Source organism: Nocardia yamanashiensis NBRC 100130 (assembly GCF_001613325.1).
GTDB classification, from domain to species: domain Bacteria; phylum Actinomycetota; class Actinomycetes; order Mycobacteriales; family Mycobacteriaceae; genus Nocardia; species Nocardia yamanashiensis.
The window spans coordinates 57,109-113,766 of sequence record NZ_BDCD01000033.1 but is presented as its reverse complement, the minus strand read 5'-3'; the positions used below and the strand labels follow the sequence as shown (position 1 = coordinate 113,766).

At 64.9% G+C, this 56,658-nt stretch carries 54 protein-coding genes (1 of these 54 only partly in view); 28 read left to right on the top strand and 26 right to left on the bottom strand.

The window, feature by feature from the left end; all coding sequences use genetic code 11:
• The first annotated feature begins 206 nt into the window (after positions 1-206).
• Positions 207-1,274, top strand: coding sequence for an AraC family transcriptional regulator (locus NY1_RS33680; protein WP_067721193.1), 1,068 nt, complete (start codon positions 207-209; stop codon positions 1,272-1,274).
• A gap of 423 nt (positions 1,275-1,697) precedes the next feature.
• Here NY1_RS33680 and NY1_RS33675 read toward each other — a convergent pair whose 3' ends face one another.
• The 3 genes from NY1_RS33675 to abaF form a co-directional block, all read right to left on the bottom strand.
• Positions 1,698-3,845, bottom strand: coding sequence for a glycoside hydrolase family 9 protein (locus NY1_RS33675; protein WP_169815438.1), 2,148 nt, complete (start codon positions 3,843-3,845; stop codon positions 1,698-1,700).
• A 401-nt stretch (positions 3,846-4,246) separates the two neighbouring features.
• Entirely contained in the window at positions 4,247-4,909 is a 663-nt protein-coding gene (locus tag NY1_RS33670) for a GntR family transcriptional regulator (protein WP_084535855.1), read from the bottom strand.
• Between the two features lie 94 nt (positions 4,910-5,003).
• Positions 5,004-6,365 (bottom strand): fosfomycin efflux MFS transporter AbaF, encoded by a 1,362-nt coding sequence (abaF, locus tag NY1_RS33665; protein WP_067721191.1) that lies wholly within the window; start codon positions 6,363-6,365, stop codon positions 5,004-5,006.
• A gap of 171 nt (positions 6,366-6,536) precedes the next feature.
• Here abaF and NY1_RS33660 point away from each other — a divergent pair, with 171 nt between their 5' ends.
• From NY1_RS33660 to NY1_RS43280, 9 genes are all read left to right on the top strand, one after another.
• Positions 6,537-7,448 (top strand): dihydrodipicolinate synthase family protein, encoded by a 912-nt coding sequence (locus NY1_RS33660; protein WP_067721190.1) that lies wholly within the window; start codon positions 6,537-6,539, stop codon positions 7,446-7,448.
• Positions 7,449-7,497: 49 nt separating this feature from the next.
• Positions 7,498-8,961: an aldehyde dehydrogenase (NADP(+)) gene (locus NY1_RS33655; RefSeq protein ID WP_067721189.1), complete on the top strand. Its 1,464-nt coding sequence runs from the start codon at positions 7,498-7,500 to the stop codon at positions 8,959-8,961.
• A 41-nt stretch (positions 8,962-9,002) separates the two neighbouring features.
• The gene (locus NY1_RS33650) at positions 9,003-10,178 is read left to right on the top strand and encodes an NAD(P)/FAD-dependent oxidoreductase (RefSeq protein WP_233434603.1); all 1,176 of its coding nucleotides are present in this window, start codon (positions 9,003-9,005) and stop codon (positions 10,176-10,178) included.
• Complete coding sequence (locus tag NY1_RS33645; RefSeq protein ID WP_067721187.1) at positions 10,175-10,489, top strand: (2Fe-2S)-binding protein; 315 nt, start codon at positions 10,175-10,177, stop codon at positions 10,487-10,489. Before NY1_RS33650 ends, NY1_RS33645 begins: the two co-directional genes overlap by 4 nt.
• The gene (locus NY1_RS33640) at positions 10,486-11,994 is read left to right on the top strand and encodes an FAD-dependent oxidoreductase (RefSeq protein ID WP_067721186.1); all 1,509 of its coding nucleotides are present in this window, start codon (positions 10,486-10,488) and stop codon (positions 11,992-11,994) included. Before NY1_RS33645 ends, NY1_RS33640 begins: the two co-directional genes overlap by 4 nt.
• Positions 11,994-12,995: a proline racemase family protein gene (locus tag NY1_RS33635; RefSeq protein ID WP_067721185.1), complete on the top strand. Its 1,002-nt coding sequence runs from the start codon at positions 11,994-11,996 to the stop codon at positions 12,993-12,995. Before NY1_RS33640 ends, NY1_RS33635 begins: the two co-directional genes overlap by 1 nt.
• Before the next feature lie 45 nt (positions 12,996-13,040).
• The gene (locus NY1_RS33630) at positions 13,041-14,471 is read left to right on the top strand and encodes an amino acid permease (protein ID WP_067721184.1); all 1,431 of its coding nucleotides are present in this window, start codon (positions 13,041-13,043) and stop codon (positions 14,469-14,471) included.
• A gap of 366 nt (positions 14,472-14,837) precedes the next feature.
• Positions 14,838-15,617, top strand: a complete 780-nt coding sequence (locus tag NY1_RS33625; RefSeq protein ID WP_067721183.1) for an NAD(P)H-dependent oxidoreductase — start codon at positions 14,838-14,840, stop codon at positions 15,615-15,617.
• Between the two features lie 72 nt (positions 15,618-15,689).
• Positions 15,690-16,454, top strand: a complete 765-nt coding sequence (locus NY1_RS43280; RefSeq protein WP_157762623.1) for a DUF6624 domain-containing protein — start codon at positions 15,690-15,692, stop codon at positions 16,452-16,454.
• A gap of 481 nt (positions 16,455-16,935) precedes the next feature.
• On the opposite strand, the gene NY1_RS43275 is transcribed toward NY1_RS43280, so the two are convergent.
• Positions 16,936-17,235 carry a hypothetical protein gene (locus NY1_RS43275; protein ID WP_157762622.1) on the bottom strand — a complete coding sequence of 100 codons (300 nt, stop codon included), beginning with the start codon at positions 17,233-17,235 and terminating at the stop codon, positions 16,936-16,938.
• A 177-nt stretch (positions 17,236-17,412) separates the two neighbouring features.
• On the opposite strand from NY1_RS43275, the gene NY1_RS33620 reads away from it, so the two are divergent.
• Entirely contained in the window at positions 17,413-17,979 is a 567-nt protein-coding gene (locus NY1_RS33620) for a hypothetical protein (protein ID WP_218028514.1), read from the top strand.
• Positions 17,980-18,276: 297 nt separating this feature from the next.
• On the opposite strand, the gene NY1_RS33615 is transcribed toward NY1_RS33620, so the two are convergent.
• Complete coding sequence (locus tag NY1_RS33615) at positions 18,277-18,681, bottom strand: tautomerase family protein (RefSeq protein WP_067721181.1); 405 nt, start codon at positions 18,679-18,681, stop codon at positions 18,277-18,279.
• A gap of 90 nt (positions 18,682-18,771) precedes the next feature.
• Here NY1_RS33615 and NY1_RS33610 point away from each other — a divergent pair, with 90 nt between their 5' ends.
• Together NY1_RS33610 and NY1_RS33600 are read left to right on the top strand one after the other, a co-directional pair.
• Positions 18,772-19,308 (top strand): CGNR zinc finger domain-containing protein, encoded by a 537-nt coding sequence (locus NY1_RS33610; RefSeq protein ID WP_067721180.1) that lies wholly within the window; start codon positions 18,772-18,774, stop codon positions 19,306-19,308.
• A gap of 245 nt (positions 19,309-19,553) precedes the next feature.
• Positions 19,554-20,483, top strand: coding sequence for a tyrosine-protein phosphatase (locus NY1_RS33600; RefSeq protein ID WP_169815436.1), 930 nt, complete (start codon positions 19,554-19,556; stop codon positions 20,481-20,483).
• Positions 20,484-20,612: 129 nt separating this feature from the next.
• Here NY1_RS33600 and NY1_RS33595 read toward each other — a convergent pair whose 3' ends face one another.
• Positions 20,613-21,575 carry a GlxA family transcriptional regulator gene (locus NY1_RS33595; RefSeq protein WP_233434602.1) on the bottom strand — a complete coding sequence of 321 codons (963 nt, stop codon included), beginning with the start codon at positions 21,573-21,575 and terminating at the stop codon, positions 20,613-20,615.
• Positions 21,576-21,650: 75 nt separating this feature from the next.
• Between NY1_RS33595 and NY1_RS33590 the strand changes: the two genes are divergently transcribed.
• The 3 genes from NY1_RS33590 (at position 21,651) to NY1_RS43265 (ending at position 23,161) form a co-directional block, all read left to right on the top strand.
• A complete protein-coding gene (locus tag NY1_RS33590) occupies positions 21,651-22,043 on the top strand; it encodes a cupin domain-containing protein (RefSeq protein WP_067721176.1) in 393 nt (130 codons plus the stop codon).
• Positions 22,044-22,063: 20 nt separating this feature from the next.
• A complete protein-coding gene (locus NY1_RS43270; protein ID WP_157762621.1) occupies positions 22,064-22,570 on the top strand; it encodes a hypothetical protein in 507 nt (168 codons plus the stop codon).
• Positions 22,571-22,693: 123 nt separating this feature from the next.
• Entirely contained in the window at positions 22,694-23,161 is a 468-nt protein-coding gene (locus tag NY1_RS43265) for a hypothetical protein (protein WP_157762620.1), read from the top strand.
• 1,223 nt (positions 23,162-24,384) lie between these two features.
• Here the strand turns inward: NY1_RS43265 and NY1_RS33580 are convergent.
• The 3 genes from NY1_RS33580 to NY1_RS42335 all read right to left on the bottom strand — a co-directional run bounded on the left by NY1_RS33580 (position 24,385) and on the right by NY1_RS42335 (position 27,205).
• Positions 24,385-25,035 (bottom strand): hypothetical protein, encoded by a 651-nt coding sequence (locus NY1_RS33580; protein WP_157762619.1) that lies wholly within the window; start codon positions 25,033-25,035, stop codon positions 24,385-24,387.
• Positions 25,036-25,784: 749 nt separating this feature from the next.
• Positions 25,785-26,720 (bottom strand): class I SAM-dependent methyltransferase, encoded by a 936-nt coding sequence (locus NY1_RS43260; protein WP_157762618.1) that lies wholly within the window; start codon positions 26,718-26,720, stop codon positions 25,785-25,787.
• Complete coding sequence (locus NY1_RS42335; protein ID WP_233434601.1) at positions 26,717-27,205, bottom strand: ABC transporter permease subunit; 489 nt, start codon at positions 27,203-27,205, stop codon at positions 26,717-26,719. Before NY1_RS42335 ends, NY1_RS43260 begins: the two co-directional genes overlap by 4 nt.
• 634 nt (positions 27,206-27,839) lie before the next feature.
• On the opposite strand from NY1_RS42335, the gene NY1_RS33575 reads away from it, so the two are divergent.
• Positions 27,840-28,367 (top strand): hypothetical protein, encoded by a 528-nt coding sequence (locus NY1_RS33575; RefSeq protein WP_157762617.1) that lies wholly within the window; start codon positions 27,840-27,842, stop codon positions 28,365-28,367.
• 2 nt (positions 28,368-28,369) lie between these two features.
• Positions 28,370-28,720, top strand: coding sequence for an Imm8 family immunity protein (locus tag NY1_RS33570; protein WP_067721172.1), 351 nt, complete (start codon positions 28,370-28,372; stop codon positions 28,718-28,720).
• A gap of 107 nt (positions 28,721-28,827) precedes the next feature.
• Here NY1_RS33570 and NY1_RS33565 read toward each other — a convergent pair whose 3' ends face one another.
• The 8 genes from NY1_RS33565 to NY1_RS33530 form a co-directional block, all read right to left on the bottom strand.
• Positions 28,828-30,051 (bottom strand): hypothetical protein, encoded by a 1,224-nt coding sequence (locus NY1_RS33565; protein WP_169815435.1) that lies wholly within the window; start codon positions 30,049-30,051, stop codon positions 28,828-28,830.
• Between the two features lie 196 nt (positions 30,052-30,247).
• Positions 30,248-31,297 carry a pyridoxal phosphate-dependent aminotransferase gene (locus NY1_RS33560; RefSeq protein WP_067721205.1) on the bottom strand — a complete coding sequence of 350 codons (1,050 nt, stop codon included), beginning with the start codon at positions 31,295-31,297 and terminating at the stop codon, positions 30,248-30,250.
• A 5-nt stretch (positions 31,298-31,302) separates the two neighbouring features.
• Positions 31,303-32,346, bottom strand: a complete 1,044-nt coding sequence (locus tag NY1_RS33555) for a 3-oxoacyl-ACP synthase III family protein (protein ID WP_084535845.1) — start codon at positions 32,344-32,346, stop codon at positions 31,303-31,305.
• Complete coding sequence (locus tag NY1_RS33550) at positions 32,343-32,981, bottom strand: GTP-binding protein (protein ID WP_067721170.1); 639 nt, start codon at positions 32,979-32,981, stop codon at positions 32,343-32,345. The genes NY1_RS33555 and NY1_RS33550 overlap by 4 nt, the downstream gene beginning before the upstream one ends.
• Positions 32,962-33,354 (bottom strand): DUF742 domain-containing protein, encoded by a 393-nt coding sequence (locus tag NY1_RS33545; protein ID WP_067721169.1) that lies wholly within the window; start codon positions 33,352-33,354, stop codon positions 32,962-32,964. The genes NY1_RS33550 and NY1_RS33545 overlap by 20 nt, the downstream gene beginning before the upstream one ends.
• Positions 33,355-33,366: 12 nt before the next feature.
• Positions 33,367-33,771: a roadblock/LC7 domain-containing protein gene (locus NY1_RS33540; RefSeq protein ID WP_067721168.1), complete on the bottom strand. Its 405-nt coding sequence runs from the start codon at positions 33,769-33,771 to the stop codon at positions 33,367-33,369.
• Positions 33,764-36,277, bottom strand: a complete 2,514-nt coding sequence (locus tag NY1_RS33535) for a sensor histidine kinase (RefSeq protein ID WP_067721167.1) — start codon at positions 36,275-36,277, stop codon at positions 33,764-33,766. The genes NY1_RS33540 and NY1_RS33535 overlap by 8 nt, the downstream gene beginning before the upstream one ends.
• A 152-nt stretch (positions 36,278-36,429) precedes the next feature.
• A complete protein-coding gene (locus tag NY1_RS33530; protein ID WP_169815434.1) occupies positions 36,430-37,062 on the bottom strand; it encodes a hemerythrin domain-containing protein in 633 nt (210 codons plus the stop codon).
• Between the two features lie 238 nt (positions 37,063-37,300).
• Between NY1_RS33530 and NY1_RS33525 the strand changes: the two genes are divergently transcribed.
• Together NY1_RS33525 and NY1_RS33520 are read left to right on the top strand one after the other, a co-directional pair.
• A complete protein-coding gene (locus NY1_RS33525; protein WP_067721165.1) occupies positions 37,301-37,945 on the top strand; it encodes a DUF8713 domain-containing protein in 645 nt (214 codons plus the stop codon).
• Positions 37,946-38,023: 78 nt separating this feature from the next.
• Positions 38,024-39,673 (top strand): thiamine pyrophosphate-binding protein, encoded by a 1,650-nt coding sequence (locus NY1_RS33520; RefSeq protein WP_067721164.1) that lies wholly within the window; start codon positions 38,024-38,026, stop codon positions 39,671-39,673.
• Positions 39,674-39,800: 127 nt separating this feature from the next.
• Here NY1_RS33520 and NY1_RS33515 read toward each other — a convergent pair whose 3' ends face one another.
• Positions 39,801-40,703: a glycosyltransferase family 2 protein gene (locus NY1_RS33515; RefSeq protein WP_067721163.1), complete on the bottom strand. Its 903-nt coding sequence runs from the start codon at positions 40,701-40,703 to the stop codon at positions 39,801-39,803.
• A gap of 641 nt (positions 40,704-41,344) precedes the next feature.
• Between NY1_RS33515 and NY1_RS33510 the strand changes: the two genes are divergently transcribed.
• The gene (locus NY1_RS33510) at positions 41,345-42,391 is read left to right on the top strand and encodes an AraC family transcriptional regulator (protein ID WP_157762615.1); all 1,047 of its coding nucleotides are present in this window, start codon (positions 41,345-41,347) and stop codon (positions 42,389-42,391) included.
• A 98-nt stretch (positions 42,392-42,489) separates the two neighbouring features.
• Here NY1_RS33510 and NY1_RS33505 read toward each other — a convergent pair whose 3' ends face one another.
• Positions 42,490-43,668, bottom strand: coding sequence for a M20 family metallopeptidase (locus NY1_RS33505; protein WP_067721161.1), 1,179 nt, complete (start codon positions 43,666-43,668; stop codon positions 42,490-42,492).
• Between the two features lie 156 nt (positions 43,669-43,824).
• Between NY1_RS33505 and NY1_RS33500 the strand changes: the two genes are divergently transcribed.
• On the top strand, positions 43,825-44,247 hold the full coding sequence (locus tag NY1_RS33500; protein WP_067721160.1) for a nuclear transport factor 2 family protein: 423 nt from the start codon (positions 43,825-43,827) through the stop codon (positions 44,245-44,247).
• 175 nt (positions 44,248-44,422) lie between these two features.
• Positions 44,423-45,535: a glycosyl hydrolase gene (locus NY1_RS33495; protein WP_067721159.1), complete on the top strand. Its 1,113-nt coding sequence runs from the start codon at positions 44,423-44,425 to the stop codon at positions 45,533-45,535.
• A gap of 29 nt (positions 45,536-45,564) precedes the next feature.
• Here the strand turns inward: NY1_RS33495 and NY1_RS33490 are convergent, their stop codons facing one another.
• Positions 45,565-46,770 carry an FAD-dependent monooxygenase gene (locus NY1_RS33490; RefSeq protein WP_218028510.1) on the bottom strand — a complete coding sequence of 402 codons (1,206 nt, stop codon included), beginning with the start codon at positions 46,768-46,770 and terminating at the stop codon, positions 45,565-45,567.
• A 161-nt stretch (positions 46,771-46,931) separates the two neighbouring features.
• The gene (locus NY1_RS33485; protein ID WP_233434600.1) at positions 46,932-47,528 is read right to left on the bottom strand and encodes a MarR family transcriptional regulator; all 597 of its coding nucleotides are present in this window, start codon (positions 47,526-47,528) and stop codon (positions 46,932-46,934) included.
• 191 nt (positions 47,529-47,719) lie between these two features.
• On the opposite strand from NY1_RS33485, the gene NY1_RS33480 reads away from it, so the two are divergent.
• Together NY1_RS33480 and NY1_RS33475 are read left to right on the top strand one after the other, a co-directional pair.
• Positions 47,720-48,877, top strand: a complete 1,158-nt coding sequence (locus NY1_RS33480) for an alpha/beta hydrolase (protein ID WP_067721157.1) — start codon at positions 47,720-47,722, stop codon at positions 48,875-48,877.
• 461 nt (positions 48,878-49,338) lie between these two features.
• Positions 49,339-50,163, top strand: a complete 825-nt coding sequence (locus NY1_RS33475) for a nitrilase-related carbon-nitrogen hydrolase (RefSeq protein ID WP_067721156.1) — start codon at positions 49,339-49,341, stop codon at positions 50,161-50,163.
• Positions 50,164-50,172: 9 nt separating this feature from the next.
• Here NY1_RS33475 and NY1_RS33470 read toward each other — a convergent pair whose 3' ends face one another.
• The 3 genes from NY1_RS33470 to NY1_RS33460 form a co-directional block, all read right to left on the bottom strand.
• Positions 50,173-50,988 (bottom strand): MBL fold metallo-hydrolase, encoded by an 816-nt coding sequence (locus NY1_RS33470; protein ID WP_067721155.1) that lies wholly within the window; start codon positions 50,986-50,988, stop codon positions 50,173-50,175.
• A 206-nt stretch (positions 50,989-51,194) separates the two neighbouring features.
• On the bottom strand, positions 51,195-52,019 hold the full coding sequence (locus tag NY1_RS33465; protein WP_067721154.1) for an SDR family NAD(P)-dependent oxidoreductase: 825 nt from the start codon (positions 52,017-52,019) through the stop codon (positions 51,195-51,197).
• 8 nt (positions 52,020-52,027) lie between these two features.
• On the bottom strand, positions 52,028-52,612 hold the full coding sequence (locus NY1_RS33460) for a TetR/AcrR family transcriptional regulator (RefSeq protein WP_067721153.1): 585 nt from the start codon (positions 52,610-52,612) through the stop codon (positions 52,028-52,030).
• Between the two features lie 68 nt (positions 52,613-52,680).
• Between NY1_RS33460 and NY1_RS33455 the strand changes: the two genes are divergently transcribed.
• Positions 52,681-53,400 carry an SDR family oxidoreductase gene (locus tag NY1_RS33455; RefSeq protein WP_067721152.1) on the top strand — a complete coding sequence of 240 codons (720 nt, stop codon included), beginning with the start codon at positions 52,681-52,683 and terminating at the stop codon, positions 53,398-53,400.
• Between the two features lie 229 nt (positions 53,401-53,629).
• Positions 53,630-54,184 carry a hypothetical protein gene (locus NY1_RS43255; protein WP_157762613.1) on the top strand — a complete coding sequence of 185 codons (555 nt, stop codon included), beginning with the start codon at positions 53,630-53,632 and terminating at the stop codon, positions 54,182-54,184.
• Between the two features lie 342 nt (positions 54,185-54,526).
• Here the strand turns inward: NY1_RS43255 and NY1_RS33450 are convergent, their stop codons facing one another.
• Together NY1_RS33450 and NY1_RS42330 are read right to left on the bottom strand one after the other, a co-directional pair.
• Complete coding sequence (locus tag NY1_RS33450) at positions 54,527-54,730, bottom strand: cold-shock protein (RefSeq protein WP_067721151.1); 204 nt, start codon at positions 54,728-54,730, stop codon at positions 54,527-54,529.
• 404 nt (positions 54,731-55,134) lie between these two features.
• Positions 55,135-55,257, bottom strand: a complete 123-nt coding sequence (locus tag NY1_RS42330) for a helix-turn-helix domain-containing protein (RefSeq protein ID WP_267888479.1) — start codon at positions 55,255-55,257, stop codon at positions 55,135-55,137.
• An 869-nt stretch (positions 55,258-56,126) separates the two neighbouring features.
• Here NY1_RS42330 and NY1_RS33445 point away from each other — a divergent pair.
• On the top strand, positions 56,127-56,658 hold the 5' portion of the coding sequence (locus tag NY1_RS33445; protein WP_067721150.1) for an alpha/beta hydrolase. It continues 338 nt past the right edge of the window; 532 of the gene's 870 nt are visible here — the first part of the coding sequence; it begins with the start codon at positions 56,127-56,129; the stop codon falls past the right edge of the window.

Sequence of the window (56,658 nt, the reverse complement as noted above, 5' to 3'; positions counted from 1 at the left end):
CGAACTGGCCAGAAGCCGACGGTGCGTGATGTGTTGAGCCTCGCCCCTTGCAGACAGCGGGGGACAATTCGCGCCCGAATCCTGGACCGAAGCCGTGCCGGAACCAACAGCTAGAGGGCATTCAGTCAGATGAAATGACCGCCAGTAGCGGACATTTCGTGACATATCGACCTGACAGGTGGCTACGGTCCAGTTACGCTGCCCCCGTGATCGGCACCTTTCCCTCCCGTACCGCGGATATCGTTCGCAAGACCGCACTGCGCGTCGGCGTCTCCCCCGTCGACCTGGCCGGAATCCCCGGTCTGTATCCAGCGGCGCTCGGCGACGATCTGCTGCGCGTACCCACCGAATCGGTGTGGCGCATGTGGGAATTGATCGACGCCATCGCCGGCCCGGGGTCGGGCCTGTGCGCCACCGCCCAGGCCGACCGCGGTGGGCTACGGGTCTGGGACTATCTGTTCTCCAGCGGCGGGACCCTCGCCGAGGGTGTGCGCACGGCCGCTGAATTCCGTGCCGTGGTCACGGATCCGGCCGCGGGCTGGGAAGTGATCGAGGACGGCCGACTGCTAACCATACGCGCCACCCGCTTCGAACCCGAGAAGGTCTTGGCGCCCATCGAGGAGTACGCCATGTCGTCGCTGCTGCGACGGATGCGCGAGGCCACCCGCCGGAATCTGGTGCCGGTCCGGGTCGCCTTCGGCAATAACGCCGGCAATCGGCATCGATGCCTGGTCGACGAATTCGGCACCGGCCAAATCGATTTCGGCGCACCGCGCTCCGAACTGACCTTCCTCGACGCCGGCGCCCTCCCCACCGGCACCGACCCCAAGCTCGGCGAGATCCTCAAGAACTACACCAAATTGGTACTGGCGCAGTCGGGCCCGGTACCCAGCTGGCACGAAACCTTTCGCGCCGCGATCGCCCAGGCGCTCTATGAGGACAACCTCACTCTGACCGCGGTCGCGGACCGCCTCGCGATCAACACGCGCACCCTGCAACGCCGTCTCGCCGAGCGGAACTCCAACTGGCGTGCGGAAGTCGAAGCCGTCCGCCACGAGCAGGCCAAGCAGCTGTTGCGCGACACCGACCTTCCGGTGCAATCCGTGGCCGCCCGGCTCGGCTATTCCGACGCCCGAGTCCTGCGCCGCGCGTTCGGACGATGGACCGGGCAGACACCCGATGCTTTCCGGCGCGAATTCGCCAGGCATCCCGCGCGAGACCTGAACGACCTGTCAGCCGCAGAGTCCGGCCCCGAGCCGACTCGGCTCATGTGAACGAGCGAGTCAGCGCCGCCGTCGCGCGCCCGGCTGTCCGTCGCGACTGCGGCCGGTAGCAGCCTGACGGTCTCGCTCAGCCGGTGGCGGCTCGTCCGACCCCGTCAATGTGACGGTGACGAAGCCCGCGAGCAGTATCAGGAAGAGAATGCAGATGAGCAGCATCCCAAGGAAATTCACGGCCATCCTTGATTTCGGGACTAGCGCCACCCGGAATGCGCGGCGCGGATCATAAGAACTCGGTCGTGCCGAACGCAGCGGCGGGTCTCCGTGACCAAGACCGACATGTATTGCCCCAACAGAGTGCGTGGATCGCTTCCTTTTGTCTTCTGGCTGTTCCCACTGCGGAGAACCGCCGCCGCCCCGCGTTTGCCGGAGTCGCGATGTCCGCGTCCGCCGGCCAACTCGCTAGAACCCTTAGCGTCAGCCGGCGGCGAAGGCGCTCATCCAGACCAGGGCGGAGTTCCAGTTGATCGCGACCTCGTTGGTCAGGTACGAGCCGATATGGTCGACATAGCATTTGGCTGGAGCGCATTTGCTCAGAAAGCGTTCGGACTCATGCAGTTTGGCCGGATCGGCAACCGACACGTCCGAGTTGGGTCCGCCGGCCAGCGCACCCGGCGGCGGGTTGGGCAGGGTGGATCGGAGTTGGTGCGCCCAGAACCGGTGATGCTGGTTCATACTCGCCCGCTCCCCGTAGCCGGTCACATACGACTGGTTCAACGCATTGCGGCCGAAGAGGTAGTCGAGAGCTTCCAGCGCGCCATCGCGGAACTTCGAATCGCCGGTCAGCGTGTGCGCAAGACCCATCACCATCGCCTTGTTGGTGGTTCCGCTGGTCGAACCCCAGTAGTACCAAGGAGTCTCGACCCCATTGATATTCTTGGTAGGCCGATCCGGATTCGGATACCCCTGCGCATGCATGTCCTTGAGATGCTGCTCAGCGGCGGCGATGATGTGTGCGCGGGCGCGATCGTAGAGCGGATTCGGCACCCGGATGAGTGCGATATCGCCCAGGCCGCCGGTTTTCTTCCAGGAGAAGTTGCCGGCGTCCAGCGATGCGGTGGCCTCGCTCTTGTACGAATCCAACCCGGTGGCCGCATACAGTTCCGCTGCCGCCCACGAGAACTCGTCGGAAACGTTGTCATCGAAGTAGGCGCCGCCGCCGGGCGTGGACGCGGCCGGCAATAGCTTGGGGTTGGCGCGAGCCGCCTCCCATGCCAGCTTCGCAGCGCTCAGGCACTTGCCCGCGAAAGCGGAGTCGAATTGCTGGTAGACCCGCGCACATCGAGCCCCCACCGCGGCTAGGTTGAGTGTCGCCGCGGTCGTGGGATCGAACAGCTTCCTCGGTTTCGGATCGTCCTGCGGCGGCATCGGCAGGCCGGTGCCTTCGACATCGTGAATCTTATGGTGCACCAAGCCATCCGAGCGCTGCATTCTCAGCAGGAAATCCAGCTCCCATTTGGCTTCGTCCAGAATGTCTGGCAACACTCCCGCGGCTTCCGGGATGCGCAGCACCGGAGAACCGGATTGCTCGTAAGAGTCGATCAGCTGCCAGGCGGCCAGCGCACCGTTGACGACATACTTGCCGTGATCGCCCGCGTCGTACCAACCGCCCCATTGTGCGCCATCGCCGTTCGGTGCGTCGGCGGCGTGCCCGGCAGGCCGGGCATAGGCGGCGGGGACGTAGTCGGAGCTGATCGGGATACCGGAACGGTTGTGGTAGAAGTACGCCGCCGCGTCCGTGCGCAGTTTCCCGTACAGGTCGGCGGTGATCTCGAACGGCACACTCCGCTCCGCGCCGACGGACAGCTCGTAGGTTCCCGGTGCGCGCACCGCGCTGAAGTCGGCGAGATGAACATTGTCCCCGGACAGCGCGTCCGCGCCGGAAACCGTGGTCTGCCCCGAGATTTCGACGGCGCCGCCCGCATGTGACAACGTCCATGTCAACGGCTGAGTCGCCGTAGTGACGATGGTCGCGCGTTTAGGACCATCCAGCAGGTAGCCGACCTGGTTGACCCGCACGGGAGATCCGAGATCCCGGCCGCCGCGAGGTGGTCGCGTACCGCCGGTCAGCGAAATGTCGTCCAAGCACAATCGATACGGTTCGCTGGCCCCACCCACCTGAAAGAGCAGTTGTCCGGTTGCGTGCTCGATGGTGGAGGTGCCGGTGTACTCGAAGGTGGCCGGGCTCGACGTCACCGATGCCCAGCCCGACAGCACGGCGGTGAACGGGGTCGTATCCATCTGTGCGACCGGGCGGATCCGTACATTCTTCGATGCCGAAGCCTTGAAAGTCAGTTTGTAGGACTGCCCATTCTCGAATGGAATATTGCTCTGCCCGATCAGCGCATCCCACGCTTTCCCGGTGCCACCGGGCACATCGGCGCACAGTCTCCCCGCGTCCACAGTGGACGGAGTGTTCGCGCTGCTCCACCAGGGCTGTTTGGCCGCGGAATCGAACGAGCCATTGGCGAGCCGTTCATAAGTGGCGGCGGAGGCAGGAGGCGCGGGCAGCAGCGCGGCCACGACGATCAGGACCAGGCCTGTCAGCCGCCGAGAAGTGTTCATGCGCAGCAGCATTCACAGAACCCGCAGCGCCCGCAAAACAATCATTCCCACTGATGGGAAAGCACTCGAGAAGGACCGGCTGAGCCGACCTTTGTAGCGCCGTGGCTGATCCTGCCAGGATCAGCCACGGGACCTGCTATCGAATGAAATTCAGCAAGGAACTTCCGAGACCAACTGCCGAACCTACGAAGGACAGGAAAGAAGCCAGATCGTGTGGGCCGGCGGATCCGATATCGGGCACTGCAAACCTCTTTCAAGGGATGTTCATCCAGACGAACGACCTCGGGGATCAGCCGGTTGGCTCGATCCCGACAGGTCCTACGTTTCGGAATGGTATGAACTTCTCGCCACTGAGAAGATCGCGCCCTGTACGCGGATCGTCTGGGCGGCCGCCGAGTGAACTACTGCTCAGGCTTGGCCCAGCGGCCGCGGGCCTGCTGGATGTGGGCACGCAGGAATTGCTCGACCGCGTCCTGGTCGCGGGATTCGAGGAGGTGGACGATGGTGAGGTGTTCGCGGGCGACGTCGACGAGTTCGCCCTTCTCGGCGAGGGAGGCCAGGCCGAACAGGCGGGTGTGGTCACGCAGGTCGGAGACCAGCGCATTGAGGCGTGGATTGTCGGCGTACTCGAGCAGGGTCAGGTGGAAGATCTGGTCGGCCGCAGTGTATTCCACTAGGTCGCCGCTCTGGGCGCCGGCGACGATCTGCTCGGCGAGCTCGCGCAGATGAGGGAAGTCCGCGTCGGGGATCAAGGGCGTGACTTCGCGGACGATGGGAGGCTCGAGCAGCAGCCGGATGCGGGTGATGTCGTCGAGATCCTTTTCCGCGACCTCGATGACCCGGAATCCCTTGTTGGGGACGATCGCGATGAGGTTCTCGCGGGCGAGATCCTGCATGGCTTCGCGGACGGGGGTGGCCGAGACTCCGAAGCGGGCGCCGAGCGTCGGCGCGGAATACACCACGCCGGGCTCCATTTCACCGGCGATGATGGCCGCTCGCAGTGCTCGCGACACTTTGTCGCGCAGGCTGACCTTCTCCACCTGGGTGAACTGCTCGATACTCACGTGGTCGGCTCCCCTGCCCGCGATCGATGAACTCCATGACTTCCGACATTCTATGCCATGTCACGTGGCATACCCGGCGGGCTAGGGCGGAGCGTCACGGCGTGGCTTCCGCATCGACGGCCCGCAGTGACTTGCCCGCGGTTTCCTTGGCCAGGCCGACCGCGATCACCGAGATCGTCGCCGCCACAACCAGATACAGCGAGATCGGTACCGAGCTGTGGAAATGGTCGAACAGGCTGACCGCGATCAGCGGGGCCAGCGATCCGGCCAGAATCGGGGCGACCTGATAGCAGAACGACAACGCCGTATAGCGCACCCGAGTCGGGAACATTTCGGTCATGAGCGCGGAATACGGTGCGTAGGTGCAGGATTCGATCGCCAAGCCGAGGGTGATGGCCACGATGATGAGCGCGTAATTCCCGGTGTCCATCATCGGGAAGGCCACGAAACCCCACCCTGCGGTGAGCACGGCCCCGGTGAGATAGACCGGCCGCCGGCCGACCAGATCCGACAGCAGACCCGCCGCGGGAATCATGAAGAAGTGCAGCAGGTGCGCGCCCAGCATGAGCGCCAGGATCGGCGCGGTGTCCACATGCACGGCCAGCTTGAGGTACGTGATCGAGAAGGTCACCACCAGGTAGTAGAGGATGTTCTCGGCGAAGCGCGCGCCGATGCCGATCAGCACCTGCCGCCAGTGGTAGCGCAGCACCTCGACAATGCCGAGCGCATGCCGCCGATCGGTCTCGGCCCGCTCCTGCGCCTCGCGGAAGATCGGCGCGTCATCCACGCTCGAGCGCACCCAGTAGCCGATCAGGACGACGACGGCCGAGAGCCAGAAGCCGATGCGCCAGCCCCACGAAAGGAACTGCGCCTCCGACAGATTCGCTGACAGCACAAGCATCACGACGGTCGCCAGCACATTGCCCAGCGGTACGCCGGCCTGCGGCCAGCTGGCCCAGAACCCGCGCCGGTGATCGGGACTGTGCTCACTGACCAACAGCACCGCCCCACCCCATTCGCCGCCGAACGCGAAGCCTTGGATCAGGCGCAGCGTCACCAGCAGCGCGGGCGCCCAATAGCCGATCACCGCGAACGTCGGCAGGCAGCCCATCAGGAAGGTGGTGATGCCGACCGCCACCAGGCTCAGCTGCAGTAGCGCCTTGCGCCCGATGCGATCACCGAAGTGCCCGAACAGGATTCCGCCGAATGGCCGGGCCAGAAAGCCCACCGCGTAGAGCGCGAAGGCGGCGATGATGCCGTCGATGGCGTTGCCGCTGGAGCGGAAGAAGACCTGCCCGAAGACCAGCGCGGACGCTGTGCCGTAGAGGAAGAATTCGTACCATTCGGCGACCGCGCCCGCCATGGCCGCGGCCACGATCCGGCGTAGTCCGGCCGCCGGGGCACTCGCTTGGGCATCGGTTTGCTGTTTCGTCGCGGGGTCGTCGATCGCGGTCATGCTCCACCTTCATCTGTGATGTGTGACATTGCACTGTAGAGTGGTGACCCGGATCACGCAAGCGGTTGACCGGGCATGAGTCCATCCCTTACCGTCAGTGCAATGTCACACGTCACATGGTGACAGGCGGCCGGGGCGCTCTCCCGGACTCTCGACCTGATGGAGGCTCACATGTCCGAAACCACCACGTCCCCGGCGAACAAGCCCTGGCACGGGGTGATCGTCGCGACCACCCTGCCGTTCACCGACGATCTCTCGGTCGACTACGAGGCCTACGCCGAGCACGTGCGCTGGCTGGCGGACAACGGCTGCCACGGCGTCAGCCCGAACGGCTCGCTCGGCGAATACCAGACCCTCGACGACACCGAGCGCGCCCGCGTGGTGACCACCGCCATCGAGGCCGCGCCGGAGGGCTTCACGGTCATGCCCGGCATCGCCGCCTACGGCGCGCTGCAGGCCCGCAAGTGGGCCGAACAGGCCGCCGAGGCCGGCGCGCAGTGCGTGATGCTGTTGCCGCCCAACATCTATCGCGGCAATCGCGAGGTCGTGCTGGATCACTATCGGACAGTGGCCGCGGTCGGCCTGCCCATCGTCGCCTACAACAATCCGATCGACACCCGCATCGACCTGACCCCGGACCTGCTGGCCGAATTGCACGGCGAAGGGCTGATCGTCGGGGTCAAGGAGTTCACCGGCGACGTGCGGCGCTTCTACGAGATCAAGGAACTCGCACCGGAACTCGATGTGCTGATCGGCTCCGACGACGTGGTGCTCGAACTCGGAATCGCGGGCGCGGTCGGATGGGTCGCGGGCTACCCCAACGCCATTCCGCAGGTGACCGTGGAGCTGTACAACGCCGCGGTGAACCGGGACCTGGACAAGGCTCTGCCGCTGTATCGGGAGCTACATCCGCTGCTGCGCTGGGATTTCAAGACCGAATTCGTGCATGCCATCAAGCTGTCGATGGATCTGGCCGGGCGGCCCGGCGGAGCCTGCCGGCCGCCGCGGATTCCGCTCGCCCCCGAACTGGTCGCCAAGATCACCGCCGATACCCAGGCCGTGCTCGCCAAGGGATACCGGTAACCGAGAAATCCAGCGGTAAGGGCGAATACGGAAGAAGAAGGACCACTCGATGATCGAAACGACAGCCGAGCCGATCGCCGACACCACAGCGGAAGCGGTCGATGCCATGGTCGCCGCCGCGGCGGCCGCCGCACCGGCCTGGGCGGAACTCGGCGCGGCCGGACGCGCCGAGGTGCTCGATGGTATCGCCGATCGGCTCGACGCTCAGGCCACCGAGCTGATCGCCCTGGCACGGCACGAAACCCGGCTGCCAGAGCCGCGGCTCACCGGCGAATTGCGGCGCACCACGTTTCAGCTGCGCCTGTTCGCCGACACGGTGCGTGACGGCGGGTATCTGGATGTACGGATCGACACCGCCGACGACCGCTGGCCGATGGGTGCGCCCCGGCCGGATCTGCGCCGGATGAACATTCCACTCGGCCCGGTCGTCAATTTCGCGGCGAGCAACTTCCCCTTCGCCTTCTCCGTTCCCGGCGGCGACACCGCCGCCGCATTGGCCGCCGGCTGCCCGGTCATCGTCAAGGCCAACCCCGGCCACCCGGGGCTGTCGCGGGCGGTCGGCACGATCATCACCGCGGTGATGGACGAAAACCGGGTTCCGCGTGGCACTTTCGGCCTCGTCTTCGGGGTCGATGCGGGCGTCCGGGTGCTGACCCATCCGGCCGTCGCCGCCGCGGCGTTCACCGGCTCCATCAGAGGCGGGCGGGCGCTGTTCGATATTGCCAACGCACGACCGAATCCCATTCCCTTCTATGGTGAATTGGGCTCGGTCAACCCGGTTTTCGTCACCGCCGCGGCCGCGCACTCACGGCCCGCCGAGATCGCCGCCGGACTGCTGACCACGCTGTCGGCCAGCGCGGGACAACTGTGCACCAAACCGGGCCTGATCGCGGTCCCCGACGGATCTCCGCTGCTCGAGGAACTGGCCGGGACCACCCCCGAACCGACCGGGGACCTGCTCAACGACTCGATAGAAGCCGGATTCATCGGGGCCGTCGAGCAGATCCGGGCGCACCCCGCAGTACGGATCCTCAGTGGCGGCGCTTCCGGGCGCACCCTGCTGCTGACCACCCGCGCCCAGGATGTGCTCGCCGATCCGGAAGCCTTGACCCAGGAGATGTTCGGCCCGGCGGCACTGGTGGTCACATACCGCGACGTCGACGAACTGTTCGCGCTGGCCCGCGCGGTGAGCGGGCAGCTGACGGTCTCGGTCTTCGGCGACGACACCGACGACATCGCCCGCACCCTGCTCACCCGAGGCGTGGACGTGGCAGGCCGGGTGCTGTGGAACAGCTGGCCCACCGGGCTGTCGGTGACCTACGCCCAGCAGCACGGCGGCCCCTACCCGGCGACCACCGCACCCACCGCGACCTCTGTCGGGTCCGCCTCGATCGCTCGCTTTCTGCGGCCGGTGGTGTACCAGTCGGTGCCTGCGGAGCTGCTGCCGCCGGAATTGCGCGACGACAATCCGCTGGCCGTCCCGCGATCGGTGAACGGGGCACGCGCGCGATGAGATTCGACGAGTCCGGCACATCGTCCGTGAGGGGGACCGATGTGCTGATCATCGGCGCCGGCATGATCGGCTGCGCGCTCGCGGACCGGCTCACCCTGGCAGGACTGTCGGTGCGAGTCTGCGAGGCGGGCGCGGTAGCCTCGGGCACCACCGCGCACGGCGAGGGCAATGTGCTGGTCTCGGACAAAGGGCCCGGCCCAGAGCTGGAATTGGCGCGTCTGTCCCGGCGACTATGGCCCGAGACGCTCGCGCGCATCGGTGAACGGCTGCCTCGCGCGGTCACGGCGGTCGAATGGGAACCCAAGGGCGGCATCGTCGTCGCCACCACCGAGACCGGCGCGACCGCCCTGGCTGCCTTCGCCGACGGTCAGCGCACGGCCGGGGTGGACTGCACCGCCTTGGATACCGCGCAGCTCGCGGCGGCCGAACCGGCACTCACCAAGGAAACGACCGCCGCCGTCCACTATCCCGAGGACGCGCAGGTCCAGCCGATCGGTGCAGCCACCGCGCTGCTCGCGGCTGCCACGGCGGCCGGAGCGATCATCGAAACCCGTTGCGCGGTCACCGATTCGATCGTCAGCGGCGGCCGGATGCTGGGGGTGCGCACCACCCGCGGCGACCGATTCGCCGATGTGGTGATCAATGCCGCGGGACCGTGGTCGGGTCCGATATCCGTGCTGCTGGGCGCACCCATCGCGGTCAAACCGCGACGCGGCGACGTGCTGATCACCGCTCCCCTGCCGCCGACCGTCTTCCACAAGGTCTACGACGCGGATTATGTCGGGGCGGTGGGCAGTTCGGATACCGCGCTGCAATCCTCGGCGGTGGTCGAATCCACGCGCGGCGGGCCGCTGTTGCTCGGATCCTCCCGCCGCCAAACCGGATTCGACGACCGCATCCGTCCCGACAGCCTCGCCGCAATCGCCCGCAAGGCACTGCGACTGTTCCCGGTACTCGCCGATGTCGCGATCATGCGCGCCTACGGCGGATTCCGCCCCTACGTCGAGGACCATCTGCCGGTCATCGGCCCCGATCCGCGCCTGCCCGGACTGTGGCATGCGACCGGTCACGAAGGCGCCGGCATTGGACTGTCGGTCGGCACGGCACAGCTGGTCGCGGCCGCCCTCACCGGCGCCCGCGCGCCGATGAGCAGTGCGGCTTTCACCGTCGACCGTCCGGCGGTCCTCACCTCGAGCACGGAGTACGTATCCCTATGAGCCCCTACCTGATTCCCGCGGACCGCGACCGGCTCGGCCGCTCCGACCGGCCGCTGACCGTGGTCGCCGATGGCGTATCCGTGCCGGGAGTCCACGGTCAAACCCTCGCCACGGTGCTGCTCGCCGCGGGCCGCGACCAGTGGCGCACCGCCCGCGACGGTGGCCGGCGGGGCGTGTTCTGCGGTATCGGCGTGTGCTTCGACTGCGTCGCGACGGTCAACGGGGTGCCGGATGTGCGGCTGTGCCGTCGTCCCGCCCGTGACGGCGACACCATCATCAGCCAGAGCCGCGCCGAACGGAGCGAGCGATGAACCGGCACGTGGTGGTGATCGGCGGCGGACCGGCGGGCACCGCCGCGGCCGAAGCCGCACTGCGACACGGCGCGACAGTCACGCTCGTCGATGCCAACGAAGCTCTCGGTGGTCAGTACAACCGGCGGATACCGGCCGATTACGGCGTGCGGCGGCCCCTGCGCATCGGGCACGGATACCCGGCGGCCGAGCGCCGGGCGCGACTGCTGCACGAGCATCCGCGCTGTGAATATCTGGCCCGCGCGGCGGTGTTTCACCTCGAGCGGCATCCCGAAGGTGGTTGTCCCACCGTGCGATTGCTGATCGGGGTGGAAGGTGAGCGGCGCATCCATCGCGAGGTGCGCGGCGATGCGCTGATCATCGCGACCGGAGCCTATGACCGGGTGTGCCCGTTCCCGGGCTGGGATCTGCCCGGCGTCTACACCGCCGGGGCCGCACAGACACTGGTCAAAACACAGCGCCTGCTGATCGGGCGATCCGTCCTGGTATCGGGGACCGGACCGTTCCTGCTGCCCGTCGCCCACTCACTGGCACAGGGCGGCGCGCGGGTGCGCGCGGTGCTCGAGGCCAACCCGGCCCGGCGGATCCTGCGCCACTGGGCTGCCCGGCCGTGGGAGTTACGGCACAGCGCGGGCAAAGCCGCGGAACTGCTCGAGTACGCGAGTTCCGGTCTGCGCCATCGGATCCCGCTGCGCACCTCGACGGCGGTGGTCGCGGTCGCCGGCGACGGCCGGGTGGAGGAGGCGACCGTGGCCCGGCTCGATGAACACTGGTCGCCGATCCCGGGCTCGCACACCACCGTGGCCGTGGACGCGGTCGCGGTGTCGCACGGATTCACCCCACAGCTCGAGCTCGCCGTCGCCGCCGGTGCACGGCTGACCGCGCACGGATTCGTCAGTGTCGATCAAAACCAACGCACGACCGTCGATTCCGTTTGGGCGGCAGGCGAACTCACCGGTATCGGCGGAGCGCAGGTCGCCGCGATCGAGGGCACGGTCGCCGGAATCGCGGCGGCGGGCGGCGATCCGAGCCAAGAGCGCGGCCTGACCGCCCGGCATCGCACCGCCGGGCAGTTCGTCGCCCGGCTCGCCGGCGCGCACCCGATCGGCGCCGGTGCGACGGGCTGGTCCCGGCCCGACACCGTGATCTGCCGGTGCGAGAACACCACCCGGGCCGAACTGACCACGACCTGGACGGGAGTGGCGGGCACCAGCTACCGCGCGGCCAAACTCGCCACCCGCGCCGGACTCGGCCCCTGCCAGGGCCGCATATGCGGTTCCGCCATCGCCGACCTGCGCGCGGCGCACTGGGGCGCGACCGCCGACGCCACCCACCCGCGCGCGGCGCACGCGGAAACGGCCGACGACTCAGCGCCCGGCGGACGATGCGGCACCGCCGGTTGCACTCCCGCCGGACTGGCCGCCGCGACACCCGCCGCGCGCCCGCTGGCCGCCATCGTCCGACTGCGCGAACTCGCCGAACTCGACACCCAAGGACCGTCCTGATGCACAGCAGCAGAATCATCTCCGCCATCGACACCCACACCGAGGGCATGCCGACCCGCGTGGTCACCGGCGGAGTCGGCACCATCCCCGGCGCCACCATGGCCGATCGGCGCGACTACCTCGTCGAAAACCTCGACGGCCTGCGGAAATTCCTGGTCAACGAGCCGCGCGGGCACGCCGCCATGAGCGGGGCGATCCTGCAACCCGCCACCACCGCCGACGGGCATTACGGCGTGCTGTTCATCGAGGTGAGCGGGCTGCTGCCGATGTGCGGACACGGGACCATCGGCGTGGCCACCGCACTCGTGGAAGCGGGCATGGTGCCGGTCACCGAACCGGTCACCGAAATCCGCTTGGACACCCCCGCCGGACGAGTGATCGCCAGCGTGAATGTCACTGCCGGGCACGCTGATTCGGTCGCGCTGCGCAACGTGCCCGCCTACTGCGACAGTCTCGACAATGACGTCGAAGTGCCTGGGCTAGGCGCGGTCCGCTACGACATGGCCTACGGCGGAAACTTTTACGCCATCGTTGATCTCGGCAAACTCGGGTTGCCCTTCGACCGCGCCCGCCAAGGCGAGATCCTGGACGCAGGACTGCGAATCATGCGTTCCATCAACGAATCCCGTCGTCCCGTGCATCTCGAGGACGAACGGATCGGCGGGTGCAAGCATGTGCTGTTCCTGGATCCAGCCTCCGAGCCCACCCACACCCGCAATGCCATGGCGATCCACCCGGGCTGGTTCGACCGCTCCCCCTGCGGCACCGGCACCTCCGCGCTCCTGGCCCGTCAGCACGCGCGCGGCCTGCTCTCCGGAGGCCAAGTGCTGCGCAACGATTCGTTCATCGGCACCACCTTCCATGCCCGCGCGATCGACACCATCACCGTCGCCGGACATCCCGCCCTCATACCGGAGATCACCGGCCGCGCCTGGCTGACCGGCACCGCGAACTACCTGCTCGACCCGGCCGACCCGTTCCCCGAGGGCTTCGTCTTCTGACCCCACCACCCCTAGTTAAAATATCACCACCTGAAAGGCGCGACAATGTCTGTCGTCACCCGCCGCCCACGCCCACCCATCACGCTGCGCGGAGTCCTGCGGCGAATGCCCGTAACCGACTCCGAAACCGGCGATTTCACCAAGAGCATGGGCCTATGGCAACTGGTCGCGTTGAGCCTGGGTGGCCTGGTCGGCGCCGGCGTGTTCTCCCTCGCCGGCGTCGTGGCCAACGAGGTGGCCGGACCCGCCGTACTCATCTCGTTCGCCATCGCCGTCATCGCCTCCGGCGCGGCAGGCCTGTGCTACGCCGAATTCGCCGGCATGGTGCCCAAAGCCGGTTCCGCCTACACGTATTCCTATGTGGCACTGGGCGAAATCATCGGCTTCATGATCGGCTGGGATCTACTGCTCGAATACACCGCCATCGTGTCGGTGGTAGCGATCGCGGTCTCCGGCTACCTCAACTACATCACCCACTACATCGGCTTCGACCTGCCGACCTGGGCCCTGGGTGCGCCCGGCACCGGCGACGGCCGCAAGATCGACCTGTTCGCCGTCCTGCTGTGCCTGCTGCTGGCCTTCCTGCTCTCGCGCGGCACCCGCGAATCCGCCCGCGTGCAAACAGGTCTCGTCGCGGTGAAGATGGTGATTGTCGCCATCGTCGTGATCGCCGGCGCCTTCCACATCAAAGCCGGCAACTACACGCCGTTCTTCCCGTTCGGCATCGGCGGCGCGGTTTCCGGTGCGGCACTGGCCTTCTTCGCCGTCTACGGCTACGACGCCATGAGCGCCGCCGCCGAGGAGTCCAAGGACGGCAAGAAACTGCTCCCCAAGGCCATCCTGGTCAGCCTCGGCATCGCCTCTATCGTCTACCTGCTGGTCTGCCTCGTCATCGTCGGCATGGTGAACTTCACCGAAATCGATGTCGCCGCACCGTTTTCCAGCGCCTTCGACACCGTCGGCATGGGCATCCTCGGTCTGGTCATCGCGGTCGGCGCCGTCGTCGGCGTCACCACCTCCGCCTTCGCCAACATGCTCGCCGTCACCCGCGTCGGCTTCGCCATGAGCCGAGACGGCCTGCTCCCCACCTACTTCGGCAAATGCAGCGAACGCCGCAAGGTCCCCACCCGCGTCATCTGGCCCGTCGGCGTCGTCTCCGCCCTCATCGCCGGATTCCTGCCCATCCGCGAAGCCGCCGAACTCACCAACGTCGGCATCCTCATGGCCTTCATCGTGGTAGCCCTCGGCGTCATGCGCCTGCGCCACACCCGCCCCGACGCCGACCGCGCCTTCCGCACCCCCTGGGTGCCCGTCGTCCCCCTCATCGGCATCGCCTTCTCCATCTGGCTGATCAGCCACCTCGACGCCATCACCTGGCTGCGCTTCATCATCTGGCTGCTGATCGGCCTCGCCATCTACGCCGCGTACGGCTACCGCAACTCCACCCTGAACCAGCCCGAAACCACAAGCGACTAGCACCCGCGCTACCCGAAATCTGTTACCCCGCTGTACCACTCGCAGCCTCCAGGTGCGATTGGGTACTTGCCAGTAGTCCCGTGGCTGATCCTGCAAGGGTCAGCCACTGTCAGGGCTGAGAAGCGTACATGGTCGGCCTGGGCCGTCCCGGAGATCATCTAGTCGGCAAGTAATGCCGGGAGGATCGAATGAGTCGGAAATGGCCATGCGCCGAACTGCTCTTGGCGGTTCGGCGCATCCTGTCCCTTTCGCGGCGTGTTCGGTCCGCGAAGCACCCATCGACCCGGCCATAGGGTTGCTCTCAGCGGTGCATACGCCCGAGAAGACTCGCCGATATCCAGAAGGCGCTTATCCCGAGGAGCCCTGATGAAGACTCTGATCGTCTATGCCCACCCGGAGTCGAAGTCGCTCAACGCGTCGTTGAAGGACCTCGCGGTGTCGACCTTGGAGTCCGCCGGGCATGAGGTCAAGGTGAGTGATCTGTACGCCATGAATTGGAAGGCGACCGCGGACGCAGCGGACTACGGGCCCCATGCCTCCAATCCGCTGAAGGTCGCACGGGATTCGGGTCGCGCGTTCGACGCGGGCACTCTCACCTCGGACGTCGTCACCGAGCAGGAGAAGCTCTTGTGGGCGGAGGCGATCATCTTCCAGTTCCCCCTGTGGTGGTACACGATGCCGGCGATCCTGAAGGGATGGGTGGACCGAGTTTTCACCTACCACTTCGCCTATGGCGTCGGCGAGCACAGCGCTACGAAGTACGGCGAACGATTCGGGGAAGGAACTCTCGCGGGCAAGAGGGCAATGCTCTCGGTGACCACCGGAGGCCCGGAATCGCACTATGCGGCCCGCGGGATCAACGGCCCCATCGACGATCTGCTGTTTCCTATCAACCACGGCATCCTCTACTACCCCGGCCTCGAGGTACTGCCGCCGTTCATCATCTACGGCGCCGACCGCATGACCGTCGAGGATTTCTCGGATTGCGCCAAAGCCTGGAAGCAGCGCCTCCTCACCCTCGAGTCGACGGCGCCGATTGCGTTCCGCCGCCAGAACTTCGGCGACTACGAAATTCCGTCGCTGCAGTTGAAAGCAGGTCTGGAGCCCGCAGGGCGTACGGGCTTCGGTCTGCACTTGCACGAGTGACCGAAGGCGGACAGGGTTGGGATGCACTCTCGCAACAGAATTGCTGACGCACTTCGCGTTCTCAGGGCGCGCTTGGCAGGCAACATCAAGGAGTGGGCCGCACACAAGCAGCGTGCTGAGCGCGGCCTTACCGACCTTGGGCCACGTCAAGCAGCGCATGTGCTGCCGGGAGAGGACATCTCAGCCGCGGACCTGATTCACAAGGATGTTGCCTATCCCACGCCAGGCGGAAAAGGCGTCACGAGCACCGAACTAGAGACACAGCCGGGCGACCGAACGCACCGTGAAAGCACGGTACCTGGGATGCGCACGCAGGACTATGAACGTCTGTCTGCCGAACTATCGGAGCGAGGTAGACGCGATCAGGAAGTCCGCCGGATGGGCAATCCGCCAAGCAAGGTAGAAATCGAAACCATGCGTGCAGTTGATGCCGATAATGTTTCGTGGTTCAGGGGCGTTGTCGCGGAATATGGTTGGCCCGGAGCGGATCAGGTGGGGAGGGAAGGAGCCAGGTCAGCGTGGCTGATTGTTCAACACGGTCCGCTGGACCTGCAGAAGCAATGCCTGCCCTTGTTGCGGCAATCGGTAGCCGAAGGCAAAGCGAGTCGAATAGATCTGGCATATCTCGACGACCGGGTTCGCACTCGCGAGAAGCGCCCGCAATTGTATGGGACTCAATCGTTCGGATTAGAAGGACCGATTCGCCTCCTTCCCATTGAAACCCCGGGGCGGGTAAATGAGCGCAGAGCGGAACTCGGTCTGCCACCGCTCGAGCCAGAGGATATCGCCAAAGCCTGGACCATTGAAGAAATTTCAGCGCTGTCCATCACTTACTGATCGGTTGGACTCTCGCACACGACGCGACATGCGGCTCAAACCAGCATCGACTGGGCGTCTGGCGGAATCTGTGAGAATCCCGGATCCTCGAGTTGAGGCATGTCCCTGGGATGTGGCATAGGGGTCGGTTGCGGCGGCCCCCCGTCCTTCGGGATGAACGGTAGCGGTGGCAATTCCCAGCTGAGCACTGGCAGACCGAGCGCCCACTGGGCATCTTGCACAATGAACCTGGATGTGCTGAGCGTGCGGTCAGCTGCCAATGCGAGTTTGTATTCGAGATACAGTCCGAGAGGAGGAGAACCTCCAGGGGTATCGGCCTGGTACGAAAACAGTGATCGGAGCGCGGTTTGCCGCGTCCATCACCTCTTGGCCCCATTCGACATTCTGCTTGATGGCTTGCAGCGCTTCCGAACCCACCGTCGCTGCTCGTTCCGCGATGTCGACAGCCGTCCCGTCCGATCGCCGCCAGCTCAGCGAATCCTCATGCAGCGACTGACGAGACGATGAGTATGCGTCGGCGGTAAAGCCCGCGAGCGTGGCCTGGTCGTTCGCTGGAAGCAACGGCGTCTCTGGGGCCGGCATCGGTGGCGGGGGGAACAGCGAAATCCCTTGCACCCAGCGTGTCGACCAACATCTGGAGGCGTTCATTGATGCGGGTGATGAAGCTGGCCAGAGGTACCGAAGCGAGTTTCAGCGGAACCAGTTCGGGTCGCCACGCCGGCATCGGGGGCGGTGGATTCGATGACGGTGAGCTTTCGTCCGCGCTGAGCTGTTCGATCAACACAAGCACCTTCCCGACGTCGCGTTCGGGTCCATTCTTCTACAACCGGCCAAACGTACGCGTTCTCTCAGCTGGCAATAGTCCTGGTGGACCCGCGAATGCCGATGAGGTGATGCGGCACGAGCCCGCTGTGCTGATGGTGCAATAGAACCTGTGCTTTCGGATTATCAGCGGCAAATGCGCGACCACTGGCTGGCCGCACCCGTCGAACCTCCTCCGCCGCCGTGGCAATCGCCGCCGACCCGCATGATGCCCGTCGGGGGCCTGCTCGGCATCGGGTTCGCCGTTCATCCCGACAATTGTCACGACCTGGTGATGGTCGTATCCAGCTCTGGCCATGGACTTTTCGACGCGGTCACCGGGGAGAAGATCGCGCGCGACTACGATCCCGATCCCGACACCAGCACTCCTGACTGCGCACCGGATCTGACCTGCCCCGGATTCGGGCCGATCGCCGGCACTCGCGTGCACATCGCCGGCCATTACGGTGGCGGCCTCCATCTGACCACCGCCGGCTGGGCTGTGGATGTCGTCGTGCCCGCCTGGCCCAACCACCGCGTACTGCTCTCGGGGACGGGCGATATCCACCGTGACCCGCCGGGTCATGGTTGGTGGCACATCTTCCACTCGAGCTATTCCACCTTCCGCGCTGCCGGTTTCTCCCCCTCCGGCCGCACGCTGGCGGTGGCGACCAGCAGCGACCTCACCCTGTGGAACCGGAAGAGCACCACCGCACCATCTTGACGATGCTCATCGCATCGGCATCGGGGCCTGTTGACGGCACCTGATGTTCCTAGTAGGCAACCGCCACAGGATCATTCGTGCGGCCGGGGGGCACGCTGCCGAGCGCCGGTTCGAGATCATCGAACCAGTGCGCGGCGCGATCGTATCGTGCGAAGAACTGCTGACCGAGGTGCGCGCCAAACCCGAGACTTGGGAGATCGCATCGGTGTAGATCTCCAGGGCACGAGCAGAGTGGACATGCCCACCAGTTTGGTTCTCGCGGGCATGTTTTCAGGGTTGAGAAGAAATATCCCGCCACTAATCCTTTTCGGACGGATCGAGTCGGCGACGGGCCAGTTGGGTGACGCCGTTGTAGCCGTAGCTCTCGCCGTCGAGTTCGTAGAGCGCGACGTACGCCGCGGCGGGCAGCGGGCCGAGGCGGTCGGACAGCAGCGTGTAGGCGTGCTCGATGAACGCCGCCTTCTCCGTCGACGTATCCGTGCCGGCGGTGATGCTGACTTCCAGATGGACTCCGGTCGCCTGTCCGGGCTTGGTTACCGGAGCGAACCAGGTGTCGGCGGGGACCAGATTTACGTGGACCACCGTGACCTCGGGCTCCTTGAGCAGATCTTTCTCCAGCAGTGCGGTGATGCCGGATGCCAGGTCGGCGCGGACAGCCGGGGAGACGTCGGGGTTTGCGATGGTCAGGCGCGCGAAAGGCATTGGTACCAACTCCGATTCGATCATGTAATGCTTTGAATCATTACTAGTCATCATGGTGTAATGTGTCAACCCATTACAGGAGGTGAATTCATGACCCGACCAGACCGACTCGGCCTCGCTCTGGTGGCAACCAGACGTCGGCGCCGCACCGACAGCCCGATCGACGACCTCACCGATCCAACGACCCTGTGCGCTTGGCTGCAGGCCCGGGGCCTGGAGGTCGGCGAGTGCTCTCCGGGCGATCTGACAGCCATTTGTGAATTGCGAGAAGCGATTTACGACTCGGTTGCCGCCGCCGCCACCGACGGCCACCCCACGCCCTCGGCACTGGACATCCTCAACGCCGTGGCTTCGCACCCGATGACGGAACGAAAACTACTCTGGGACACCAACTCCGGATTCCATCTCGAAACCGGGCCGCACACACTGACACAGGCGCTGATCACGATCGCCCGCGATACTGTCGATCTGCTGACCGGTCCCGTACGCGACCAGCTGCGTCAATGCGAAGCTGATTCCTGCGGAACCGTTTTCATCGCGCCCGCCAGCGGACGCCCCCGCCGCTGGTGCTCGTCGGCCACCTGCGGAAACCGTGAACGCGTCCGCGCCCACCGCGCCGGGTCGTGAATACCGGGCGGGTTCAAAATACGACCTTGACCCGGTGTCCTCCGCTTCGGGTGACCGCCATCAGCCCACGCCCTTCTTGCTCCATCCGGGATACACGGCCGCTGTCACCACAACTGGAAGGACTCAGACGGCTGGCGCCTGCGAGAATCGAAACCGTAGTCTGCTTCGTGTGTAGAAGACCGGACGGAATGCGGGCTGAGGTCATCCATCCGGGAAGGGGGCCCACGCCGGATCGAGATTGGATCGTGCACGAACTCCAGAAGAAGCTCCTGGTCAGCACTCATCAGATTCTTGCTGAAATCGAACGGACGACTGAATACCTGGCGGGGCCGCGAGGCGCGGCGCGAGTCGGCCCAGCGATCAGGCGAGCGCTGACCGGAATCGTCGAATGTGATCAACACGGCCCCCTGCATCACCTTGCGCTTGAACCACCTCCGGTAACTCCCGCCGAGCTCACTTGGCAGCAATTGAGTCAGCGCCGAACAGTGACCTTCGCGGAGGACCCGAAGTTCGCCAATATGCGCGATTTCGGCGGGCTGCCGACGACTGACGGAAAAGAAACGGTGTTGGGCCGGCTGTACCGGTCGGGGACTCCCGAGGCTGCGACCCCCGCGGCGATGAACGATCTGATCGACGTCAGGAATGTCCGCACCGTGATCGATCTGCGCTCGCCCCGCGACCATGCACGCTATGACGGCACCGCATGGCGCGACCGCCCGGACGTCAGTGTCATTTGCCAAACGGTCGGGACCGATAAATTCGTGCCCCGTGGCGATTTCGGCGACCTCTACCGGAACACACTCAACGACAGCCTGGAATCGATCGCCAAGGTCGCGCAACACGTCATCGACGCCCTCGAGCGGGCTCCGAACAGCGCGGTGCTCATACATTGCACGCATGGCCGGGACCGCACCCAAGTGGTGCTTGCGAATCTTCAATGCCTAGCTGGTGTTCCCCGCAATGTCATCATCCGCGACTACCAGCTCACCGACCGATTTGTCCCCGCGCTCGGTCCCCTCGATCCCAACCAACGTACGGTGCGCTTCACCGAGGCACACGCCGTCGAGAAGCTGCTCGACGAGATCGATCGCCATGGCGGACCCGAGGGGGTGCTCCGGACAGGGGGTATGGAACAGGACCAAATCGACCGGCTTCGTGGTCTATTGGTGCATTGAGTGACGATCGGACTGCCTGTGCGGTACAGGTATTCGTCGGGCGCAGGACCGGGGTGTGGCCGGCCGGGAAAGTCGTTGGGGAACAGCGGAATTCCATCAGGGTCGGCGGGTTGGCGGCTGCGCAGTTTGCTACTCGCGGTCGGGGAAGGGCGGGGTGATTGGGCCGAATCGGCGGCGGTATGTGGTGGGGGTCAGTCCGGTTCGGCGCCGCATACATGCCCTGAGGTTGGATGCGGTTCCCAGTCCGCTGGCATGGGCGACTCGGTCGAGGTTCGGTTCGCCGCGTTCGAGTAGCCGGCAGGCCAGCGCGACGCGTTCGGTTGTCAGCCACGTCAGCGGTGTGGTTCCCAGTTCGGCCTGAAAGCGGCGGTGCAGGGTGGCGGGACTGACCCCTGCGCGGGCGGCGAGGTCCGCCACTGTCATGGGTTGGTCCAAATGTGTTTGAGCCCAGGCGAGTATGGGTGCCAGCGTTGTGTCTTTCACACCGGCGATGGGGCGCTCGACGAACTGCCGTTGCCCTCCGTCGCGGTGGGCAGCGAAGACCAGGCGGCGACCGACCGCGGTGGCGATCTCGGCGCCGTGGTCGCGGCGAATCAGGTGCAGGCCGAGATCGAGCGCGGCAGCACTGCCGGCGGCGGTCAGCACGTCACCGTCGTCGACGTAAAGCACATCCGGCTCCAACAGCACCTTCGGATAGCGGGCCGCGAATTGCTCGGCCCACCGCCAGTGAGTGGTGGCCCGGCGTCCGTCGAGTACCCCGGCCTCGGCCAGGGTGAACGCCCCGGTGCAGAAGCTCACCAACCGCGCGCCGCGTTCTGCGGCCTGCCGCACTGCCCGCACCACTACCGGCGAGCACCCCTCCTCAGGATCCGGGCGATTCGGCACGATCACCGTGTCGGCAGTCGCTACCGCGTCCAGCCCCTCCACCTCGCTCAGGGTGAACCACCCTCCGTGCATCCGCGCCGCACCGCCCTCTGCGCACAGCTGAAACTCGTACCACGGTCGGCCAAGCTCCGGCCGCCGCAGTCCGAACAACTCGGTCGCGACACCCAGCTCGAAGGGGTTCGAACCCTCGTCGACGATCACGACCACCCGATGCGAGGATCCACACGACATACGCGATTTCTAGCACTTCCCTGGTCAAGGCGCACCACTGACGATGGGACAGTGAGAAAAGAACCAGTCGACCTGCACGACGCGCTAGCGAGCTTCGATGACCTGTGGTCCCCGCGGATCGCCGCCAGGGTCAACGATTACGACGTCCGCATTGCCAAAGTGGCCGGCGAGTTCGCCTGGCACCGTCACGACGACACCGACGAATTCTTCCTCGTCCTCGACGGAGAACTCCAAATCGCCTTGCGCGACGAGCATGGCGAACATACCGTGACCCTGCCCAAAGGTTCCGTCTTCGTCGTCCCCCGCGGTACCGAGCACAAACCCTCCTCCACCAGCGGCGCACACATCCTGATGTTCGAACCCACCGGCACCCCCAATACCGGCGACCACCATGAACACTTGCCCGAACACATCACGACCACCACGGGCTACGCCCTCGACTGAAAGCTCAATCCGATCATCCGGTGATCGTCAGCCGAGACTCGGTGGCGCCGATGCGTCGTTATTGTTCGATGGCCACTGGCTTCACGGCGAGCTGGACTGAAATCCAACCGACCTCGGTACGCTCGGTTGCCATGGCCTCGATCAAGCCGGCTTCTATCCCCGGCGCCGTTCCGAAGCGGCTGAGCAGCAGCTGGACCGCGACCCAGGCGGCCTGTTTGTTGCCCTTCGAAAACGACTTCTCGCGTATGACTGATTGGAAAACCGCGGCAGGAGATGTCGGCGAAGCTGTGTCACGTGACGATCGTGAGACGATGCGGTCACTCTCCTATCCGGGGCATCCCAGTAAGCGCGCGTCCGATATTGAGAACGCCCGAGTCAAACGTAATGCGTTCCAGCGGAACAGCACTCGATCACCTCCCGGGCATCTGACCTCCGATAACGTTTGGTTATCGGAGGTCAGAACGCCTTCTTTCTCAATCGCTCTTTTCATGTTTCGTTTCGTTTGTAGCGTGTGCATGGTGACGTAACAACGAAACGTATCTGTCGCGTTGCGCATATGCCGGTCACATCCGAGTCCTCGAACCTCGCCCCCGGCAACACGGCCTCCAGCACGGAACGATTCGGCCCGTATGACTGCCTAGGCTTTCGAAATGAGCGGGTGGATCGAAGAGGGAACTGCAGCGGATGACCAGGACGTGGCACATCTGATCGAGGACCTGCACTACACCGGCGACTGGACATTGTGTTGCACGGGAACACCCGCGCGAGCGGAGCCGAAGCTGGGACGTCCACGCTGGTTACGGTGTTCACTCAAGGCCGCCGAGGCTTTCCGCCTCAGCGAACAGCCGCTGAGTATCGTTCAAGAATGGATGCGCGTCGACCACACGGCCCACCCTCGGCCTTCGACGATCCTGTCTCCGCCATCGGACCGGCGCGGCCGTCCACCGCAATCCGCGCAGTCGGCCGAGGGCGTCGGCCACAGCGCAATCGTCTTCGATCTCAGCGATCCGGACCTCCGGTACGTCCTCACCGATTCGCTGTCACGGTGGGCGACTCTTCAACGTCGCAAAGCCCGTGCAGAATCCGACGCGAGCTTGACCGAAACACGCAGGCGCTAGGCCGAGCTCGCCGATGCCACCCGTCGGCGTGCCGACCGGGCGGCCGAGAACAACTAGAGTCGAGCCCATAGTCACCGGAATTACGCTGGCTCCCAGAGCCTTCGCAGTCGCGGGCTACGAGCTGGACCTTGCAGCCAAGAAACGTGCGGCTGCGTTGGGATGTCAGCATCGGCCTATATTCGGTCCCAGATCGAGAACGACATCGCGACCGCCGGCACCGGTGAACCACAGCCGCCGTGGGTGCGTGAACTGTTCGCGGTCATCGCTCACCACGAGCACAAGCGTCCTGAGTAGTGGTCAACGAGGAGGCAGACTGATGAGTGCACTCCAGGAGCCCTGGCGCCCGGTAGTCAAAAAGCTGAGCCCCGAGCAGCTCAAGAAACGGTTGCGGCAGGCCGAGAAAGTTCTAGGACGTCCCCTGCCCCGGCCCGTCGGTACATCCCGAAAGGGATAGCGGCCACTCTGGCCGTGCCCGATGCGATCGATAGCTCGTCCGAACATGCACGGCACAGCGCAGCGCACGCACCGCTCTTCCCGCGCGTGCGTCTGGTGAACCTGGAGGTCCACCACGCTGCCAGCCAGCCCTTGCGGCTGTGACGCCCCGAGCAGACTTCGGCACCCAGGAGTTCGGCAGTGCAGGAACCAGGTTCGGACAGAAGTTCCTTGTCCCACAACAGAATTTGCGCGTGAATGGCCGTTGTGTCATTGCCACAGAGGATCGATGAGCACCGATATCGGTGCGGGCAGGGCTAGGAACGCGGTTACAAAGGCAGTGACTCGGCCGGCACCCGCTGGGTGCGGGTCCGTACTCCCGAGCCCGTAACCGCGCCCGCCGAATCGACAGCGGTGTCCATTGCGGCCCGAACCACATGCCACCGTGAGTGACGTCCGCACCGTGGCGCGACACTGTGGCACAGCTCCAGCTCGAGTCCGGCGCACACGGCTGATAATTGCAGGTCGGTGATGGTCTCGTCGACCTGTTCCGACGACCATACCTCGGTCGCAACCTCCTCCTCGAGCCCGAGCGTGCCATCCTCGCGCGCGACACCGCAGTGTTTCCACCCCTCAAATAGGTGATTCCCATTGGTAGGCAGCATCATTGGTTCAGGGTAGTTTCGTGCGAAAAGCAGGGCCCATATCAGGCCACGCGTCCTTGGACACCATAGGACGCGACGCTGAATCGGTACTGGTTCCCCGGCTTCAGGCCGCGGTGTCACGACTGGCTAGGACCCGCTGCCGATGGGGTGGTCAGGCACGTCAACCGTCGCGCTGGTGCGGCAGAACCAATACCAGTCACCGCTGAGGTGACGGGATGTCCGTGACGCGGGTCGGCGGTCGAAAAGCTTGGCAAAGCCACTTCCCTCCGAGCAATGGTTTGCCATTGGTCCGGTCCGGAAGTAGATGCCGTCGCTGAGGCGTTGCACGCCACGAATGCGATAGAGGCCGAAGCGGTCACCTTCGAAGGTCCGTGGATCGGTTCCGGCACTTACCTGCTGTGCCGCATCGTCGAAGGCGTGTGCGGAGAGGTGCCAGCGCACAGCCATTGGCAGGTCTTTGCTCCATAGGGCGGCCGTGAGTGCGATCACCAGAATAGGAGCAGCCAGAAGGCCGAGCTCGGGTATCAGGAGCCGCCGGGATCGGACCGCCAGGACCGTGTAGACAAGGACCACCAACCACATCACAAGCGCCACGAAGATCCCATCGAGGACCAGCAAGGGCGACAACGACATCAACTGGGCAGTGGCCGGATCGCTCGCTGAGACGAGTAACCCAAAGCAAGCCACGACGGTGCAGACGACCAGGAGATACCGGCGGATCACTGACCGCAGACGTTGGTTCCCTGATCGGGTTTTCCCAGTATGCGCCATGCTCATGCCGGGAGCCTAGATTTCGGCCAGCGGTCACTGGTGTCGGTTGTCGCCACTGGTGAGAGGGCGGCACCACCCCTGAGTCGACGGGGTTGATCGCGATGCTGATCCACACATGCGTGATCTCAGCGCGATCGTCCCACCGTCGGCAGGTTGCCGCACAGAGGGTGCTGCTATCTGAGGTAGCTCGTTGGCGCCGACTTTCAGGAAATGGGCAACGCCGTCGTGTGCCTAAGCCCAATGTCTTTGCTGCACAAATGATCAAGTGCGTCCGGTCCGTGTCGTGGGTTCTGGGCATCGGCCGTTCGGTGGTGTCGGTTGAACTGCTTTTCGCGTGCCCGAGAATTGACCAGTACGCCCACGAGCTGCCCTAGGCGGGGAAGTCTGGCTGCCAGAAAGGCTCGGTGGTCGTCGGCGAATCGAAAGTTGTAGCGGGATTCGGTGGTGTCGAACCGTTGTCCTGCTTCGCCTGGGAGGTATTCCGATCCTCACGCGACCTTATTGCCCTCGGCTCCCTTATCGAACCGCTCACCAAACACAGGAAGGCTACACCGTGGACTTGGACCTCAACCCCCGGAAACGGTCGACATCGATGACCTCTGGCTGAACCAGCGGCGCTGAGTCCTGGGATCCCCACGGTGTGCCACCCCGAACTCTTCCTCGGCCCGCTAAGTTGCACCACGACGCAATAGCGGACCGCGGCCTGGCGAGAGAAACGCGACAGCGGCCGGGTGAGCGTGGAGAGCCGGAACAGGTCAGATTACCGGCTTCTCCGCCGTTACCAATGCGCCTGTGCGGTGGAGCAATGGTCGATACAGCCGAACATTCTGAAATCCTGCATCGATGAGATTATCTCTGATTGCTACTTCCTCATCGTGATAGCCAGGAAACCCTCCCCATGCTCTCAGGCGGCCGCCGGGCTTCAATACACGGAAAATCTCGGCGGGTGCCTGGGTGCCGGTGTCGGAGAGCGAGTAGGGTGGTAGGCGCTCGTAGAAAACCTCATTCACGGAACTGTTCGGAACTAGGTGAAGATCCTCGACATCGGCTCGTAGGTCCGGGCGCACAGCTGGGGAGACATCCAGGAACACTTCGCCGACAGCTGGATTGCGATAGGTATGACCTCCTCCCACCACCAATCTCGTGCCATCAGGTGCCGCGTCGGTCTCGTTCAGCAGCCGGGACAGGTCCAATCTGGCAGCAGGTATGTCCGGTAACTCGGGGTGGCTCCTCACTAGACTTCGGACAAGATCATCCGGACTTTCTTCTGTCAAGTATCTGGAATGGTAAGCCATCTTGTATCGGAGATCTTGCCACGGATCCGTCGGCGGTTCCGGTTGCCTGACTCGCCAGCGCCCAATTTCGCTGCCTTCGATGGTCAGCGACACCCGTTTCCCATCTATGTCGAATGGAACCTCGATGGCCTCTACGCTGCGATATCCGAATGGTGTGAGTAAGATCTCGCCATCAATTCTCGGTCTGAAGCTATCGTGTAGTCCGCTTTCCAGCCCCGAAATCTTGACTGCTTCACCAGATCGCCAATCGCTGATTTCCAGATTGCTCGTCGAATATTTCACTCTTTCGATAGCGGCCGCATAATTCTCGTCGGATATCATATGCGCAGCCCGCTTGACGAGGCCGCCTATTGAATCCCGTAAGGCTATCGCAGCCCGGCTCAATGCATTCGTCATGTCGACCTGCCACAAACGGCCGCGTGTGTTTCGATCAGCTCGTTCACAGGCGTGCCCTCTCGGTGCGCTTGACGAACTCGGTGTTCATCAGTACCACCGACAGCAGGAGGATCCCGAGGAACAGCATGAACGAGTCGCTGTTTCCAGCGGGCGAAAACAGTCCCCTGTCGAGCCATGCCGAAGGTCAACGCACCGATCGCGGTGACAACCACAGATCCGAAACCGCCAATGAGCAGACAGCCTCCGACGACCGCGGCGACGAGATACTGAAACTCCGATCCCACGCCGTAACCGGCATGGACACCGTCGAACCGCAGCAGTTCGCGCGAACCCACCACCCATCTGACGGCAGAGGTGGTCATGAACAGCAGGATCTTGGTGCGTGGCTTTGCACGTGATTGCCGGTGCTCGGCCCGCTGCACGCGGCCAGCGCGGTGCTTGTGGCGAGCCATGGCAGGACACTCCGCTGCGATCACCGTCGTCACTTGCCGAATCCAATCTGTCCGCAGGCCGAAATATCCAGCCCGCCAATGCGATACGAAAGCTGATTGGTATCGACAACGCAATCCGGACAACCCCAGGAGCGGGAAGCTCGATCACAGTCAGCGGGCAACGTCGGCATGGACGCAGGACGGAATGAGCGACTCGAAGGCTGGCTGACCTGGAGCCATGGAGACGACCGCACGAGATCGAGGAGGTGCCTGGGCCGGCGAACTCGATGTTCCCATTCATAGGAAGGAATCACGGTCGCCATTAAGCTCCGAGCAGCCCCAGCCCGCGACCTGGGTTTCGTCGTCGTAATCAAGCTCTCCAGAGAAGGGCTCGTATACGGAAGCGCGATGCTTCGACCGCGACGTCGTGTCTCTTGCCGGCGTTCTCGGCGGTGCATTGCTCCTCGGCGGAACGGCACTCCTGTTGAGTTGCGGTGCCGGCAAAGTCACGTTTGTCACCGGTGAGATGAAGGTCGGCGATTCCTGTACCACGTCAAGCAAACGGCACTCGACTAAGCCGAATCAGCCCTAATAACAACAGTTCTGATTATCGGCTGACGTGTCACGGTGCCCGCCGGGCTCATCCGGAAGGCGGGTTGCGGATCAGATGGTCGCGATGGCTAGCCGGATGACCGCATATCTCGAGAGGTATGTTCAGGAAGTCCGCAGCGAGATGGGGCACCTGACCGACCTCGGGCTGCGATCAGGGCCCCGGCATCTGATGGAAGGCGATGCAGTTGGGGCTGCGCGGCTGCGGGACGCCGTGGAGCATAGGGTCGACGGCCGTAGCGTGGTCGCGGCAGATCGGAATGCTCGCGCGGATGCGTTGACTCCGCGATTGTCCGACGGCGTGTATCCGATCTTTCCTGATCGACAGAAGGTAGCCGACATTGTTCACAGCGCCCGCTCACGAACCGGCAACTTCGGCATCGGTACCGGTGACCGAGCAGAAGCTGACGCCGCAGGTCTAGCCTGGGCCGGTGCCGATGCGGACTGGCTGCCGTACAACGACACCTATAGGTTGGTCAGTAGCGATAAGTTGCGGCAATACCGTCCGCCCCAGCAGAAGCCGGCCGAGGAGTGGAAGCCAACTACGAGTGGCGATCTCATCCCGGTAGGCAGGGAGAGTAACGCCCACCTGGCGATCGAGGAATGAGAATGAAGGCCGAGCTCAAAGGACTTCACAGCCCGGACGCCGAAATCGCAGACGGCACCGGTGAGGTATCGATCGATACGTTGCTGGTGCAGTTGATGATCGGCCCCGAGGGGGCACCGGGCGAGGAGTCGTTCGATCTCGTCGTCTGTACACCGCAGGCCCAGGCACGAGCCGACTCGGTGCTCGGTTCCGGATCGGAAAAGTTTCGGCTGGTTCTCGACCGAATCGATATCGCGGGGATCCGCGCATACATCGATCACTTCCTTCGGGATCTCGAACGGCCGACGTGGGAGGAACTGGCCGTAGGGATCGGCCGGATCGCCAAATGGGAATTCCAGGACTACCGCCCGTAGTGCAGGCAAACCGGATCGCAACGTCTCGATCGTTACCCACCCGGCTCGGATCCGCCGCCGGGCGTGCCGTGCATGCCCCTGGCGTCTATCGATCGGTGGCCGCTCGTTCACCTTGCGGTGGAATCTCTCAATGCTCGTAGGTCGGCAGCCAGTTCAGCTTCCAGAGGTCCAGACCGCGACCGCACCACAGGTGGTGTGTTGCGAAGGTATTCCAAGTCCTGCCTCGTCCGGACGATTGCCGCCGTCTGTTCGGCGGGGCTGCCTTCGTCCGCAAGGGTGCGATTGGTCAACACCCGCCAATTGGCCCCGGACTGGTCCAGCGCCTGCCGCAACACAGCATCGGGTGGCTGGTGCAACCCGATGAATTCGATGTCCGCCGTGGTGATATCGAACATCTGGGCTTCGATGAAATGGTTGGCGCGAAACTCTGCGCCGAGATAGTCGCGATCGATGAGAGCCACACGATGCATCCCAGCGCCATACGAATATTCCGAAGGGTTGTTCAGCGGAGAGGGTATCGACCGCTCTCTCTCCATCAGCGAGTCACCGAAGGTGACGGTTGTTCGTGACCTCACCTCCGGCTTCAGGTAGATCTGATTGTCGCCGTAGTCGAGTTGCGACAACGCATCGATCATGCCCGGCTGTGATGGGCGCACTCCATCCACGGCGATATAGCCGTAGACGGGAGGGTTGTCGTGGACATGCGGACCGAACCACTCAGCTTCGGAATGGGCGCGGTCGCCGTCTGGGGTGCGAGCGCCCCTGATGCGCCCTTCTTCGAGGATGGCCACCAGTTTGTCGTCGCGGACACGGATAGCGATCGGCTTCCCGTCGAGCGCGTTCTTCAGTTCTCGCCGCATCTGTCCACGCACTTCGGCTTGGTCCCGCCCGAGAGCGACCGCAGTCTCTTCGATTTTCCGATCGATGATGGCGTATTGCTCCAGCCGTGTCGGCCGCCGGTCGGATATGAAGTCGTATAGTTCCTCGTCGGTCGGTCCATTCTCACCGAATCGCCGCCTCAGTTCGACGTCCAGCTGCCTTCTGGCTCGGGTCAATGACACTCCGTCCGGCGGCGGAGCACACAGGTTTCGCCCAGGACCAAGATCGCTGCCCTCCTGGATCGCATGGGACCGGGCCGTTCTCAACTCGCTGCCTGATTGTTCGACTTCCCATCCGATGCGGCTGTCGGCGTCCACCTTCAGATGGACGTCTTTCCCGGCAAAGCGAGCGGCACCTCGGGGTAGGTCCGCAGCTCCCCCTGCTCCTTTCCTGGTCAGGTGGAGTAGATCTTCCATGATCTTTCCGAGGGCTCGGATCAGGCCATTGCTCAAGCCGGCCTCACCGCTGCGATAGGCGCACCCCGCTGCACTGGGAAGTCGGCGCTGAGCCCAACCCGATCGATGCCGCCCACAAGCCGCCATCCGATCGCCACGGCTTGGTCATCCAGCAAGATGCTTTACCTCCGCACGGGGTGACGTCAGTGGCTTCGGCAGACGGAGAAGGCAATCGAATTGCCCTGCGGGGCCGTCAGACTGGGAAGAAACGCTGGCCCTCAGGCGAGGTGTCGAGCGCCTCGTCGCGGGCGGCCGCCAGGCAGGCGAGGACCGTCTCGTTAGCGGCTCGGGTACCGACGGTGATACGCATACCTGTCGGATACCGGCGCACTCGTATTCCCGAGGAGGCGAAGGCGTCCGCGATGCGATGTATCAAATCCGGCTCGCTCAGTGGGACGAAGATATGGTTCGCCGAACTGACAGGCAGCGCATAACCGAGCCGGCGCAGAGCATTCGACAGCCGGTCCCGTTCGTTCGTGATCGCGTACACGAGCGCGTTCAAGTCGTCCTCGGCCGCGTAGCAGGCCGCCACCCCGACCTCGGCGAGGGCGTTCATGCCGAAAGGGATCTGCCGGCCGGCGATATGGGCTGCGATGCGTGGGTCGGCGACGGCGAACCCGACGCGCAGGCCCGCCAATCCGAAGGCTTTCGAAAAAGTCCTTACCACAATGACATTCGGAAACGCCGCCAGCAGCGTCATGGCGTCCATCCGAAGCTCGGGGTCGACGAAGTCGATGTATGCCTCGTCGAGGAGCACCACGGTGCGAGAGTCGATGCGGTTGAGAAAACCAAGCAGTTCGTGCGGTCCGAGCTGGGTGCCGGTCGGATTATGCGGATTGCACAACACGACCACCGCGGTGCGGTCGTCGGCGGCCGCGACCATCGCATCCACATCGTGAAATCCGTCCGAGGTCAACGGGATGTGAATCGCATGCCCGCCGACCGCCTCGACCAATATCGGATAGCCGTCGAAGGTCGGGTCGGCCAGCACCACCCGCGGCAGGGTGTCCGTGACGAACGCTTGCAGGATGTAATGGATGACGCCGGTGGCCCCGGCACCGACGACAATCTGCTCGGGCGGGCATCCGATCCGGTCGGCGATGAGCCGCGACAATCCGTGTGGCAGCATCTCCGGATAGCGGTTGGTCGACAGCACCGCTCGTTCCAGCGCGTGCCGGACCGACGGCAGCGGACCGTAGGGATTCTCGTTGAGCCCCAACGGATATCGCACGCGTTCGAGCATGATCGTCATGACTCGTGCCCCCTGGAATACCGTCCGTCCCAGCGTATGGCCGCCGCGCCCGCGAAGTCTCCCGCGTGCGCGAACCCCGCGAACACCACCACGCTGCCCCTCGGCACCAGCCCCGTGGACACCGCGTGATCGAAGGTCAACGGCATGGCGGTGGCGAACAGGTTTCCGCATTCCTCGAACGTGTCGGGGTGCCGGTCGGCGGGCAGTTCGAGGGCCTCGTGCCAGTTGCGGAGGAACCGGCGATTGGGCTGATTCGTCACCAACAGGCCGAGTGCGTTGGGCCGCACGTCGATTCGCGCGCAGACAGCGCGGACCACCTCCGGCACGATACGGTTGCCGCGTTCGAGGACCGCCGCGACATTCGATTCGGTGAAACCGAGATGATGCTCTCCCGCGCCAGGCTCCCAATAGCGCCGCGGCGGGTCGGAGATCGAGGTCATCTCACCGGCGTACCGGGGCAGGTGCCGGGCCTCGATATCGAGAATCGGCGACCGATCCGATTTGATCAGCCACGCGACCCCCGCGCCGTCGCCCGGAATCGCGCCCTGCGGCATGGTCCGCACCCCAGGCTGGTCGAAGATCTGACCGGCCGTGTTGGTCACGGTGACCACAAGGGCACTGCGGGCCGCGGTGCCGCACAGGATCTCCCGCGCGAGCTTGAGCGCATGGACGAAGCTGGCGCAGCCACCGTTGGCGAGATCGATGAGCCATTCCGGCTCGATGCCGAAGCGGGTGGCGACCTCGCCACCATTGCCGGCGAACCAGGTCTCGGGTAGTTGGGTGTGCACGATGAGCACATCCACTTCGCGCAGGAACTCCCGCCCGTGCCGGGCGAGCAGGGGCGCGAGCGCCCGTTCGGCCATATCGGCCGGGGTCTCCCCCGGGCCGACGTGGTGCCGGAAGCGCGGCGGATCGAACATCACCGCCGAAGCCGCGCCCACGCTGGCGTGCGCATGCGCGTAATGCTGGGCGGATATGGGTTTTCCGGGCCGGTAACTGGAGACATCGGCCAGGCTCACTGTGACGCTCACATCGATCAACGATCCGATCGGACGGCCGGCAGCGCCGGGGTGGCGGGACCCAGCTGCTCCGGAACATCTTCCAGCCGGGTGAGGAGATACTCGGTCAGTCCGACGAGAATCTGTTTGCAGGAATCGCGATTTCGCGCATCGCAGTACCGCAGCGGCACCCGCTCGTCCAGGTCGAGCGCGGCCCGCAGATCGGACAACCGATATCGGTGACCGCCGTCGAAGTAGTTGACCCCGACCACGAACGGCAGATTCCGGCGCTCGAAGTAGTCGATACTGGCGAACGAAATATCCAGGCGTCGCGGGTCGATCAGGACGACCGCGCCCAGGGCTCCCGCCGTCAACTCGTCCCAGAAGAACCGGAACCGCTCCTGGCCGGGTGTGCCGAACAAATAGAGGATCAGCTTGGGATTCACCGTGATCCGCCCGAAGTCGAGCGCCACGGTGGTGGTCGCCTTCGACTCCACCCCGGAGAGGTCGTCCACCCCTGCGCTGGAGGCGCTGATCGTCTCCTCGGTGGACAGCGGCGCGATCTCGCTGACCGCGCCGACCAGGGTGGTTTTGCCCACCCCGAAGCCGCCCGCGACCAGAATCTTCGCCGAGGTGATCCCCGTCGGTTGCACGATGTCAGAGTTTGAGTAGGCCATCACGTATCGCCCTTAGCAGATCGGCGGTGTCGTTCTTGTCGTTGACGGCGTGCCGGGCGCGCGCCGAACTGATGCTCAGGTAGCCGTCCGCGATCAGGTCGCCGATCAGAATTCGGGTCACCCGCAGCGGCAGCCCGACCCGAGCCGAGATCTCCGCGATGGCCCGGGGGTGCCGCGACAGCTCCACGATGCGCTCGTACTCCGGGTCCATCCGGTGCAGTCGTGGATCCGCCGCACCCTCGACCGCCACCACGATCGTGATCATGCTCAGCTCGGGCCGCACATCGCTGGTGCGCCCGCGCGTCACCCCGTACAAGCGCACCAGTGGACCGGCCGCTTCGTCGTAGTAGATGTCGTCCCGTTCCCGATCCATGGCGGCGGTCGATCATAGAGTGTGGTTGCTGTGGCGCGGCGGCGCGGACAGCCAGGTTCCCATGCGCTGCACGGTCAGGTTCATCTCGTGCGCCACCGAACCCCAGTCCGCGTTCGCCTCACCCAGCACCGCCAGGCTGGCATTGGGCCCGGCCGAGGTCACGAACAACATGGCCTCTTCGAGCTCGACCATCACCTGTTGCAGATCGCCGACCGCGAATTGCCTTCCGGCACTTGCTCCCAGACTGTGCAGCGCGGAGGCCATGGCGCTGAAGCGCTCGCCGTCGTCGCGGGAGATCTCCGCGCAGTGCCCCAGCATCAGGCCGTCGTTGGACAGCATGACGACATAGCGAACGCCTTTGAGCCGGCCCGCCAGATCGTCCAGAATCCAGTTGAACTTGGCGTACTGATCAGTCATTCCACTGTCTTTCGTTGTCGGACATGGATTCACCCGGCGAGCCCACTGGCACACCCGAGCGGCCGAGTTTGGTGCCGGCCTGCAGCGCGGTCCACAGATCGGAGGGCCGGCCCTGCCCCGAGACCCGATCTCGCTGGATGCGCACGCTCGGATGGCTGTCAGGCATCGGCGCGATGGGCGGCGCGGCGGCCGCGGTCTGCCGTTTGCGCTGCGGCAAGCGCGGAGCGTCCACATCATCCGGCACGTATTCGCCGGAACTTGCGCTCTCGCCCCAGGCTGCGGTCATCGGCCGCTGCCGGAAGCTGTCCGGATCGTCGATGGGCGTCGGCTCTTCGGCCCGGGGAGCCGGCTGCTTGGCCAGCGACACCCGCGCCGGTCGGCGCGGCGAACTCAGCTCGGGCCGTTCGGGTTCACGGTCGAGGCGGTGCGCCCCGGATCGCGGCTTCTCGCGGTCGATGGCGATCGCGCCGGCGGGCGTCGGCAGTTCGTCCTGGTCGACGACCACCAGTTCGTACGGCAACCGCACGACACTGCGGATGCCGCCATAGTCGGATTCGGTCAGCCGCACCGCGACCTGATGACGCTTGGCCAGCTGGCCCACCACGAACAAGCCCAGTCGTGAATCCGAGGACAAGGTCGAGATGCTGAAATCCGGTGGATCAGCGAGTGTTTCGTTGATCCGCGCGATCTCGGTCCGACCCAGGCCGATGCCCAGGTCGGAGATCTCGATGATCAGTCCGGCCCCGCCCAGCTCGCCGGAGATTTCCACGCGGGTCTGCGGCGGGGAGAAGGTGGCGGCATTGTCGATGAGTTCGGCGATGAGATGGATGAGGTCGGCCACGACGGAACCGACCACCGGCACATTGGGCAGCCGCACCATCTGGACCCGGGAGTAGTGCTCGGTCTCGGTCACGGCGCTGCGCACCAGATCGTGCAGCGGTACCGGGTTACGCCACTGCCGTCCGGGCTGCTCGCCGCCCAGGATCACCAGGTTTTCGGCATTACGCCGGGCCCGGGTGGCCAGATTGTCGAACTCGAACAGCATCTTCAGCGTGTCCGGGTCGTCGTGGCGGTGCTCGGCCTGCTCCAGCATGCCCAGCAGCTGATGCATGGTGGTCTGGCTGCGGCGCGCGATGTTCACGAACACCGCCTGCACGCCCTGGCGGGTCTGCGCCTCGTTCACCGCGGCCGTGGTGGCGGCCTTCTGTGCGTGGTCGAAAGCCGCTGCGACCTGGCCGATTTCGTCACGGCCGAAGTTCAGCCGCGGCAATTCCTTGTCCAGATCGATGGTTTCGGTACGACGCAGCCGGTTCATCAGCATGGGCAGCCGTGATTCGCTGATCGCGAGGGTCTCGGCCCGTAGCCGCCGCAAACGCTGGATCAGACGCTGCGACAACAGGATCGCGGCGATGAACGCGAGCACCGACAAGGTCAGGGCCGCCAGGCCGTTCTGCACCGACTTACGGGAAAGCCTGCTGCCTTCCTTTTCGGCGACCACGCCGGCATAGCGCAGGTGCGAACTCCAAATGCCGCGCAGCTGGGAACTGACCTGGTCGGACGCATCTTTCCATTCGGCCAGCGGCGCGATCGCCGAACTCGCGGCGACCGGCGCGCCACTCGCGGCGGACGGGGCACCTCCGACTTCGGTGCTACTGCTAGGCGACGTCACCGGCGAGGTGGCGTGCGGCGCAGACATTCCCGATGTCGTTGCGGGCGGTGGCGTGCCCGCCGGGAGTGGCGCTGTCGCCGTCGCCGGTGCCGGAGTTGATCCGGCGTCGGGCGCCGCGGCGGGCGGGGTTGCCATAATCGCGGTGCGCTGGAGCAGTGTTTTTTCCAGCGCGGCCATTTGCCGCCAAGCCGCGCTCGAGACCAAGGCGGTGTACCCCGCGGTCTCCTCCGGTGTCAGCTGGGTGACCCGGTTGTCGAGTTCGATGCGATAGAAACCGACCAGCTTGGAGTACTCCTCCTGCTGTGCCGGGGTGAACCCGCCCTTGAACGTCGCGCTCGCGGCCAGGATCGAACTGCGCGACATCGCCTCGGCGGTGGCGAACAAGCCGACCTCGGTGTCCTGCTCGTTGGCGGCCTCCGGCACCGTGGCTGTCCGTGCGGCGAGCCGGCCCGCCAGGATGACCGTCTGGATGACCCGGTTGTAGTACTCGTAGACCTCATCGATCGGGGCCGCGCCCAGTTCGATGCGCTGGCGGATGACCGGAAGCTGACCGAACGTCGCCTGCATCTGGGCGACGGCGTCACCCACCTCGCCCTGGAAGAGCTTGATCAGGTCGTCGCCGGCCGCCATCATCGGCGGCAATGCGGCGTCGAGCCGAGCGCGCTGCGGCCCGAGTGTCGCCGCGGCCGACGGGTCGCCCGCCAGCGCCAGCATGCTGGCGCTGCGCTCTTGTTGTACCGCCTCGACGAATTCCAAAGCGGGACCGGCCGTCTTGTTGATCGCGTCCGACCAGTCCTGAATCGATTGGGATTGGCGCAGAAAGTAATCCGCTGTCACGCCACCGACAGCCAGCAATGACAAACTGGGGATGAGCGCGATCGACAGAATACGAAATCGAACGCTCGGGGTGACTTTGAACCTGCGAGGGAATTTAAGCATAGTGAACCGAATTCTCTGTTCTCAGTCGATCTGGTGACTGCCCGCGCGAGTCAGCCGAGCGCCGCCTGCTGGGTGCGGACGAGTCGGCCGCGAAAAAGTCGTGCTACCGGCAGGGCGGGAACCCCGGCCAATTCGTCCGGGCCGGCGACCAGCAGCAGCCAGGCCGGCATGAATCGCAGTGTCCACAGCGGCGCCGTTTTGCGCATATAGGTTTCGAAACCCTTCCACACCGATTTGTCGAGGACCGGGGCCAGTCGGCCGGCCAACTCCGTTTCCTCGTCTGCGGCGTGGGCGACCAAGCGAGAGTGGACTTCCGTCGTAATGCGCGCCAGCTCTTCGGCGACACCGAGATCGGTGGCCAGTTCACGGCCCACCCGGCTCCACTCCACGAGGAACTTGTCCAGCTCCTCGTGTTCGGACGTGAGCAGCGCGAGCGCGGCCTCGTCGGCTCCCAGGCCGCGCAGACGCGGCCACAGGAAGGCATCCTCGCCCTCGTGATGGTGATGGATCAGCGCATGGACCCGATCGATGTAGGCGCTCAAAGCGCGAGCGCGATCCGAGTCCGGGCTCTCCGCCAAACGTGAAGCAGCCGCGGCGATCCGGGGTAGGTCGGTGACCATCGCGCGATGCGCGAGCAGCATGGTCTGGTGGCCACTGGGCAAGCCGGTAAGGGACGGGCTCATGAACAGCTCCTGTGGAGTTCGGGTCTCGCAGGCAATTTCAGCCCGGCGTGGGCAGGAATTCTCATCGAGCGCAGAGGTGCTCGCCGAATTGCATTCGAGAATGCGGCTTTTCGATAAGGGCACCTGCGTGCCCGGGACGGGTTGACGTGTGCGCGACAGTAATCCAGCTGCTCTGCCCACGGCCACCACCCCTTCCCACGCTTGGGAATGCCGCCCCCGGCGGGTGTAGCTTCGGGCCATGAAGATAGACGAGCAAAAGCTTTTCGACATTCCGGGTTTGGTCCGCGGTGAACAGGTCGGCATCGGCGAAGTGATGGCCCGCTGTGCGGCGGTCACCCAGGCCGCCTACGTCTACGAGGATTTCTATCGCGACTACTGCACCGTTCAGGGTTATATCGATTGCCCGCCGCAAGAAGTATTCGACTATCTTTCGAATATTCATAGTCTTTCGGAGTGGACTTACAGCACACGGGATTTCGAACCGACCGCTACGCCGGGCGTTTTCCAGGGCGTCGACACCCTGGGCGCCGAGACCAAGATTTTCATGCGGGTCGTCGCGAATCGCGAAGCGCTGACCGTCGACTATCACTGCGCCTGGGACCAGGGCGACGATCTCTGGATGGTCTACCTGATGCGGGTCGTCCCGGCCGAGGTGGTACTCGGACGGCCGGGCTCGGTGGTGCTGTGGACGAACTGCCGCCACCCGTACTACAACGAAAATCCCTACCCGGAAACAGCTCCGGCAGGCCGCAGCGAATGGGTGGGCGATATGTGGGGCATCTTCGGACCGGGACACGGGCTCGAACTGGACAACCTGAAGGCGATTCTCGAGTACCGACACTCCCGTCAACTGTCAGTCGGACCGCACTTGCTCACCGACTGAACGCCCCGAACGACTTCCGCCAGCTGCGGTGAGCCGAGCCAGGACTACCCCTGGAACTTCGAGATCGGAAGGGCTGGAATGGAAAACTGGCGTGTGGCCGATTACCTGGTGCAAGGCTGTGCCGAGCTGGGTGTCGAGCACATATTCGGCGTCGACGGCGCGAACATCGAGGACATCTACGATGCCGCGGCCCGCCCTCGCTCGGGTGTCCGGGGCGTCGTGGCCAAGCACGAGTTCGCTGCCACCGCCATGGCCCACGGGTATGCCCGCGCCACCGGCGGGTTGGGCGTCGTCGTCGCCACCTCCGGTGGCGGGGCGATGAATCTCGTTGCCGGACTGGCGGAGTCGTTCACCTCACAGGTTCCGGTACTGGCACTGGTCGGGCAACCGGCGCGAGAACTGGAAGGGCTAGGCGCTTTTCAGGACACCAGCGGCCGAGCGGGCAGCATCGACGCGGTGCAACTGTTCACCGCGGTGTCGCGCTACTGCGCCCGCGTCGATCAGGTGCGTGACCTGCCCCGGCAGTTCGCGGCCGCGGTCGAAGCCGCCTTTGCCGGTGGACCGGCGGTGCTGTTGCTGCCCAAAGACATACAGCGAGCCGCCATCGACTCGAGGCCGGTGCGGCTGCCGCCCTTCACCCCCATGGATCCCGACGCCGACGACCTGGCCGCCGTGGCCACCGCATTGGGGTGCGCGCGCGAGCGCGGGAAGGTCCTGGTGATCGCAGGCGATCAGGTGGCTCGTGACAACGCCCATCACGGTCTGCGTGAGCTGGTCACGGACCTGCACGCCCTGGTCGCGGTGACACCGGACGCCAAGGATGTCTACGGCCCGCGTGATCGCGGGTATCTCGGTGTCGCTGGCATGATGGGTCACCCGGATGTGATCGAGGCGGCTCGCTCGGCGGCCTTGTGCTTGCTGGTCGGCACCCGATTCCCCGCGACCGCACGAATCGCGCTCGGCGAGACCCCGCTCGCCAGTATCGGTTCGCTGCCCCCCTACGCACCCGGCATCCACGCCACCAGTGCCGACCTGGCCGCCACGCTTCCCGCAATCGCCGCCCTGATGCGAGAGACCGGCATCCGCACGCCGACTCTTTCCGCTTCCACGCCTCCCGCTTCGCCGACTGCGGCAACCCGGCTACGACCGCCTCCGGCGACCGGACCGGGCCTGCGCTATCGCGAAGTGATGACGGCCCTGTCGGAGCTGTTGCCCACCGGGAGTGCGGTTTTCGCTGATGCGGGCAATACCGGCGCGGCCGCCGTCCACTACCTCGATCTCCCAGCCGACGGCCGCTTCGGCCTGGCGCTGGGCATGGGCGGCATGGGCTACAGCTTCGGGGCCGCCATCGGCGCGGCCTTCGCCGACCCGCGCCCCACCTACGTGCTGGCGGGTGACGGCTCATTCTTCATGCACGGCATGGAGATTCACACCGCCGTCGAACACGACCTCCCCGTCACCTTCATCGTCCTCAACAACAACGCCCACGCCATGTGCGTCATCCGGGACCGGCTGTACTGCCGAAACCACGACGACCGCAATCGGTTCCACCCGGCGTTTCTCGCCGAGGGCCTGGCGGCAATGTTCCCGACGCTGCCCTGCTACCCGGTGCGTACCCTCGGCGAATTACGCGACGCACTCACCATGCCGGGCGGGAACGGTCCCCGATTCGTATCGATCGACTGCGATCCCGACGAAGTACCACCGTTCGCGCCGTTCCTCGATTGAGCCCATCCGACCCGTCAGGCGCGGTTCGACGGGCGCCGCGAAGCCAATTCTCCGCGATGCCGACAGTGTCAACCTCATTGCCGAACACCTGTACGCGACCATCGAAGACGGCGATTCAGCAGACCATTCAGCCGGTGTATGTCCGGTATCGGAAGCTCACGCTCATCCGTGCCAGCAGCCCAGCGGTGTGCAGCACCCACAAGCCGGCCGGAACCCGTTTGCGTGTAAAGGGATTCAGCGGATTGCACACGATCGCGACGAAGAGGGAGCTCAGTGTGGCGGCGACCGGAAGACGTGGACAGCCGGCGGCACGATGTTTGATGCACACCTTCGCGTAACCGTCGCCGTAGCCCCAGGCTTGTTTCCATGCGCCACGAAGATCGCTGCGGAGACGATAGGCGATGAGCGCCTCGGGGGCCTTGCCGAACGACAGCCCGGCCAGCTGCAGGCGCCACGAGATGTCGACATCGTCACCCCCCGAGATCAATTCCTCGTCGAACCCGCCGATCTTCTCGAATGCGGTACGCCAGTACGAGCTGTTGTTTCCGTTCGCGAACGGCAGCCAGTGGGTGTCGTAGCCCGATTCGGGGGGCGGCGTAGGACGCCAGGCCGGCGATCGCCGGTCGTTGAGCGTCTCGGTTTCGTTTCCGCCGCCCACAGCATCGTAGTCAGCCGCGACATCGATCAGCGTGCGCAGCCACGTGTCGTGGACTCGGTCGTCCTGATCGACGAAGACCAGAAAGTCGCCTTCGGCGACCTCCGCGGCCCGATTGCGGGCATAAGGAGCGCCACGTTTGGCGGAATTGTCGAGATACCGCAGGCCCAACTTCTCCGCATGCGGGTGCGCCGCAATGTGTTCGCGCAGACCGTCTTTACCGGAGTTGTCACTGATCAATACCTCGTACCGCCCGCTGTAGTCCTGACGGGCGAGCCCGTCGAGTTGTACGTCCAGATCGGGTAGCCCGTGGTACGCGGCAATGACGATAGATACCAACTCCGGCACACGCTTCGAGTCGATCGGATCGCTCATAGGGACAGCTCCAACCTCGTGGGAATCGGCTTCTCGAATCAGCCGGACACTCAGGCGAGATCGTAGTGAGACGGGCTAACAACCGAAGTCACCCGCTTCCCAACATTGGGAATGCCACGGTGCAGTACAGACCAGCGGTAACCGACGCCGTGTACAAGTCCATGCTGGCTTTCAACACTCAACTGGCCCTGTTGAATCGGTGTTTCGGCAGCAAACGTTCTTCAGCCGGTTTCTATGTACGTCGATAGCGGCGTCGCGTATCGCGTCTAGATCCTGCCGGACGGATCCGCTGTCGGATCCGAAAAGTGAACAGAACCTCCAAAGGCAGGAGACCCTCAAAGTCGGCCAGCCTTCCCGCAGCTGGAAACCTCACCTCTCGCAACGGGCCGCTTGGACTGCTTCCGTCTGGTGCTGTTGGCATGGATTGTTCCCGGCGTGGCCTGGATTGTCCGCTGCCGCGAGCACGGACAAACCTAGGATTCTCGACAGACCACACGATGTCGAGGGATCACGGTGACCAGAGCTGAGGAATTCACTTCACTGGCGATGTCGGTCAACCGGTCAGTCTGCTCCACTTGTTCGACGTCTCCAAACCCCCAGATTTTCAAGGTGGTTCGCGAAGTGAGCGATCGAGGGTCTTGGTGACTGCGGGCAGATCTCGTGCCGCGAACGACGGCACTGTTTCTTCGAGTCTGGCCCGCCTGGTGTCGGGTGTCGTGGACGAGCTGGGAATGAACCGGGGGCAGTTCGCGGATCTGCCTGATCTGCGGCCCGAGGTGCTGGCCGATGATCTGGCGCGAGTGTCGACACCGACCATGATCGCTCTGTGGGAACAGCTCACCCTCGGTGATGCCGGCACCGCGATCGGTGTGCACGTGGCAGAGCGAGCGCCGGTGGGAACGCTGGGACTCTGGGACTATCTGTACACCACAGGCGCCAGTTTGATCGAGACGACACCGCGGGCTCTGGGCTATCTGGATGTTATCGGCGATCCAGGCGCGGAGCGGACGCGGGTGCTGAAGAACGGGGGTCAGTTCGTGGTCGGGCATGCCACCGGCCCAGCGGTGCCCGATGTCGTCGAAGCGATCGAGATCTTCGCGCTGGCACTGTTTCTCGAGCGGTCCCGCGAAGCCACCGGCCGTGCGATCGTCCCGCTGAATGTCAGCCTTTCACACCAGGCGCACCGCGAGCATCGCCGACTGGTCGAGTTCTTCGGGACCACGCGCATCGACTATGAAGCCACACACAATTCGATCACCCTGCACGAGGACGACGCGCACGCACCGCTGCCGCTGTCGCAGCCGGGTCTCGGCAAGATCCTGCAACACCACGCCGAGTTGACCTTGGCCGCCGCCAAGCCGGTACTGCGCTGGTACGACGCTTTCCGGGTCGCCCTCGACATCGTCTTCCAGGCCGACATCGTCTCGCTGGAAGCGGTAGCCGAGCGGCTGGTGATGAGTCCACGCACGCTGCAGCGCCGGCTCGCCGAGCACGACACGACTTGGCGGGCCGAGGTCGAGCAGGTCCGGCAAGCTCGTGCGCTGGCGTTGTTGAGGGATCCCGAGCTGTCGATGCGTTCGATCGCTCGCCGGGTCGGCTACAGCGACGAACGCGCATTGCGGCGGGCGGTCCGGCGCTGGCATGGCGTGCCGCCCCTGGCGGTTCGCGACGGGCTCGCCGCGAGTTGAACTGACGACCCGTCCACCACCGACGCCAGATGAATCGACCACACGGGCCGAACACGATCGGCTCAGCGGCACACCCCGATGGGCTCACAGGCCCCCGATCATCGCGTGTGCGCGACCGAAATCCGTTCGCGCAGTGTGGAGTCGTGCAGGTAGTCGATCACCGTCATCGCCAGCGCCTTCGCACCGTCGATGACGGCCTGGTCGGCTGCCGCCGAGACGGCGTAGTGGGCGAATTCCGCGTCGTGGATCATGACATGCGTTGGTGCACAAGCGATCGTGGGATGCAGAACCGGAATGCGGTGGCTGATATTGCCCGCGTCGGTCACCGCGGCCGGGAACGTCTCGTAGGAGGTGAAGGCGCGGCCCAGACGTTGCGTGTTCGCTTGATATGCCGCAGCGAGGGGCGGATTGGTTCGCAGATCCAGGTAGTCGGGATGGGCGAAATCGATTGCGGCAGAACAGCCCGCAGCTCGGGCTGCACCGGCAATGCAGTCCTCGACCCGGTGCTTGAGCTGGGCGAGAGCCGCGGGATCTGCTGCCCGGAGGTAGTACCGGGCCGCCACGCGTGCGGGGACGATCGAAGGTGTGTCACCGCCCTCGGTAATGATTCCGTGTACGCGCTCGGCCGCGGCGAGGTGCTTGGCGAGCATGCCGATGGCCTGGTGAGCCAGCACTGCGGCGTCCAGCGCGTTGCGCCCTTGTTCCGGCGCGATCCCGGAATGACTTGCGCGGCCGGTGAACCCGACCTCGAGCTGCGACAGGCACACTCCGTTGAGTGCCTGGAGATCCCAGGAGGCGGGATGGACCATCATGGCGGCATCGAGATCGTCGAAGGCGCCCGCCTCGGCGAGTAGCTCTTTGCCGCAACCTGATTCCTCGGCGGGCGTCCCCAGGAAGCGGACTCGCCCCGCCAGCTCGGCGCGCAGCTCGTGCAGCGTGGTCGCCGCGCCCAACCCGATCGCTGCGATCACGTTGTGACCGCACGCATGCCCTGATCCCGGGAGTGCGTCGTATTCCGCCATGATCGCGACTCCCGGCGCGCCCGCCCCGAAATCGGCACGCAGTGCGGTGTCGATGCCGTACGCGCCGGAGTGCACCTCGAGCCCCAGTTCCGCCGCGGTAGCTGTGATCGCGGCGACCGCGCGATGTTCCTGGAACGCCGGCTCGGGGTCGGCGTGAATACGATGGCTCAACGTGATCAGCGTCTGCGCGCTGCGGTCGACGCCTTCGGCGACCGTGTCCTTGAGGTGGCTGATTATCGCTGTAGTAGAGGGCATTTCGTTTCCTACACGTGTGCGAGAGCATTGCTTCACCCGCGGATACCGACAGCCTTCTCGCAAAACTCGCCGGTGCCAATTACGTCGCGGGTAATGGTGTGGCGATTGCCTCGGGGCGACAGTGGGAGCAGAACCTCACACTCATAAGGATCCGTCATGAGCACACCGAATTCCGAAGAAGCCCAGCCGAAATCCGGATTCACCGTCGCCAATTGGGAAGCCTTCTGGTCCCATCCCGACCTGGCCCGGGCTGGCCACTTCGCCACCCCCGACATCCTGGGCGACTGGCCCGGAGACCCCGCTCCAGTGCGTGGCCCCGATGCGTACCGGGCTCGTATCCAGCAAGTGGTCGATCAAGTGCCCGACATCAGGCTGGTGGCCGCCGAACACGCGGTCAACGGGGACGTCATCTTCATCCGCTGGATCGCCCGCGGCACCGGCGTGAACGGCCCCTTCGAAATGGACGGCATCGATCGAATTCTGCTGCAGGACGGCCTGATCAAGGAGAACATCATTCGGTTCGACCCCGGCCGGTTCGCCGAACTCGTCCTCGGGAACAAGCGAACCGGGGAGGATTAGCCTCCACTCGAATCGGGGCCGTCGGACTCTTACCACTGCCGGGAAGGGCGAGCGGTCGAGCTCGGCAATCATTGTGCGAATGAGTCGGAAATGGCACCGCGTCACAATGCTTCTGGCGCTCTCCGCACTGCTGAGTTCACTGGTGTGCGGGTGGCGGCCACCCACTGCAGGCGCAATGCCCGCCAATCGCGCTGATGTCATCGCGCTGCTCGGCCAACTGCCAGGACGCCACCAGATACTGTCCGGCCAACATAATCGCGAGCCGTCGGCGACACCGTTCGGCTGGGATTGGAACCGTGCTCCGGCATCGCAGCTGTACGCGCCGTGGTCCCAGAAGGTCGTCGATATCACCGGGGTACGACCCGCGGTGTGGAGCGCGGACTTCCTGTACTCCGCGCCGTTCACCAGCGGAGGGTGGCGACAGGCCCTGACCGATCAGGCCATCGCGCAATGGCGGGCGGGTTCGCTGGTCTCGCTGACCTGGCATATGTGCCCGCCGACAGCTGATCCTTCATGCGCGTGGAAGCCGGCCGGCGGCTCCGACCGTACCGCGGTGAACAGCACTCTCACCGACGATCAGTGGCAGCGCATTCTCACCTCGGGCGATCCGCTCAATACCGCGCTGTTGCGCCGCTTCGACGAAGCCGTGCCCTACCTCACGCAATTGCGAGCTGCGGGAGTTCCCGTGCTGTTCAGGCCATTTCACGAGATCAACGACGGCTGGTCCTGGTGGGGCGCGAGCATCGCCAGCAGCAGCCAGCAACAGGTGATGTGGCGCGCGCAGCTGTTTCGCCTCCTGCACGACTACTACGCGGGAAAGGGACTCGAAAATCTGATCTGGGTCTGGGCGATCAAAGACATCCTGGTCAACCAGCATCAGAATCCCGACTCCGTCGTTCCCATCGGTCGGTACGGAGGCTCGGGGGACATCTATCCCGGCAGCGCGTATGTCGACGTGCTCGGTGTCGATCTGTGGAACAACAGGCAGCCTCCGCTCGACCTGTACAGCGAACTACACCAACTCGACGTGACGAAGCCGATGGCCCTGACCGAGGTCGCCCAGCATCCGAAGGCCGATGTCCTTGCAAGTCAGCCCCTTTGGGCCTATAGCGTGGTGTGGGCCGAGTACATCAACACCGACTGCTCCCCCATCACCAAGGGCGACGGTTCCTCACTGTGCCTGGGCTTCGACGATCCTGCCACCGGCAAGGTCGTCAGTTACAACACCAACGCGGGCAGTAAGGAGTTCTACTACCGCTCGAACACGTTGCGGCAGGGTCAGTTCTGAGTGATCAGTGTGCGTGGCACACGGAGTTTTCACGGGCGTGAGACGTCGCTCGACGCGTATTCCCGATAGTCCGGCAGCGTGATGCTGCCGGACTTCTGCAAGGACTTGGCCGGTACGCCGCGCATGGGCGCGGAAGTCATCACCCGAACCGACAGATTCCGCGCTGCGATGGCAATACGACTGCTCGGTAGGAAGCCGTTCACGCCACCGCGCGGCAGCTTCTGACACTCGATCACAAAGGGACGCAGCAACTTCAGGTAGCGACCGTAGGCAGTCAGGTAATCGTCACGAGACCGCGCCAACTCCCCGGCCAGGACATAAGCGCCGACCATTGCCATCGCGGTGCCATTGCCCGAGAGTGGCGAGCCGGAGTAGCCCGCGTCACCGATCAAGGCGACCCGGCCGCGCGACCAGCGATGCATTCGGGTGTGGCTGAGGCTGTCGAAGTAGAAGTCCGGTGCTTGCCCCATCGAATCGAGAAGGTGCGCGGCATGCCAGCCGACTCCGGAGAACCGTTCGGCCACGATGCGCTGCTGGCCGACTATGTCGTGACGGTCGTAGTCGAGCGCTGGGGCCTTGAATCCGAGCATGGCTTGGGCAGTGTCGGCGCCCTCAGTCCGGATCGCCGCGAGCAATCCGCCGGGCGCGTTGTGCAGGAGGAACCCGTCGTCGAGTTCCAAGCCATCGGCCGGGATGGTGAAGAAGGCCAGGTAGGCCCCCAAATGGTGAACGAATTGCGCCTCGGACCCGAAGACCAGCTCGCGCACGTTCGAGTGCAGACCATCGGCACCGACGACCAGGTCGAAGACATGGGACTCGTTACGCCCGAAGGTGACTTCGACACCTTCCGGTGTCTCCAGTATGTCTGTGATCGAGTCGCCGAAAAGGTACTCGACGTCCTCGTTGGCGACCGCGTACAGGATGCCGATCAGATCGCCACGCAGAATCTCGATCTCCGCGACCGCGGCCTCACCGTCGAACAGCGGCGCCGGGATACTCGCCTTCCGTTTCCCGGAGGCATTGACGTAGGCGAGCCCACGCCCAGGCGCCCGGGCACTGTCGATATCGGGCAACACCCCCATGTGCGTGGCCACGTCCTTCGCGACACCACCCAGCCCTACCGCCTGACCACCGGGGCGGGGTGCGGGCGCATACTCCACGACAGTCACGTCGAACCCGTACCGGCGCAGCCAATGGGCCAGCGTGAGGCCGGCGATTCCGGCGCCGGAGATCAAGATCGTGCGGTGGGCTGCGTTGCGTGGCAAGAGTTCTCCTCGAGGACGCGGACGACTGTACGACGCGATCCGCATCTTCTCAGGAGTGGGAGGTTCGACGGTAGGGCACTCAGCCGGCCCCAGCCTTTGCCGCGGCCGTGGCCGCCCTGAGACGGTCGGATTTATGTTCGCGCGATGTACTCGGACACGAGTTCGGCCGCCGCGCCGCGGCCAGCCGTGGTTGCACGGCGCAGGAAGTCGGCGATCAGATGCAACTGCTGTTCGCTGTAGAGATCACATAGCGAGTCCATTCGTGCGTTCATCCCAGCCAACACCTGGCCTAACTCCGGGTTGCGGGCGGCCGCGACCCGTACAGCGGTCGCGCGCCCATCGGTGGAGTCGGGATGTCGTTCCCGAATGATCCACCCGCCGCGTCGCAGACGATCCAGCGCCCCGGTCATCGTCGCCGGGTGCACGCCCGCCCATTTGGCGAGAGCCCCCGGACCGATGGGTCCGTGCCGGCGAATCATGTCGAGGTAGGTCCAGTCGGTCGCGCCGACCTGCAACGCGATGCCGACCTGTCGATTCAACAGCACGAGTTCGGTATTCAACCCTCGCAGTTGCTCCAGCACGGCACCGACCGCACGCCGCTTTCCACTCAGGGGACCGATCCCCTCGCCCAGCCTCATGCGTACGCCTGCTTCAAGATTGCCCTCGTCCACACCGTGGTTCTCGCCGCCGATGAGGCGCGCCGTTTGAGCGTCCACGCTCGACTTCACGACCACCTCACAGATACCGAAAGGGTGCAACGGCCTTTACGAGGTCGGAGCGCGTATCGACCGTTGCAACCGCAGAAAGCGTCACATACGTTCGACTGCCCGCAATTCCCACAGGTGGGAAGATCGGCGATGAAACTGCCGGTGCCGCTATGATCCACCCCGGGTGTGGTCCCGAAAGGAATGATCGCCGTATGTTGTTCCGCCGAGTGCTCGCTTCGACCACGCACCGCGCCATCGTGATCAGCGCGCTGAGCCTGTGCGCCATCGCCGGTACCACGACCGTGCCCGCCACCGCCGAGATAGTCGCGCTCGGCGAGCTATCGAACATCGAATTCCTCGATACCGCATGGTCTTTCGAGAAGGCCTCCGCCACACTGGGTTTGACCTACGGCACTCTCGACCAACGTGACAATCCTGCCCGTGCGACCGCCGGTTTGTATCTGCCCCCGGGTCTTCCGCCACAGGGTGGCTGGCCGCTGGTGGTGTGGGCGCACGGCACGATCGGCATCGGCAACGACTGCGCGCCTTCGCGTCGCCCCCAGTCCGAACGCAACCGGACGTACTTCAACCAGATCCTCGACAACGGATACGCTGTCCTGGCGCCGGACTATCAAGGCTTGGGCACGGGCGGCAATTTCAGCTACTACAACACCGAAGTCGAAGCCCGGTCGATTCTCGACGCGGTCAGTGCCGCCCGTAGGCTGCCGCTGCCCTTGTCCGCGGATTGGGTACTGGTCGGCCAATCCGAAGGCGCGCACGCGGTCATGAGCGCCGCCGACCGCTACGCCCGCACGGGCGGAGGCGGCGCCGCGGGTCTATCCGGTGTCGTCGCCACCGGACTGCGCACCGATCCGGCCAAGAGTCTGCCGGAAATGTTCCGTGCCACCTCCACCGGCTCGGCCAATCAAATCGGTTACGCCGCTTACTATCTGGCATCCCTCGAAGACCGCCACCCCGGTAGTGTCCGTCCGCACCTGTCGGATTTCGGCGCCCAGTTCGTCGAAAAGGCGGCTACCACATGCCTTTCCGACCTGGTTGCGGCAGCGGACGGCCGCCGGCCCGCCAGCCTCGTCGCCGACCCGGACCACCCCACCCCGAGCTTCGAAGCCGATCTGGCCGAGCTGACCGGGTACCGCGACGACGCCCTTCCCACCGATGTCATGATCGGCTATGGCACCGCCGACATCGACGTGCCTTCGACCGAAACCTCCGCCTACACAACGCTGTTGCAATCCCGCAATCCGAACATCACGGTGACCGTGAAGGAGTACGCGGGCAAGGACCACAGCGGCGCTTTCCTCGCATCCCTGCCCGACACGTTGTCCTTCCTGCGCAGCCACCTGCGCTGAGCACCCGAACGGTCACCGCCTCGGGTGGCCGGCTGTTCCCATTAGAGGGAACAGCCGCCCGGCGAGTTCCGGCGTAAGGCGTAATGTCGATACGCGTCCGGACATCCTTCCCAACCTCAGGACCCGGGCCGTCGCGGCGAACCCTGCCGCGCCTTGCGATGAAAGCCATTCCCCCCTATCGGATCTCACCTTTCATCGAGATGGCGCCGGAATACGCGTATTCCCGATCGGGTTCACTTCCGGCCGCGACATAGTCGCTCCCGGGCTCCGCTTCATTCCTGTGACACTTGGAGCCCGGGAGCGACGTTCCCGGCCAGCCGAGCCTTCCGCGCTGAACATGGTTCGCAGTGTCTCGCTGCACACCGCCGTCATTGCGGTACAGCCCTCCACGTCTGGGAAGCAGCGGGCCGAGCCGCCACTGGTACCTTGCGACGCATGCAGGTGCCGACAAGCGACAGTGAATGAAAATTGCTCTCGCGCAACTTGATTGCGCTAGCGAAGGCGAGTTGGCGAAGTCCTTCGATGCGGTCCGGAACTTCGTCGACGAAGCGGCCGAGCTGGGTGCGGAACTGACGATCTTCCCCGAGTTGTCCCTACATGGCTACGCACGTGAGGGTCATCCGCTGGCGGCCGCCGACTCGCGCCTGACCGGCCTCACCAGAGACGGGATGGATGTTCTCGTGGGGTTCCGCGAGGACGGCGGTATCCGTCAGTTCAACGCGGCAGGCTATTACACCGGCGGCCTGGTGCATCATGTTCATCGCAAGCTGTATCTGCCGAACTATCTCGTGTGGGAGGAGCGCAAACGCGCCAGTCCCGGCCAGTCCATGCAGGCCTTCGATACTCGTTTCGGCCGCATGGCGGTTCTCATCTGCAACGATGCATGGCAGCAGGTGCTGCCATGGCTGGCGGCCCAGGATGGCGCCGAGGTGATGGTCATTCCGGCCAACAGTGCGGCGGGCTTCGGCCCGGAAACACTCGACGTCATCGACTACTGGGACCAATTGCTGACCTTCATTGCCCGAATGCACCAGAGCTGGGTGGTGTTCGTCAACAGAGTCGGTGACGAGGACGGTACTCGGTTCTGGGGTGGGTCACGGGTCATCGACCCATCGGGGCAGGTGACCGCGCAGGCGCCGTTCTGGCACCCTTCACTGCTGGTGGCGGACATCGATATCCAGCAATGCCGCCGCCGGCGCCATGAGATCCCGTTGCTGGCGGAAGGCCGCCTCGGCTTGATCGAACGCGAAGTTCAGCGACTGATTCGCGAAGGCGGCGACTTCTGAAGGAACCGATCAGGAGACCGCGGCGGCGGCGAGCTCGACGAGAAGCAACTGACCGGGCGTGGGGATTCGCAGCAAGTGGGCACGATCGGCGAGAGTGAACCTATTGGTCAGATAGTGCAGGTGCTCGGAGAAATGCGCCCAACCCTCGGCATGCACCGGCACGATCAGGGCGTCGCCGAGCGCGACGGAGGCACGGACTGCGGTGCGGCCGTTGAGGGTCAGGTCGCTGTCGCCGAAGCGATCGGTATTGGCCGCACCGACATTCAGAATGGCCAGATCGATACGACCGACACGCTCCGCGATCTGCTGCACGTAGTCGACCGAAGCGTTGTCTCCGGAGAAGTACACCGTCGGCAGGCCCTCGGCCTGGAGCACGAATCCGGTAACGACACCGGTCAGCGGCTCGCAGCCTTCGGGTCCGTGCAGTGCCGGCACGGCGGTCACCGTGACCGCCCCAAGCTGCACCGATTCCCAACTGGCCAGTCCACGAACGCCTCCCAGACGTTCGGCCGCGTCCGGCGTGGACAGCACGGTTTCGACACCGGCGAGGAATTCCCGTCCCGAACGGTCGAGATTGTCCGGGTGCTGATCATGGGAGAGCAGCACTACGTCCACAGGCCCGATTTCATCGGCGGGCACGGCGGGACCGGTCAGCTTGGAGAGGGTGACACCGCCTCCGCCCACGTAGTCGCCGGGCTCGTCGAAGGTCGGATCGGTCAGCCACACCAGATCGCTGTAGCGGAATCGGATGGTGGGACCACCGATGTGGAGCAGCTTGAGGGTGGTCGCAGCCGCCGCGGTGCCGATGCCGTCAGGGTTCGTCATGGGTATCTTTCCTCCGGGCTGGAGATACAGGGATCTGGATCGAGTGCAGATGAATCTAAGGGCGGATGGCACGGGGACAGGAGGACTTGTCACGCCATGAGGGGGACTCCAGAAACCGAATCGACCAATCGGAATTTCTTTTTGCGGCTACAGATTTCCGAGAGCGAACGCGTCCGGCACCAGGAGACCAGACATTCCGCACAGCATCACGGGTAGGGATCGGCGCGGCCGATGAGGTCGAGACTGCGCTGCCAGAGTTCTCGGCGGACAGCAGAATCGTAGGCCTGGGGATGGGCCTTGGCCTCATGGGTGCGGTCGTAGAAACATCCGGTCGTGCTCGCCAAAGCCGGGTCGGTGACGAGGCGATGGGTCGCGGTGACGCCCGTGTCGAGGGTGTCGATCGAATGGCCGATCTCGGCGAGCACCATCTTGGTGGGCATGTAGGTCGCGGGGTGCACGCTGTTGACGGTTATCCCCGTGCCGGACAGGCGTTCTGCGAGCTCGAAACCAGACATGATCTGGGCGAGCTTGCTCTGACCGTAGGCGCGAGTGCCGGAATAGCCCTGCTCGAGCATGAGATTGGCGAAATCCAGGGGATGCTGGCCGATGGACGCGACGTTCACAATGCGAGCTGGGGTCGAATCGCGGAGCAGCGGTAGTAGATCCAGAGTCAGCGCGAAACCCGCGAGGTAATTGACGGCGAAGCGAAGCTCGTAGCCGTCGACGCTGGTCTGACGAGAGCGGCCGTCGGGCAGGCCGGAACCGATGCCGGCATTGTTCACCAGCACGTCGAGCCGATCAGTGCGGTCGGCGACCTGCGTGGCGAGCCGGCGGACCTGGTCCAGGTCGGCCAGATCGGCGACCACGGCGTGCACCCGCGCTCCCCGGGCACGCACGGAATCGGCGGTGTCGCTCAGCTTTTCGTGGTCGCGGCCGTGCAAGACGAGGGTGGCGCCGTCGGCGGCCAGCCGATCCGCGAGAGCACGGCCGAGGCCGTCGGTGGCACCGGTGATCAGGACGGTGAGGGACATGGATTTCCTTACTGGGCGAGAGTGGCCACGAGTCGGTCGGCGAGCTGATCCTCGATGGGCTCATCAGTGGTCAGCAGCCGGTACCAGATGACGCCGAAGACGATGTCGGCGACGATCGCCGGTGGCGGGTCGGCGGGCAGGTCGCCGCGGGCGGCGGCACGATCGGTGATGACCGCCAGCGCATCCCGGCGGCGTTGCAGGAATTCGCTGCGCAACCGCTGACCGAAGGCTTGGTCGAACTGGGCCTGCGCCATGAGCGCGCGCAGCGTGGCGACCACGGTCTCGTTGCGCCCCAGCGCGAAACTGGCGACCAGGAACGCATGCAGGTCGGCGGCGTAACTGCCGTGGTCGTCGCTGACCGGCACATACAAGTCCGCCTTGGTGGCCAGCGCGTCCAGCAGCACATCCGCCTTCGACGGCCACCACCGATAGATGGTCTGCTTGCCGGTTCCAGCGCGAATGGCGATGCCTTCGACGGTCAGCCCGGCGTATCCGAGTTCACTGGTGAGCTCGAAAGCGGCGGTCAGAATCGCCAGCCGGCTCTCCTGGCTGCGCTTGCGCCCGGGGCGTGGAGTGAGGGGTTGCTCGTTCATCGCCGCCGATGTTAGCTTATTTCGAACCGAGACGTCTCGGTTCGAAATTGACCGAAGGGAATCCCCTGATGAATGCCCCTATCGCCTTGGTAGTCGGCGGCACCTCCGGCGTCGGATTGGCGACCGCGCGGCAGCTGCAGGCGCGCGGCGCGACGGTCCACATCGCCGGCCGCAGCGCCGCGCGACTGGCCGAGGTCGCCGGAACCGACCCTGACTTGATCGGCCATCAGGTCGATGGCGGGGACCGCGACGCCGTGTCGGCGCTCGCCGAGCAGATCGGCGTCATCGACTGGTTGGTGATCACCCTCGCCGGGAGCGAAGGCGTCGGTCCGATCGCCGATTTGGATCTGGGCATGCTGCGCAACGCTTTCGAAGCCAAATTCTGGGGGCACATCACCACCGTGCAAGCAGCGCTGCCCCACCTGTCCCCCACCGGCTCGATCACCCTGCTCGGCGCGGTCACCGCGCGTACCGGCATGCCCGGCACCGCGGGGATCGGCGCGATCAATGCCGCGGTCGAGGCGCTGGTTCGACCGCTGGCCGCCGAGCTGGCCCCGATCCGGGTCAACGCGGTGTCACCGGGATTCGTGGACACCCCGTGGTGGAGCGGACTGCCCGAGGAGGCAAAGCGCGACTACTTCGCCACGGCCGCAGCGGCTCTGCCCGCCCGCCGCATCGCCACTGCCGAAGACATCGCCGAGGTGGTGGCGCTCGCCGCGACCAACCGCAATATCACCGGCACGGTCATCGAGGCCGACGGCGGTGCGCGACTGGTGACCATCGGCTGAACACACGCGCAGAAGACGCTGACGCGGGCCCGGTCGGAGCGGGTCCGCACCAGCGCACCAAAAAGCGCGCGTAAGGATGCCTGGACCTTCCCCGTGTGCCAGAACAATTGCGTCCCCACATTTCCCACTCATGGGAAGGGCCGATTACCGCCATTAGGCTCCGAGGCAGTCCCCCGCTCGCGGCAGGAATTCTCCCCGTCGCAATCAGTTCTCCGAAGAGAGGGCTTCCATGCGTACAGCCCGACGCCTCAAGACCCTGATGTCATACCTCCTGACCGCCGTCGTCGGCTGTGGATTGCTTGTCGGCGGAGCGGTGCTCCTGATCGAATCCGGGGACGGCAAAGTCACCTGCGCCGGTAGCGAGATGAAAGTCGGTGACACGTGCACCACCTCGCGCAGGGGGCACTCGACGACACGCAGCTACGAGGAGCAGAAGGAACGGGACAGCTGGACGCCATGGGTTCTCCTCGGCATCGGCACCCTCGCACTGGGCGGCGGCGGCTTCCTGCTGGTCCGCGAACTCGGCCGCGGCGCGACCCGCGGCTCGGCGCGGCATAGATTCCAGCCCGCTCCCCCATCGCACGCACCCTGGCCGAATCTCCCTCAGTCCTCTCCTACCGGGTTCGTACCGAACTATGCTGCGCCGCAGTGGGATCAAGGAATGACAGAGCAGACCATTCCGATTCCGCCGTATCGCGGCACACCCAGCCATTACGGGCAACCGCTGTACCTGCCCGGGCAGCGATACGTCCCACCGAATCGTTCCCCACACCAACCGTTCTGAGCTTGTCCCTCCGAGTTTCGGCACCCGACTGTTGCGGGTAGGCGGCACGTCGGGTGACGAAAGACTGCCCTTATCCAACATCGCCGCAGTCGGGCTTCGTTCTATTACGCTGCCGCACAATCAATATCTGGCGCTGCGCAACCTGATCGCCTACGCCCAGGACCGCGGTGATGTCACCTTCGCGCGCTGTCGCGGAGTGGGCTCGCGATGACCCGGGCACCCCCAACAACCCCCTGCCGACCTACGACGTGGATGCCTCGGTCTATCTGCACTGAACAGTCATAGCGACGAAAAGAGCTTCGCACCGGCGACGGTGCGAAGCTCTTCACAAGTCATGCCGACTCAGATCGCGCGGACGTCCTGCGCCTGCGGGCCCTTCTGGCCCTGCTCGATCGAGAACTCGACCCGCTGACCCTCATCGAGGGATTTGTAACCCGAACCGCCGATGGCCGAGTAATGCACGAAGACGTCCGGGCCGCCTCCGTCTTGAGCGATGAAGCCGAAGCCCTTCTCGCCGTTGAACCACTTCACACTGCCTTGAGCCATGCTGTAACAACTTCTTTTCTGTAGCGAGCCGAGCAAATTCTGGTAACACGCCCGTTCTCGCCCACCACTATGCCTTATCGCTTCGACTCCTCCCACCGCTGGTGACCGAAGCCAGGGTTGGGGCCACCGCCCCGGCCGACCGCAGGTGGACCCGACCGCCGACTCCTCGCGCCGCCGCACCGGACCTCAGTTTGTGTGCCACCAGAATTCCGGGGTTGTCCATTATCTGCGAGGTTGCCACAGTCGGTCCGGAATTGTTGCCGCGACAGGAGAATCGACATGTACGAGAACAAGTCCCCTTTGGAGCAGATCCAATACGTTCTTTCGCTGCTGCTCGGCGCGCTGATGTTCGGTAGCGCCCACTGACCTCACCAACCTTCACCGGTCACCCGAAGCCGCGGCGTTCACCAGTCCACCATCAAGGCCAGATACAAGTCGATGGCGTCCTCCAGGCGGCCCACATTGCGCCCGGTCAGTTCGATGATGCGGGACATGCGATTTCGCAGGGTGTTGACGTGGACGTGCAGCGCCGCGGCCGCGATCGCTCATTAGAAGTCGCGGACGAGGAAGGTCCCCGGGGTGTGTTCGAGACCGGTGTGGGCGCGCGTCGTGATCGCGGAGCGGGGCCAGGATTTGTTCCGAGAAGCGTTGCTGCACTCAGTAATCGAGTAGTTCGAGCAGCATGCAAAAGGTAGCGACATCGGCGAAGGCCGCCGCGTCGGGGGTCTGCTGGGCGCGTAGCACCTGGCAGACCTCGCGGGCGCGGACCAGCGAATCACGCAGTCCCGCGACCGGGACGCATCAATCTCACCCCATCACGCCCTCGACCAGGTACAGCACGGCCGGGCCGTCGCAGAGGAGATCCCCTTCCAGGGTCGGGGCGTGCGATTGAGTGTGGCCGCGGCCAAACGCACTTGCTCCTCGATCGGTTCACAGCCGATCGAGGCCAGGCGGCGGCACCCTCTCGATCCCCGACCTCTACCACGAACCCGCCGCCTCAACCTACGGCACGTTCAACCTTCCCGGTCTGAAGAGCTTGGCGGTCGGCCTCATTGCTAGCTGGAGCTGTCAGTACGGCCTGGTCCCCGCGATGCAAGACCCGCTCGCCCGCGCCCTGGTGGATACCGACTTCTCCAGGCTTTCGGGCAGTCTCGCTGCCGGCGGACGTTATACCGTGCTGATGACAGTCCAACGCAACCGGGTGAACAGCTTTACCGGCACACGGTAGAGGTACAGCGAGTCGGATCGACCTGCTTCGAGGCTTATCCCCGGAACAACTTCCGGTTGGTGGGACCGGCGCGGATCGTTCCCGACGTGGCGTGAAATGTCCTCCGTCGTGGGAATAGGCAAACCTAGGGTTTTCGAAATCCACATCACATAGCCGAAGGGGTCCACGGTGGTAAGAACCGAAGAATTCACATTCACCAGCAATGGCGATCAGCTGGTCGGGCTGCTGCATTTGCCCGACGGGGAGCCGATCGCGGCGGTGGTCACCAGTGGTCCGCTGACTTCGGTGAAGGAGCAGGCGTCAGGGGCGTATGCGCGGGCGTTGGCCGAGCGCGGGTTCGCGGCGCTGGCTTTCGATCACCGGACTTTCGGGGAGAGCGCGGGGCAGCCTCGCCAGCTCGAGAACGGGTTCGGCAAGGCCGAGGATATTCGGTATGCGGTCACGGCTCTGACCACCGATGAGCGGACCGGGGCACTGCCGGTCGTCGCGGTGGGCGTGTGCGCGGGTGCGGGGTACATGGCGCGGGCCGTCGCGGACGATCCGCGGATTCTCGCTTTCACCGGTGTCGCCGGGTTCTACACCGACACCTCCGCTATGGTGCCGGATCCGGCGGTGCTCGAGCGTGGCCGCGCCGCGGAGGCGAAATGGCGGGAAACCGGTGAGTCGGAGACCATTCCGGCCGTCGCGCCCGACGGCGGTG

What these genes read in the sequence shown, in the direction of transcription:
- NY1_RS33675 (WP_169815438.1), bottom strand. Translation starts at nt 3,845, where the DNA reads ATGAACACTTCTCGGCGGCTGACAGGCCTGGTCCTGATCGTCGTGGCC.
- abaF (WP_067721191.1), bottom strand. Translation starts at nt 6,365, where the DNA reads ATGACCGCGATCGACGACCCCGCGACGAAACAGCAAACCGATGCCCAA.
- NY1_RS33660 (WP_067721190.1), top strand. Translation starts at nt 6,537, where the DNA reads ATGTCCGAAACCACCACGTCCCCGGCGAACAAGCCCTGGCACGGGGTG.
- NY1_RS33655 (WP_067721189.1), top strand. Translation starts at nt 7,498, where the DNA reads ATGATCGAAACGACAGCCGAGCCGATCGCCGACACCACAGCGGAAGCG.
- NY1_RS33645 (WP_067721187.1), top strand. Translation starts at nt 10,175, where the DNA reads ATGAGCCCCTACCTGATTCCCGCGGACCGCGACCGGCTCGGCCGCTCC.
- NY1_RS33640 (WP_067721186.1), top strand. Translation starts at nt 10,486, where the DNA reads ATGAACCGGCACGTGGTGGTGATCGGCGGCGGACCGGCGGGCACCGCC.
- NY1_RS33635 (WP_067721185.1), top strand. Translation starts at nt 11,994, where the DNA reads ATGCACAGCAGCAGAATCATCTCCGCCATCGACACCCACACCGAGGGC.
- NY1_RS33630 (WP_067721184.1), top strand. Translation starts at nt 13,041, where the DNA reads ATGTCTGTCGTCACCCGCCGCCCACGCCCACCCATCACGCTGCGCGGA.
- NY1_RS33625 (WP_067721183.1), top strand. Translation starts at nt 14,838, where the DNA reads ATGAAGACTCTGATCGTCTATGCCCACCCGGAGTCGAAGTCGCTCAAC.
- NY1_RS33620 (WP_218028514.1), top strand. Translation starts at nt 17,413, where the DNA reads ATGCGCGACCACTGGCTGGCCGCACCCGTCGAACCTCCTCCGCCGCCG.
- NY1_RS33615 (WP_067721181.1), bottom strand. Translation starts at nt 18,681, where the DNA reads ATGCCTTTCGCGCGCCTGACCATCGCAAACCCCGACGTCTCCCCGGCT.
- NY1_RS33610 (WP_067721180.1), top strand. Translation starts at nt 18,772, where the DNA reads ATGACCCGACCAGACCGACTCGGCCTCGCTCTGGTGGCAACCAGACGT.
- NY1_RS43265 (WP_157762620.1), top strand. Translation starts at nt 22,694, where the DNA reads ATGAGCGGGTGGATCGAAGAGGGAACTGCAGCGGATGACCAGGACGTG.
- NY1_RS33580 (WP_157762619.1), bottom strand. Translation starts at nt 25,035, where the DNA reads ATGAGCATGGCGCATACTGGGAAAACCCGATCAGGGAACCAACGTCTG.
- NY1_RS43260 (WP_157762618.1), bottom strand. Translation starts at nt 26,720, where the DNA reads ATGACGAATGCATTGAGCCGGGCTGCGATAGCCTTACGGGATTCAATA.
- NY1_RS33575 (WP_157762617.1), top strand. Translation starts at nt 27,840, where the DNA reads ATGACCGCATATCTCGAGAGGTATGTTCAGGAAGTCCGCAGCGAGATG.
- NY1_RS33570 (WP_067721172.1), top strand. Translation starts at nt 28,370, where the DNA reads ATGAAGGCCGAGCTCAAAGGACTTCACAGCCCGGACGCCGAAATCGCA.
- NY1_RS33560 (WP_067721205.1), bottom strand. Translation starts at nt 31,297, where the DNA reads ATGCTCGAACGCGTGCGATATCCGTTGGGGCTCAACGAGAATCCCTAC.
- NY1_RS33550 (WP_067721170.1), bottom strand. Translation starts at nt 32,981, where the DNA reads ATGGCCTACTCAAACTCTGACATCGTGCAACCGACGGGGATCACCTCG.
- NY1_RS33545 (WP_067721169.1), bottom strand. Translation starts at nt 33,354, where the DNA reads ATGGATCGGGAACGGGACGACATCTACTACGACGAAGCGGCCGGTCCA.
- NY1_RS33540 (WP_067721168.1), bottom strand. Translation starts at nt 33,771, where the DNA reads ATGACTGATCAGTACGCCAAGTTCAACTGGATTCTGGACGATCTGGCG.
- NY1_RS33530 (WP_169815434.1), bottom strand. Translation starts at nt 37,062, where the DNA reads ATGAGCCCGTCCCTTACCGGCTTGCCCAGTGGCCACCAGACCATGCTG.
- NY1_RS33525 (WP_067721165.1), top strand. Translation starts at nt 37,301, where the DNA reads ATGAAGATAGACGAGCAAAAGCTTTTCGACATTCCGGGTTTGGTCCGC.
- NY1_RS33520 (WP_067721164.1), top strand. Translation starts at nt 38,024, where the DNA reads ATGGAAAACTGGCGTGTGGCCGATTACCTGGTGCAAGGCTGTGCCGAG.
- NY1_RS33515 (WP_067721163.1), bottom strand. Translation starts at nt 40,703, where the DNA reads ATGAGCGATCCGATCGACTCGAAGCGTGTGCCGGAGTTGGTATCTATC.
- NY1_RS33505 (WP_067721161.1), bottom strand. Translation starts at nt 43,668, where the DNA reads ATGCCCTCTACTACAGCGATAATCAGCCACCTCAAGGACACGGTCGCC.
- NY1_RS33500 (WP_067721160.1), top strand. Translation starts at nt 43,825, where the DNA reads ATGAGCACACCGAATTCCGAAGAAGCCCAGCCGAAATCCGGATTCACC.
- NY1_RS33495 (WP_067721159.1), top strand. Translation starts at nt 44,423, where the DNA reads ATGCCCGCCAATCGCGCTGATGTCATCGCGCTGCTCGGCCAACTGCCA.
- NY1_RS33480 (WP_067721157.1), top strand. Translation starts at nt 47,720, where the DNA reads ATGTTGTTCCGCCGAGTGCTCGCTTCGACCACGCACCGCGCCATCGTG.
- NY1_RS33475 (WP_067721156.1), top strand. Translation starts at nt 49,339, where the DNA reads ATGAAAATTGCTCTCGCGCAACTTGATTGCGCTAGCGAAGGCGAGTTG.
- NY1_RS33470 (WP_067721155.1), bottom strand. Translation starts at nt 50,988, where the DNA reads ATGACGAACCCTGACGGCATCGGCACCGCGGCGGCTGCGACCACCCTC.
- NY1_RS33465 (WP_067721154.1), bottom strand. Translation starts at nt 52,019, where the DNA reads ATGTCCCTCACCGTCCTGATCACCGGTGCCACCGACGGCCTCGGCCGT.
- NY1_RS33460 (WP_067721153.1), bottom strand. Translation starts at nt 52,612, where the DNA reads ATGAACGAGCAACCCCTCACTCCACGCCCCGGGCGCAAGCGCAGCCAG.
- NY1_RS33455 (WP_067721152.1), top strand. Translation starts at nt 52,681, where the DNA reads ATGAATGCCCCTATCGCCTTGGTAGTCGGCGGCACCTCCGGCGTCGGA.
- NY1_RS43255 (WP_157762613.1), top strand. Translation starts at nt 53,630, where the DNA reads ATGCGTACAGCCCGACGCCTCAAGACCCTGATGTCATACCTCCTGACC.
- NY1_RS33450 (WP_067721151.1), bottom strand. Translation starts at nt 54,730, where the DNA reads ATGGCTCAAGGCAGTGTGAAGTGGTTCAACGGCGAGAAGGGCTTCGGC.